The organism is Microcoleus sp. Pol12A5 (assembly GCF_036701435.1).
Lineage (GTDB): Bacteria > Cyanobacteriota > Cyanobacteriia > Cyanobacteriales > Microcoleaceae > Microcoleus.
In genome coordinates this window covers 1-57671 of the sequence record NZ_JAUBQU010000018.1, presented here as the reverse complement: position 1 = coordinate 57671, position 57671 = coordinate 1, and the positions used below count along the sequence as shown (strand labels likewise).

At 45.1% G+C, this 57671-nt stretch carries 51 protein-coding genes, 1 tRNA gene and 2 pseudogenes (1 of these 54 running past the window's edge); 26 read left to right on the top strand and 28 right to left on the bottom strand.

Annotation, left to right across the window (positions count from 1 at the left end; genetic code table 11):
• Positions 1-883: the 5' portion of an SLBB domain-containing protein gene (locus QUA45_RS07510; protein WP_333098939.1), read on the bottom strand. Its footprint begins 716 nt before the window's first position; only the first 883 of its 1599 coding nucleotides appear in the window; the start codon lies at positions 881-883; its stop codon lies off the left edge, out of view.
• A gap of 37 nt (positions 884-920) precedes the next feature.
• Positions 921-1451, bottom strand: a complete 531-nt coding sequence (gene cysC, locus QUA45_RS07505; RefSeq protein WP_333220132.1) for an adenylyl-sulfate kinase — start codon at positions 1449-1451, stop codon at positions 921-923.
• A gap of 300 nt (positions 1452-1751) precedes the next feature.
• Between cysC and QUA45_RS07500 the strand changes: the two genes are divergently transcribed.
• The 3 genes from QUA45_RS07500 (at position 1752) to hetR (ending at position 5635) form a co-directional block, all read left to right on the top strand.
• On the top strand, positions 1752-3554 hold the full coding sequence (locus tag QUA45_RS07500; RefSeq protein ID WP_333220122.1) for an FAD-dependent oxidoreductase: 1803 nt from the start codon (positions 1752-1754) through the stop codon (positions 3552-3554).
• Positions 3555-3650: 96 nt separating this feature from the next.
• Positions 3651-3878 carry a heterocyst-inhibiting protein PatX gene (gene patX / locus QUA45_RS07495; protein WP_333098936.1) on the top strand — a complete coding sequence of 76 codons (228 nt, stop codon included), beginning with the start codon at positions 3651-3653 and terminating at the stop codon, positions 3876-3878.
• An 851-nt stretch (positions 3879-4729) separates the two neighbouring features.
• Positions 4730-5635 (top strand): heterocyst differentiation master regulator HetR, encoded by a 906-nt coding sequence (gene hetR, locus QUA45_RS07490; RefSeq protein WP_333077431.1) that lies wholly within the window; start codon positions 4730-4732, stop codon positions 5633-5635.
• Positions 5636-5810: 175 nt separating this feature from the next.
• Here hetR and QUA45_RS07485 read toward each other — a convergent pair whose 3' ends face one another.
• Positions 5811-6623 carry a TIGR00297 family protein gene (locus QUA45_RS07485; RefSeq protein ID WP_333098934.1) on the bottom strand — a complete coding sequence of 271 codons (813 nt, stop codon included), beginning with the start codon at positions 6621-6623 and terminating at the stop codon, positions 5811-5813.
• An 11-nt stretch (positions 6624-6634) separates the two neighbouring features.
• Here QUA45_RS07485 and QUA45_RS07480 point away from each other — a divergent pair, with 11 nt between their 5' ends.
• Complete coding sequence (locus QUA45_RS07480; RefSeq protein WP_333098932.1) at positions 6635-7066, top strand: VOC family protein; 432 nt, start codon at positions 6635-6637, stop codon at positions 7064-7066.
• Positions 7067-7190: 124 nt separating this feature from the next.
• Here QUA45_RS07480 and QUA45_RS07475 read toward each other — a convergent pair whose 3' ends face one another.
• Together QUA45_RS07475 and QUA45_RS07470 are read right to left on the bottom strand one after the other, a co-directional pair.
• Positions 7191-7802 carry an alpha/beta fold hydrolase gene (locus tag QUA45_RS07475; protein WP_333098930.1) on the bottom strand — a complete coding sequence of 204 codons (612 nt, stop codon included), beginning with the start codon at positions 7800-7802 and terminating at the stop codon, positions 7191-7193.
• 2 nt (positions 7803-7804) lie between these two features.
• Positions 7805-8422, bottom strand: a complete 618-nt coding sequence (locus QUA45_RS07470; protein WP_333098928.1) for a triacylglycerol lipase — start codon at positions 8420-8422, stop codon at positions 7805-7807.
• Between the two features lie 317 nt (positions 8423-8739).
• On the opposite strand from QUA45_RS07470, the gene QUA45_RS07465 reads away from it, so the two are divergent.
• Positions 8740-9192 carry a hypothetical protein gene (locus QUA45_RS07465; protein WP_333098926.1) on the top strand — a complete coding sequence of 151 codons (453 nt, stop codon included), beginning with the start codon at positions 8740-8742 and terminating at the stop codon, positions 9190-9192.
• Between the two features lie 105 nt (positions 9193-9297).
• Here QUA45_RS07465 and QUA45_RS07460 read toward each other — a convergent pair whose 3' ends face one another.
• The 5 genes from QUA45_RS07460 to sir all read right to left on the bottom strand — a co-directional run bounded on the left by QUA45_RS07460 (position 9298) and on the right by sir (position 14958).
• Complete coding sequence (locus QUA45_RS07460; protein ID WP_333098923.1) at positions 9298-10455, bottom strand: tetratricopeptide repeat protein; 1158 nt, start codon at positions 10453-10455, stop codon at positions 9298-9300.
• 211 nt (positions 10456-10666) lie between these two features.
• Positions 10667-11413: a PPC domain-containing protein gene (locus QUA45_RS07455; protein ID WP_333098921.1), complete on the bottom strand. Its 747-nt coding sequence runs from the start codon at positions 11411-11413 to the stop codon at positions 10667-10669.
• A 53-nt stretch (positions 11414-11466) separates the two neighbouring features.
• Positions 11467-11883 (bottom strand): lysozyme inhibitor LprI family protein, encoded by a 417-nt coding sequence (locus QUA45_RS07450; RefSeq protein ID WP_333098919.1) that lies wholly within the window; start codon positions 11881-11883, stop codon positions 11467-11469.
• 47 nt (positions 11884-11930) lie between these two features.
• The gene (locus QUA45_RS07445) at positions 11931-12719 is read right to left on the bottom strand and encodes a 16S rRNA (uracil(1498)-N(3))-methyltransferase (protein ID WP_333098917.1); all 789 of its coding nucleotides are present in this window, start codon (positions 12717-12719) and stop codon (positions 11931-11933) included.
• A gap of 250 nt (positions 12720-12969) precedes the next feature.
• Positions 12970-14958: a sulfite reductase, ferredoxin dependent gene (gene sir / locus QUA45_RS07440; RefSeq protein WP_333220120.1), complete on the bottom strand. Its 1989-nt coding sequence runs from the start codon at positions 14956-14958 to the stop codon at positions 12970-12972.
• Positions 14959-15244: 286 nt separating this feature from the next.
• Here sir and QUA45_RS07435 point away from each other — a divergent pair, with 286 nt between their 5' ends.
• Positions 15245-15493, top strand: a complete 249-nt coding sequence (locus tag QUA45_RS07435; RefSeq protein WP_333220119.1) for a chlororespiratory reduction protein 7 — start codon at positions 15245-15247, stop codon at positions 15491-15493.
• Between the two features lie 162 nt (positions 15494-15655).
• Here QUA45_RS07435 and QUA45_RS07430 read toward each other — a convergent pair whose 3' ends face one another.
• Together QUA45_RS07430 and QUA45_RS07425 are read right to left on the bottom strand one after the other, a co-directional pair.
• Positions 15656-16036 (bottom strand): hypothetical protein, encoded by a 381-nt coding sequence (locus QUA45_RS07430; protein WP_006632268.1) that lies wholly within the window; start codon positions 16034-16036, stop codon positions 15656-15658.
• A 106-nt stretch (positions 16037-16142) separates the two neighbouring features.
• A complete protein-coding gene (locus QUA45_RS07425) occupies positions 16143-17309 on the bottom strand; it encodes a glycosyltransferase family 4 protein (protein ID WP_333220117.1) in 1167 nt (388 codons plus the stop codon).
• Between the two features lie 760 nt (positions 17310-18069).
• On the opposite strand from QUA45_RS07425, the gene QUA45_RS07420 reads away from it, so the two are divergent.
• The 5 genes from QUA45_RS07420 to serS all read left to right on the top strand — a co-directional run bounded on the left by QUA45_RS07420 (position 18070) and on the right by serS (position 25171).
• Complete coding sequence (locus QUA45_RS07420; RefSeq protein ID WP_333098906.1) at positions 18070-19116, top strand: ABC transporter substrate-binding protein; 1047 nt, start codon at positions 18070-18072, stop codon at positions 19114-19116.
• 181 nt (positions 19117-19297) lie between these two features.
• Positions 19298-20842 carry a sugar ABC transporter ATP-binding protein gene (locus QUA45_RS07415; protein WP_333098904.1) on the top strand — a complete coding sequence of 515 codons (1545 nt, stop codon included), beginning with the start codon at positions 19298-19300 and terminating at the stop codon, positions 20840-20842.
• Positions 20839-21843 (top strand): ABC transporter permease subunit, encoded by a 1005-nt coding sequence (locus tag QUA45_RS07410; protein ID WP_333098903.1) that lies wholly within the window; start codon positions 20839-20841, stop codon positions 21841-21843. Before QUA45_RS07415 ends, QUA45_RS07410 begins: the two co-directional genes overlap by 4 nt.
• A 48-nt stretch (positions 21844-21891) precedes the next feature.
• Positions 21892-23523: an iron uptake porin gene (locus QUA45_RS07405; protein WP_333220115.1), complete on the top strand. Its 1632-nt coding sequence runs from the start codon at positions 21892-21894 to the stop codon at positions 23521-23523.
• Positions 23524-23890: 367 nt separating this feature from the next.
• On the top strand, positions 23891-25171 hold the full coding sequence (gene serS, locus QUA45_RS07400) for a serine--tRNA ligase (RefSeq protein WP_333220113.1): 1281 nt from the start codon (positions 23891-23893) through the stop codon (positions 25169-25171).
• 42 nt (positions 25172-25213) lie between these two features.
• Here serS and QUA45_RS07395 read toward each other — a convergent pair whose 3' ends face one another.
• Entirely contained in the window at positions 25214-26230 is a 1017-nt protein-coding gene (locus tag QUA45_RS07395; protein WP_333220111.1) for a hypothetical protein, read from the bottom strand.
• Between the two features lie 237 nt (positions 26231-26467).
• Here QUA45_RS07395 and QUA45_RS07390 point away from each other — a divergent pair, with 237 nt between their 5' ends.
• The 3 genes from QUA45_RS07390 to QUA45_RS07380 all read left to right on the top strand — a co-directional run bounded on the left by QUA45_RS07390 (position 26468) and on the right by QUA45_RS07380 (position 27379).
• The gene (locus tag QUA45_RS07390; RefSeq protein WP_333098897.1) at positions 26468-26668 is read left to right on the top strand and encodes a hypothetical protein; all 201 of its coding nucleotides are present in this window, start codon (positions 26468-26470) and stop codon (positions 26666-26668) included.
• A 73-nt stretch (positions 26669-26741) separates the two neighbouring features.
• Positions 26742-27077, top strand: coding sequence for a hypothetical protein (locus QUA45_RS07385; RefSeq protein WP_333220109.1), 336 nt, complete (start codon positions 26742-26744; stop codon positions 27075-27077).
• A gap of 113 nt (positions 27078-27190) precedes the next feature.
• Positions 27191-27379 carry a DUF6999 family protein gene (locus tag QUA45_RS07380; RefSeq protein WP_333098894.1) on the top strand — a complete coding sequence of 63 codons (189 nt, stop codon included), beginning with the start codon at positions 27191-27193 and terminating at the stop codon, positions 27377-27379.
• 123 nt (positions 27380-27502) lie between these two features.
• On the opposite strand, the gene QUA45_RS07375 is transcribed toward QUA45_RS07380, so the two are convergent.
• On the bottom strand, positions 27503-27640 hold the full coding sequence (locus tag QUA45_RS07375; RefSeq protein WP_265236679.1) for a hypothetical protein: 138 nt from the start codon (positions 27638-27640) through the stop codon (positions 27503-27505).
• A 317-nt stretch (positions 27641-27957) separates the two neighbouring features.
• Here QUA45_RS07375 and msrA point away from each other — a divergent pair, with 317 nt between their 5' ends.
• The 4 genes from msrA (at position 27958) to QUA45_RS07355 (ending at position 30175) form a co-directional block, all read left to right on the top strand.
• Positions 27958-28611 (top strand): peptide-methionine (S)-S-oxide reductase MsrA, encoded by a 654-nt coding sequence (msrA, locus tag QUA45_RS07370; protein ID WP_333098891.1) that lies wholly within the window; start codon positions 27958-27960, stop codon positions 28609-28611.
• Positions 28612-28826: 215 nt separating this feature from the next.
• Positions 28827-29093, top strand: a complete 267-nt coding sequence (locus tag QUA45_RS07365) for a hypothetical protein (RefSeq protein ID WP_333098889.1) — start codon at positions 28827-28829, stop codon at positions 29091-29093.
• Between the two features lie 121 nt (positions 29094-29214).
• The gene (locus tag QUA45_RS07360; RefSeq protein ID WP_006632275.1) at positions 29215-29556 is read left to right on the top strand and encodes a YtxH domain-containing protein; all 342 of its coding nucleotides are present in this window, start codon (positions 29215-29217) and stop codon (positions 29554-29556) included.
• A gap of 37 nt (positions 29557-29593) precedes the next feature.
• Positions 29594-30175 carry a DUF948 domain-containing protein gene (locus QUA45_RS07355; RefSeq protein WP_333098887.1) on the top strand — a complete coding sequence of 194 codons (582 nt, stop codon included), beginning with the start codon at positions 29594-29596 and terminating at the stop codon, positions 30173-30175.
• A 17-nt stretch (positions 30176-30192) separates the two neighbouring features.
• Here the strand turns inward: QUA45_RS07355 and QUA45_RS07350 are convergent, their stop codons facing one another.
• From QUA45_RS07350 to murA, 7 genes and pseudogenes are all read right to left on the bottom strand, one after another.
• Positions 30193-31980: a cellulose-binding protein gene (locus QUA45_RS07350; RefSeq protein WP_333220107.1), complete on the bottom strand. Its 1788-nt coding sequence runs from the start codon at positions 31978-31980 to the stop codon at positions 30193-30195.
• A gap of 403 nt (positions 31981-32383) precedes the next feature.
• Positions 32384-33497: pseudogene (locus QUA45_RS29135) on the bottom strand (ISAs1 family transposase); the annotation flags it as partial.
• A 388-nt stretch (positions 33498-33885) separates the two neighbouring features.
• Positions 33886-34761: a DMT family transporter gene (locus QUA45_RS07335; RefSeq protein WP_333098877.1), complete on the bottom strand. Its 876-nt coding sequence runs from the start codon at positions 34759-34761 to the stop codon at positions 33886-33888.
• A gap of 416 nt (positions 34762-35177) precedes the next feature.
• Positions 35178-35396 (bottom strand): hypothetical protein, encoded by a 219-nt coding sequence (locus QUA45_RS07330; RefSeq protein ID WP_333098876.1) that lies wholly within the window; start codon positions 35394-35396, stop codon positions 35178-35180.
• 205 nt (positions 35397-35601) lie between these two features.
• Positions 35602-35683: transfer RNA gene (locus QUA45_RS07325), tRNA-Leu, on the bottom strand.
• Positions 35662-36531 carry a M48 family metallopeptidase gene (locus QUA45_RS07320; protein WP_333220130.1) on the bottom strand — a complete coding sequence of 290 codons (870 nt, stop codon included), beginning with the start codon at positions 36529-36531 and terminating at the stop codon, positions 35662-35664. Before QUA45_RS07320 ends, QUA45_RS07325 begins: the two co-directional genes overlap by 22 nt.
• A 129-nt stretch (positions 36532-36660) precedes the next feature.
• Positions 36661-38076, bottom strand: coding sequence for a UDP-N-acetylglucosamine 1-carboxyvinyltransferase (gene murA / locus QUA45_RS07315; RefSeq protein WP_333098875.1), 1416 nt, complete (start codon positions 38074-38076; stop codon positions 36661-36663).
• A 365-nt stretch (positions 38077-38441) separates the two neighbouring features.
• On the opposite strand from murA, the gene smc reads away from it, so the two are divergent.
• The 5 genes from smc (at position 38442) to QUA45_RS07290 (ending at position 48847) form a co-directional block, all read left to right on the top strand.
• The gene (gene smc / locus QUA45_RS07310; protein WP_333220101.1) at positions 38442-42332 is read left to right on the top strand and encodes a chromosome segregation protein SMC; all 3891 of its coding nucleotides are present in this window, start codon (positions 38442-38444) and stop codon (positions 42330-42332) included.
• Between the two features lie 68 nt (positions 42333-42400).
• Entirely contained in the window at positions 42401-43426 is a 1026-nt protein-coding gene (locus QUA45_RS07305) for a PRC-barrel domain-containing protein (RefSeq protein ID WP_333098868.1), read from the top strand.
• A 384-nt stretch (positions 43427-43810) separates the two neighbouring features.
• A complete protein-coding gene (locus tag QUA45_RS07300) occupies positions 43811-44740 on the top strand; it encodes an SGNH/GDSL hydrolase family protein (RefSeq protein ID WP_333220100.1) in 930 nt (309 codons plus the stop codon).
• Positions 44741-44821: 81 nt separating this feature from the next.
• On the top strand, positions 44822-47002 hold the full coding sequence (locus QUA45_RS07295; RefSeq protein ID WP_333220098.1) for a hypothetical protein: 2181 nt from the start codon (positions 44822-44824) through the stop codon (positions 47000-47002).
• A gap of 12 nt (positions 47003-47014) precedes the next feature.
• Positions 47015-48847 (top strand): DUF6798 domain-containing protein, encoded by a 1833-nt coding sequence (locus QUA45_RS07290; RefSeq protein WP_333098862.1) that lies wholly within the window; start codon positions 47015-47017, stop codon positions 48845-48847.
• A gap of 135 nt (positions 48848-48982) precedes the next feature.
• On the opposite strand, the gene QUA45_RS07285 is transcribed toward QUA45_RS07290, so the two are convergent.
• The 4 genes from QUA45_RS07285 to rfbC form a co-directional block, all read right to left on the bottom strand.
• The gene (locus tag QUA45_RS07285; protein WP_333098861.1) at positions 48983-49957 is read right to left on the bottom strand and encodes a glycosyltransferase family 2 protein; all 975 of its coding nucleotides are present in this window, start codon (positions 49955-49957) and stop codon (positions 48983-48985) included.
• A gap of 92 nt (positions 49958-50049) precedes the next feature.
• Positions 50050-51840, bottom strand: coding sequence for a hypothetical protein (locus tag QUA45_RS07280; protein ID WP_333220096.1), 1791 nt, complete (start codon positions 51838-51840; stop codon positions 50050-50052).
• 106 nt (positions 51841-51946) lie between these two features.
• On the bottom strand, positions 51947-52819 hold the full coding sequence (gene rfbD / locus QUA45_RS07275) for a dTDP-4-dehydrorhamnose reductase (RefSeq protein WP_333220094.1): 873 nt from the start codon (positions 52817-52819) through the stop codon (positions 51947-51949).
• Positions 52820-52821: 2 nt separating this feature from the next.
• A complete protein-coding gene (gene rfbC, locus QUA45_RS07270; RefSeq protein WP_333220093.1) occupies positions 52822-53367 on the bottom strand; it encodes a dTDP-4-dehydrorhamnose 3,5-epimerase in 546 nt (181 codons plus the stop codon).
• 50 nt (positions 53368-53417) lie between these two features.
• Here rfbC and QUA45_RS07265 point away from each other — a divergent pair, with 50 nt between their 5' ends.
• Positions 53418-54092: a methyltransferase domain-containing protein gene (locus QUA45_RS07265; protein WP_333098855.1), complete on the top strand. Its 675-nt coding sequence runs from the start codon at positions 53418-53420 to the stop codon at positions 54090-54092.
• Positions 54093-54154: 62 nt separating this feature from the next.
• Here QUA45_RS07265 and QUA45_RS07260 read toward each other — a convergent pair.
• Positions 54155-54487, bottom strand: a pseudogene (locus QUA45_RS07260) (Uma2 family endonuclease); the annotation flags it as partial.
• 21 nt (positions 54488-54508) lie between these two features.
• Complete coding sequence (locus tag QUA45_RS07255; protein ID WP_333098853.1) at positions 54509-54700, bottom strand: hypothetical protein; 192 nt, start codon at positions 54698-54700, stop codon at positions 54509-54511.
• Between the two features lie 190 nt (positions 54701-54890).
• On the opposite strand from QUA45_RS07255, the gene QUA45_RS07250 reads away from it, so the two are divergent.
• The gene (locus tag QUA45_RS07250; RefSeq protein WP_333220091.1) at positions 54891-55496 is read left to right on the top strand and encodes a Uma2 family endonuclease; all 606 of its coding nucleotides are present in this window, start codon (positions 54891-54893) and stop codon (positions 55494-55496) included.
• Positions 55497-55764: 268 nt separating this feature from the next.
• Here QUA45_RS07250 and QUA45_RS07245 read toward each other — a convergent pair whose 3' ends face one another.
• Positions 55765-56328: a hypothetical protein gene (locus QUA45_RS07245; RefSeq protein ID WP_333220089.1), complete on the bottom strand. Its 564-nt coding sequence runs from the start codon at positions 56326-56328 to the stop codon at positions 55765-55767.
• 915 nt (positions 56329-57243) lie between these two features.
• Here QUA45_RS07245 and QUA45_RS07240 point away from each other — a divergent pair.
• The gene (locus QUA45_RS07240; protein WP_333220087.1) at positions 57244-57531 is read left to right on the top strand and encodes a hypothetical protein; all 288 of its coding nucleotides are present in this window, start codon (positions 57244-57246) and stop codon (positions 57529-57531) included.
• The last annotated feature ends 140 nt before the right edge of the window (positions 57532-57671 follow it).

Sequence of the window (57671 nt, the reverse complement as noted above, 5' to 3'; positions counted from 1 at the left end):
AAGTACCGGGGCGAGTTACTTCGCCCACCACAGCAATATTAATTGGTTGAGTGCTTTGTCCGGTAATGTTAGCTACTGCTAAAGTCGGTGCTTCTTGGCGGTTGAGGCTAGTTACAGTGGGAATGAATATAGTATCGCCGTCGCGCAAAGTCATATCTGCTCGCAAATCGCCGTTTTGCAATAATTCCCACAAATCCACACTAATAATTTGTTCAGGTGCGTTGCGCTGGGGGCGGCGGATTTTGATTTGCCGCACGTCTGCTGACTGCGTAATTCCGCCGGCCATTCGCAGAGCCCGCGATATCGTTGGCATTTGAGTTCCCATTTGCTCTGCTGTGCCTCCGGGGCCTGCTGCTGAGGATATTGTATAGGCTCCGGGGCGGTTAATTTCGCCCGCGATCGCAATTTGCAAAGGACGCGCTGCCAGCAGTTTGAGGGTAATCCAAGGACGTTTGAGGTATTTGCCGTATTTGTCTTTAACAGCATTAGAAGCTTGTTCTAGGGTCATCCCGTACACCGAAACGCTGCCAATTAACGGCAAACTCAGGGAACCGTCGGCCTGTACTTGGTGTTGACCGTTGGGCCCGCTGTATTCTGGGACGTTGAAGATGTCCATTTGGATACGATCGCCCGCGCCTAAAGTGTAAACTTCCGATCGTACACTTGAAGGTTCACTTGCCGGAATCGCCGGAAATCCCTGAACAGGAGGCATGGGTACGGGAACAGCAGAACCAGGAGGAGGAGGAGGAGGAGAGAAAGCAGGAGGAGGAGGCAAAAACTGAGCCATCCCCGGAGATGAACCTGCAGCCAGCGCTGACACTGTTAAAAATTTGACCGTGAAACCTTTGACAGTATTGAATTTTGAATAGTTTTTGCTCACCATCGCCTTTTGCCCCTATCCGCTTCCTACCCCGCCACCATCAAATGTAACCCAACTCTTCTAACTTGCTTAGAACTTTTTTAACACTCTCTTCCACAGTTTCTCGCTCTGTGTAACAAATAATCTCAGGATTGAGCGGTTCTTCATAAGGATCGTCAATTCCCGTAAAACCCTTAATTTCTCCTGCTCTGGCCTTAGCGTATAGTCCCTTGACATCGCGACCTTCGCACACTTCTAACGGCGCGGTGATATATACTTCAACAAAATTGGGCTCCATTGCTCTAATTTCGTCGCGAATTGCTCTGTAGGGGCTAATAGCTGCAGTCATTACGGCTACTCCATTGCGGCTCAGCAGGTGAGCTACAAATCCAATCCGCCGAATATTAGTATCTCGGTCTTCTTGGCTAAATCCCAAACCTTTTGACAAGTTGGTGCGAACGACATCTCCATCCAATATTTCAACTTTGCAACCTCTTGCCTTCAATTCGGGTTCCAGAGCTTTGGTGATAGTTGTCTTGCCGGAACCGCTCAGCCCGGTGAACCACAAAATAAAACCTTTTTCCATTTTCAGCCGTTTATTAGTAACTCGGAAACTTTTAAGACGTAAAACTTTATAGATGCTGTTCCCTTTTTTCTATTATCGTTATTCGCGCTGTCAAATTGCAAATATTTGCGCGCACACAATGACAAATCAAAAGTTGCGATCGCTCATGCAGTCATTTAGTAATAAAAGTGTGCGCTCGTTGTATAATTCCCCATTTATTATTTGTCAAGTCTTTACAAAGTAAAATTCACTTCGCGATCGCCAACGCCGAATATCTATCCGTAGCGCCCCGATTGCCTTAATCTAAAATCTAAAATGGTATTGCCCATGTCTTCGGTCTTAAAAGCAGATGTTTTGGTAGTCGGTGGCGGCACCGGCGGCACCGCTGCAGCCGTGCAAGCCGCCCGCCGAGGTGCCAAAACTATTTTAGTAAGCGAATTCCCCTGGCTGGGAGGAATGCTGACTGCAGCAGGCGTTTCTGCCCCCGATGGCAATGAATTAGCAGCTTTTCAAACCGGTTTGTGGGGCGCATTTTTGCGGGAACTCCAGCAGCGACAGCCGGGAGGTTTGGATTGGGGCTGGGTAAGTTTTTTTACTTACGATCCCCGCATCGGTGCTGAAATTTTCGCTGATTGGGTTAAATGTTTGCCGAACTTACACTGGATTTCGGAACAAAAAGCTCACGATGTGCTGTATGAAGGAGATCGCATTTATGGCGTTCAATTTGCAGATTTTACGGTTTCGGCCAAAATCACTTTGGATGCAACGGAATTGGGAGATTTGCTGGCTTTAGCGGAGGTTGGACACCGCTGGGGTTGGGAATTCCAAGCCGAGTGGGGAGAACCCAGCGCGCCGGCTGCGTCTAATACTCTCACAGAGAGCTATTCGGTGCAAGCTCCGACTTGGGTGGCCATCATGCAGGATTTTGGTAAAGGTGGGGCCGGCCCAGAAATTCCCGCGCCGCCTGTTGAAAATCCCGATCAATTTATCGGTGCTTGGGACAGTTACACTCCCGAACAATTTCTCAATTACGGCAGGCTTCCGGGCGGATTGTTGATGATTAATTGGCCGATTCGAGGTAATGATTATGGTGAAGGGGTCGATCGACTCATTAAATCTGAAGCATCTCGACAAGAATTCCTGCAAGAAAGTGTGTGGCACACTCAAAGTTTTGCCCGCTTCATTCAAACGGAACTCGGCCCCCGCTACGGCTTAGCACAGAACATTTTCCCGATGTCCACGATCGACAATCAACAAAATTCTTCCCTTCTTTCTTCCTTTGCCTTACATCCTTATTACCGAGAAAGTCGGCGCTTGCGAGGGATAAGTACAGTCAGAGAACAAGATATTTTGCCTATTGCCGGTGGAAGAGTCGCGAAGTTGCCGATAAATTATCAGGGCATTTGTGAAACAATTGCGATCGGGAATTATGCCAACGACCACCACTACCCCAGTGGCGACATTCCCTTGCAGCCAAAATCCATCCGCTGGGGGGGCCGCTGGACGGGAACTCCGTTTACCATTCCTTACAGCGCCCTAATTCCTGCGAGTACAGACGGTTTGCTAGTCTGCGAAAAAAATATTTCCGTCTCTCACATCGCCAACGGTGCAACTCGCTTGCAACCGACGGTAATGAATATTGGACAGGCGGCGGGGATGGCGGCGGCTTTGTGCGCGGAATCTGGATGTCAGCCGCGAGAGTTGCCGGTGAGAGTTTTGCAGGAAGCTTTGCTGCAAGATTCCGAGGCGAGTGCGGCAGTTATTCCTTTATTTAATTTGACACGGGGGCGATCGGACTGGCTCGATTGCCAGCGCTATTATCTCGATCGGCCTGAAGCATATCCCGCCAGCGGCGAATGTGAGGAGTCAGTAGAGAAACCAAGCAGTCAAACAGCAAATACCCACAGCCAATTTTCTGGCATTTTCCGCCGCCTCGGCGAACAAGACTGGACACTAACGCTGACAAGCCCTGCATCCTTAGCCGGTCAAACTTGGCAACTCGTGACTTTGGACTCGGAAACCGACAGATTTTTACACAATTGCGAAACCGAAAAGCCTCTGACAGTATGGGGCAGGCTGAATTCGGCAGGCGCTTGGCTGCTGGCGGGAGCAGTAGAATTGAAGACGTAAGGTTTTTTGCACAGATCCGAAAATTGCACAGATATCTATCCTGATCGATCGGGGCAAGTCCGTATCACGTAATAGACACTGACACGGATACTACCCATGCAAACCTACACTGCAATTGCTTTACTGAGCCTGTTGGGCATTACCTTGAGTGCCAGCGCCGCTCAAGCTTTTGAATCTTCGCTCCCCATTGTCGCAACTGCCACCGCCCAATATATGTTGTCAGCCCAAACTCAACAAAAGGGTGAGCGCGGTCCTGAGAGGGGCAGCGGACGCAGAAATTTTACTGAGCCTAATGTTTACACTCATCCGCTACAAGATTTCTAATCGCACTGGACGCAAGTGATTACCACAACTGAGTTGCTTCGGGCCGTTCATTTGAGCACTCGATCGGATTTTCTGGGATTCTAGTTTTTCAGGTTAAGCGACAACTGCACTTTTTGTGGACAGTTCTGAGGAGATTCTTTTTTGTGTGATAAATGTTAGCATATAAACGGGGAACCGCCATCTGCCTAGAGATAGATTCTAGTATGTGGCGGTTTTGTATTGAAAACGCTTCAATTAAACAGTAACTAACCACAGGCCTCCGATCGTCTGGGTTTTTGAACCGATATCCCTCGCGATCTAAGCCTTATTTTGGCATTGCACAATTTGAGGACGATTCTTGTGGGGTATCCCGCCTGCTGTGAAAATACAGCAGACGGCCTACGAGATCCCATCCCACAAAACCATCAAAATTTTCCCCCAATTATGCAACAGCCTTATTTTAGTCGATCGAACTTGGTTTCGGCATCCATGACTATTCAAGAATTAGGAGCTCGGAGTCGCCTCAAATTCCTGGGAGCGCAACAGTTATTTACCTTCTCCCCCCCACAGGTAGGGTTTAATTTTCAACGGCTGCACTATAATAAACGTGCGATAACTAACTTATATAGGTAAACTGTCAGCGCAGAGGGTGCAGCAATCTACTTAAATTGGCCACCAATAAGAACCACTTATGCGGTGTGGATAGCCTTTAAGCCCATGCCCCTGTTACCTCAGGGAAATTAACTAACCTGAATATTAGGGTAGCTGGCAAGCTTTCCGGCGACAGTCGGCTATGCTTGATTCGGCGCTCTCGCAATAATTTAATGGAGGATAACAAAATGCCTCCTAATTTGGCTATTTCGGGGATAGTGATGAAAAATGACTCTTTGGATCTGGTCAAAAGCCTCAGCCCTAGTGCAATGGATCAGATCATGCTATATCTGGCGTTTAGCGCCATGAGAACCAGTGGGCACAGGCACGGGGCGTTTCTAGACGCGGCCGCAACGGCGGCTAAGTGTGCCATTTATATGACTTATATGGAGCAGGACAACAACCTGCGGATGACCGGACACTTGCATCACATTGAGCCTAAACGAGTGAAGGTGATTGTTGAAGAAGTCCGGGAAGCTCTGACTCAGGGAAAACTTCTGAAAATGTTGGGTTCGCAAGAACCTAGGTATTTGATTCAGTTTCCTTATGTCTGGTTAGAACAGTATGGTTGGATGCCGGGACGCCCTCGCATTCCGGGAAACAATTTGACTGTAGATGAAAAAAAATATCTCGAAGGCAAGATTCCTCCGAATCCGCCAGACGCTCAACTGATCAATTCTTTTCAGTTTATGGAATTGATAGAGTTTCTGCACAGGCGATCGCAAGAAGATATGTCTCCAGAAAGGCGAATGCCTTTGAGCGAAGCTCTAGCAGAACACATTAAGCGGCGCTTGATCTATTCTGGGACAGTTACTCGTATTGATTCTCCTTGGGGAATGCCGTTTTATGCCCTCACTCGCGCTACTTACTCTCCCGCAGAGCAGGAAGAGCGAACATTTACTATGGTGGAGGATACGGCTAGATATTTCCGGCTGATGAAGGATTGGGCGGAAAAACAACCGAATGTGATGCGAATTATGGAGACTTTGGATATTCCGCCGGAACGCCTCGACCAAGCCCTTGAGGAATTAGATGAAATTATTCGCAATTGGGCTGATCGCTATCACAAGCGGGGCGAACCGACGATGATTTTACAAATGGTTTTTGGACCGCAAGACGACGCTTAGTTTGATTAACTATTAATCATTAGTCATGAGTTGATTGCGGGAGACTAATGACTAATGATTAATAGCTGATAGCTCGCGAGGCAGACACCGGGTTTCTGTGGAAAAATACTGCGTTAATGCCTTGAATTATCGTAATAAACCCGGTTTCTTAGGTCGCAAATGCGTCCAGCATTAATTAAGCTAAAAAAGCTCTCCAGGTGGCCGCTAAAACGATCGCTGCGATCGCTCCTATGAGTGTATTAAAAAAATTTACCACCTCGTTTGTCAGCCACTCGAACTTTGATTGCACCGTCGCCCCAATCACGCTCTCGATGTTCGTGGCAATAAAAGCTGAAATAACACAAAAAACAATTCCTGTCAAGTCTATTAAACCAACGGTCCAACTCAAAAGTGCGATCAGAATTGAGCCGACAATACCTGCGATCGTTCCTTCCAAACTTACGGCCCCTTCCGTACCCCTAGGTACAGGCTGCAAGCTGGTAATCAAAAAAGTCCGTTTGCCGTAAGCTTTGCCGATTTCGCTAGCGCAGGTATCGGAAAGTTTAGTGCAAAAACTCGCCGCGTAACCCAGCAATAACAGGGAAATAGCATCTTGTGGCACAGACATCTTGCCTGTCTCTCCTAAAATAGATAATGCCAAAACTCCCAAAGCGCAAAGAGTAGCGGTTAAAGCCGAACCCCAGACATTTTCCGGGCCTCGAGCGCCTGAACGCTTTTCCGCTATGCCTTCTGCTTCTTTTTGGGCTTTGCCGATGCGGGTAACTCCCGATCCGACAAGAAAGTAAAACATCACCACAGCATAGCCTTGCCATCCCAAACACCCCCAAATGAGCACGCCCAATACCCAGCCGTGAAATTGGCCAGCGGGAGTGAGCAATTTTTTAGGAGCAATGGTGGCGATCGCGAGTAAAACTGTATTTAGGGCGATCGCCACCAACCAAGGATTAGACCAAGATAAATAATTAAAGAACAATTCTGAATTCTGCATTTAGTACCTCCATGAACCAAGTCTTATTTCATCTTGCCTTCCCCGTGACCGATATTGCCCAAACAAAAGCGTTCTACGTAGACGGGCTCGGCTGCGAACTAGGTCGCGAATCGCCTAATTCTGCGATTATGGGTTTGTGCGGCCATCAAATTGTCGCCCACGTCAGCCGCGAACCTTTGACGCCTCAGCGAGGCATCTATCCCCGGCATTTTGGGTTAATTTTTACTTCCGAAGCTGACTGGGAAGCGTTGCTAGAAAAAGCCCAGCAAAACAACTTAAATTTCTATCAAGAACCGAGACGGCGATTTGTCGGTTTGCCTACAGAACACCGTACTTTTTTCTTAGAAGACCCTTTCCACAATATACTTGAGTTCAAGTATTATTGTGAAGCTGAAGCAATTTTTGGTCGCAGCGAATACGCTGAAGTTGGGGATGCTGTTTGATATTTAGTCCGGTAGCGATTTGCATCCTGTGGGGGCGGGTTTAGGAAATTGTTGGTTTTAGGCAATTACTGTAGGTCAAACCTGCCCTACAAAAGTTGACATTATACAAGAATGAATCAAACGGTCAATCATGAACTTTCAAGGGTTCTGAAAGTGCTTCAGCGACAGCTTTTAAACTGCTGGAACTTCTCGCCATCATGGCATGGGCGAAAACAGACAATTTTACTTCTTTGGCAGCAGCTATTTGGGAACTAGAAGCAGGTACAATGATGAAATCCCAATCTGTCCAAATCGAAGTAAAATTGAGCTTTTGCAACAAGGCAGCATCTCGATTTAAATCTTCTAAAAAAGCACTGCCAGGACGCATTTGAACGCAGCCTTTTCCCCAGAGAGTATAAGCCATCCAAGTACCGCTGTGAGGAGAAGATATGGCAATAAAGCGCTGGACTCGGTTAATCCCGCCTAACCTTTGCAGGTAGTAGCGAGTTACTAAACCGCCCATGCTCAATCCTACTATATCTAAATGTTGTTCTGGTGCAAATTTTTTGTCTATATAATCTGCTAGTTGTTGGGCTAATTCGTCTATGCTGGCATTGCCCCAATGAGGCGAGAGATTGAGGGTGTAAACTGACCATCCCAGTTGAGTTAGGTAGGCAGACATTTTGTAAAAAATTCCCGATTTGCGGAAGATTCCGTGAATTAGCAAGACGGGGTTGCGACTGAAATTGCTATTCATTTTTAAGTGGAAATTTTATTTTCAATAGGTGCTTTTAGTTCTTCAATTAATGCGTTAATACTTTGGGGTTCTGTTACCATTTGGCGGTGCAGCAAAACGTTGACTTTAACTTCTTTACCTACTGGCATTTGGGAGCTGTTCGCCGGTACAATCATTATGTCAAATGGGGTCCACATTGATGTAAAGTTTATGCGTTTGAGCATTGTCACATCTTGATTTAAATCGCGCAGCAAGCCACTATCGGGGCGCATATCCAGGTATCCTGGTAGGCGTAGGGAATAAGCGGTGAGGGTGCCGTGGTGGGGGGAAGATAGGGTGATGAAACGCTGTACGCGGTTGATTCCTCCGAGTCGCTGGACGTAGTAGCGACTGACGATGCCACCCATGCTGTAGCCTACTATGTCTAAAGGCTGTTGTGGATCGAAGGTTTCAGAGATGTAGTCTGCGAGTTGCTTGGCCAGTAAGTCGAGCCCGAGGCTGCCGTCGTTGGGGGTTAGGTTGAGGCTGTAGACTGACCATCCGAGTTCGGTGAGGCGGGCGGACATTGTGTTGAAAATAATCTTTGTGTCCCAGATGCCGTGTAGGAGGATGACCGGATTGCGATCGAGCGAACTGTTCATTTTGCTGGAAAATTGCTTGGTGATTACAGCATAAATCACTCCCCTAGGGAGTTTTACCACTACTAGGACAGCTAGTGAATCGGATCGAGGTACGATCGACAATTAGTGGGAATCGCTAACAAATTCTGAGATACTTGTAAATAAGTGCAAAGCAAGGCTAGTATTTATACTTAAAATTTGCTTTGATGAGGTAGCTTAAATACAGCCAAATGTAAATTTTGATTAAGAAATGTAGACAAAGGTTGCTCTAGCTCGTAATCTAACTTTGTTGACAAGCTTGTACAAATTTCTCTAAAAGAACAAAAGGAGTAAGTCTAATGTTTGGTTTTATCAAAAATTTCTTCGGGGGTATTTTCGGATTTTTCGCCAGACTTTTGGGCTTGAAAAAGTCAGAATATTTCCTAGATTTGGGCGAATCTGGAGCTAAGGAACCAGCAAAAGTTGCGCCTGCGAAGGCTGAGCCTGTTGCGATCGCACCGGCAAAAGTTGAGTCTGAGAAGTCTGAGAAGTCTGAACCTGCTAAAAAGGCTAAGGTAGAGAAAAAGTCTAAGAAAGAAAAGGAACCAGTCGCTAGCGTTCCTGCTAATACTCCGGAACCCGTGAAGGTACCTGCAGTGGCAGCAACTAACGGAAAAGTGCCGAGTCAAGCTGAACCGAATCGGACTTTTGCTCCTAATAATTTAATGCCGACACCAAATGGAAGTCGTCGAACCCCTGGCCCCAGCATGAACAATTTCCGGGAAATGGCTCGTCAGGTGAAAACGAAATAGGAAGTTGGGAATTGATAATAGGGAATTGGGCATTGGATAACTCCAAATGCTGGGGTTAAAAATAAAAAAAATGGCATTCCTCATTTTTAATTTTAACTCTTTATTCTATTCCCTATTTTTTTCATTTCTGAGGAAGGCTAATCCGCTATATAGCTGAAAAGCTGAGTCCCAAGGAGTTTCGGATTTGCGCTCGACTTCTATATGAGATTCGATCTTGCTCAACATATTAGTGTAATCGAGCACTGTCTCGGCAAAGGGCGTAAATTCTGACCAAACTGTAACGTCAAGCTGGCGATCGAATATTTCCAGTAAGTGATTCCAGTTAATTCGGGTGGTACTTTGAGGAATTTGTTGAGAGTTTTTGACTCTGGATGTTTTGTTTTTGGGGTTCGGTGAAGTGGGGATCTCAGCCGAAGCTTTGGTGAAATCAACTCCTTGTTGAAATTCGTAACTTTGGTCGCAAATTCGCAGAATGCAGTTTCTGCTGGGAATGTGTAAGTCACAGATTTGAGCGTAATCTTGCCTGATTTCTCGGTGGCGAAATTGCTCCTTTCTTCGGTTGGGGGAGTAGTCCATGACTTCGATGAACATCGGCAACAAGCCTTCTACTCTTTGGGTAACTTCTGACCAGTTAAATTCGATCGCACCGAGTCGATCGAGTTGATCTTTGCAAACAACGGCTGGGGAAGAGAGAGACTGGAAGTGCTGCACTCGGAAGATTTGGATTTTTTGAATATCGCTTAGGGTTGCCCAAAATACGGGAATGGCGGCTTTGAGGAGTTCTTGACCGTAAATTCGGAGTTCGGCGATGGGGCCAGTTTTGTAGAGTCTCCAGCCGCGGCTTTGGATTTGCATCCGGGTTGTGTAGGCGTCGATTTTAAAGATTCTGCTGATATTTTGAATGGCGGCGGGTTTGTTTTCGGGACTCACGGGTTCGAGGATGAGGAGTCCGGGCTCGAGGTTGCTGGGGTCGTTTTTGGCGGTTTCTATGGCTTGTTGGCGGAGGTTTTGTTGTGCGGTTTCAATCCGTTGAATAGCTTGGCGGGTCTGGGAGACGATTTTGGGGTTGGTGATGTCGCGGAGTATTTGTTTATAGGTTGTTTGCGCTTTTTCGAGGTTGTTGGTGAGTTCGTAGTAGCGGGCGATATAGTATTGTACCCACGGATTTTCGGGGGATTCTTTTTGTAGTTGTTTGATGAGTTGGGCAGCTTGTTTGTAGTTTTTACCCTCTAGGGCGGCGGCTATTTGGTTGATGTCTGTCATGGCGGTTGTGGCAATGGCGTTATTTCTATCTTGGCTGATGTTTGGTTGGTTTAGCTAGTGGTTAATAACTTTGGCTTTTTTTTGTTTGGGATTTTGGGCTGTTGGGAAAAGTTAAGATTTGGATTTTTTAACCGCAGATGTATGCGGATGAACGCGGATGAACGCGGATGTGTAGAGAGGGATGTTGAGTGGATGTGAAAATAAATATAAGTCAAAGTTGATTGGAATTAATGCTTAAGCTGTAGGAACCTTTGCTTGTACGATCGCCTCCTTTAACAACTATTTTATAAGTGCCGTTACTAGGCAATTTTACGGCGATTTGAGACTCTCGGCGATTCTGGGAGTTACCTGCAGTTTGGGCAATATTTTTGCCGCTGGTGTCGAACAGTGTTATGTTGTGGTCGAATCCTCTGCTTTTGAGGTCGATCGTAATAGATTGACCTGCCCGTCCTTGAAAGTTGTGTTGGCGTGATTCGCCGTCTGTGAGGGTTCCCCGCTGCTGTAGGATGGAAAGGGAGGTGAGTTTTGGGCGATCGACATTGCTCAATTCTAAGCCGTAATTTGTCACTGGTGCTTCGGGGCCGTTTCCTTCTCTGACTGCGATGATAAAGGCTGTTTTGTTGTTGGGGTCTCGGACTATTTTGTCAATAAAATTGGCTTGTATTTTTTGTTCATTTATAGGTTTTGGTTGATTAAAATTTGGCTTAGATATACAGAGAAGTACGCCTCCATCTTGATAGCGGGCGGCGTATAACCAGTAGTTTTGACCGTTAGTTGTAAATTCGTTTCTGCTAAAGATAGTGAATCTTTCAAGTTGCGGTAGTTGCTGGTTACGGTTACAATTTTTATCGATGTATATTTCGTTGACTGATGGCGGTCGCTGGGCGAAGACTGCTGGGACGAGGGTGGTTGCAATTGCTGAGATGATGCTGAGGGTGAAGGGCGAGCGGCTTTTCATAAATACTTTTTTCTCTTTATTCTTGTCAGGTGTTGTACGGTATACTTCCTATTTTATCTTTGTTTTAAATAGTTTTCTAATGCCGCAGTGCGCTGTTTAGTCATGCGATCCAAACATTCACTCAGGAAACCTCCATAACCCGTACCGCCACGATTTTTATAAACTTCAAATTCACAGGTTTTATCTCTTAACTTAATCCACCCTAATTGGGCTTCTGAAAGTAGCGCCCGCTCTTCGCCACTCAATTGAGAAATCAGTTGTTTGTAAACCTCGTTTAGCCGTTTATCCGAGGCTTCGTAATTCAACCGAATACAAGTTCTGACTTGTGCATCTCCTTGCGGGCGATCGCAATTAATCTGTTGAGCAATGGGAAAAATCGGAGATTGTGCAGAAACTGATTGTGTACCGAAAATTGCCAAAAGCGCGCTCGACCAAAAGAGCGATCGATTTTTCCTCAACTCTATTTTCATTCCCCGTCAACCCACCTATCCTATCAATTCTTTATTATTTGTTGATATTAGCACTTCTCAAATGCCGCGCCAACTAAAGATAAAGCCACAATCGGAGCTGTCACCGCTCTTAAAATTCTACTACCCAAAGAAACAGCTTCAAAACCAAATTCTATCGCCTTTTTCACCTCCCGCTCCGTCCATCCACCCTCCGGGCCAATAGCTATGACAATCGATAATTCTCCGCCATCTTGCTCCCCCCTTTGTACGGGCAGTCCCCCCGTGTCCGTCCTAAACTGGGGCGGACCCAAACCGACTAAACAATCCCACAAATGCGGATTTTCCCCGCGAGCAACACAGATAAATCGATTTTTTTGACCGCAATCTTTCACAGCAAAATCAAACGAAATAGGCTCTAAAATCATCGGCAAAATTTGACGTTCCGACTGTTCCGCCGCCTCCGCAGCAATTCTCCTCCACCGCTCAACTTTTTGATCGCTTGGTTTGAGCAAAGTTCGATCGCTCGTTACCGGCACAATACTTGCTACACCCAACTCCGTCGCCTGTCTCACAACCTCGTCAAAGCCGTTTCCCTTGGGCAAAGCCGCCATCAAAGTTACTTCCACTGGTAGCTCCCTGTTCACAGAAATCTCCTCTGCTATTGAGGCAAATAACCCGGTTTCCTGGGCTTCTAGGACTGCTAACCACCAATGCCCTCGGCCGTCCATCGCAATAAATCGATCGCCCCCTTGCAAACGTAGCACTCGATTTAAATAATGCTGCTGTTCTCTAGTTAAGTCGATTTTGCGATCGCAAATTTGAGTGTCAGTAACTGCTAATCTTTGTAATTGAGCCATTGGATTTTAAATTGCTCTTTCCCTAATATGTTTTTTTATTTAACCGCAGAGAACGCAGAGAACGCAGAGGAAGAGAAAAAGAGAAGAGATGGACAGGCGGAGTTTCAACCGCTAAAAAACAATAAAGGCAGAGCATCTACAACCGGAATTATCTTACAAATTCAAGTTTTTTCTGCAAATGCTCTGCCTTTATATTATTTTTGCGTGAGTTTTATTTGATGCGAGCAAAAATCGACAATTGAAAATCGGCTTATGCTTCCTCCTTAATCTTTTTTAAATAAGTAGAAATCGCTTCTGTAGCTAGCTGTGTAATGGGCTTGCCCTGACGGGCTGCTTCTTCCTTGAGCTCGTTGTAGATTTCATCGCGGACGCTAATTCGACGGCGGACTTTGCCACCGCCAGCAGTGGCAGTCTCGTTCCCGTCATCGTTACTAGACGTAACTTCTAATTCATTTATCTCAGTTGTCATCGAGTCAGCAGATTGGTAGTTGGTTACAAATTGACGGATAGATTCTAACCCGACGCGATCGCAAAAATTGCCAAAACTCTCGCTCAGTTGCCGTTTTTGCTTGAAATAAACAAAAATCGGCTCCAGAAAAGCTTCAAAATCCTTGACGTGCAGCTTTTCCTCAATTGGTTTTGCCAGCCGCGTTTGGTCGGGAGAACCGCCCAGCCAAATCTGGTAGGATTCCGGCGAACTCCCGACAAACCCCAATTCTGCCATATAAGGGCGGGCGCATCCATTTGGGCAACCAGTCATCCGCACCACTAAATGCTCGTCTTGCAAGCCAACTTTGGTCAAAAGTGCCCGAATCCGCTCTAAAATGCTCGGCATCACGCGCTCCGATTCGGTAATCGCTAACCCGCAAGTCGGCATTGCTGGACACGCCATCCCATAACGCACCAATGGGTCTATTGCAGTTTCCCGCTGAATGCCACATCGATCGAGTATTCCCTGAATTTCCTGTTTGATATCCGGCGAAATATCGTAAATCAGCACGTTTTGGTGTGGCGTCGCCAGTACCGGCAAGTTGTACTTCTGCACAATTTCCCGCAAAGCAGTTTTTAGCTGAAATGAACCTTCATCCTTGATCCGGCCATTATCCACAGAAATGCCGACAAACAGCTTGCCGTCTCCTTGGTCATTCCAGCCCAAGAAATCAAAATACTTCCACTCAGGCAGCGGTTTAAATGCTTCTAGCGGCTTGCCAAAATATTCTGCTACTTTTTCGCGGAACCACTGTACGCCTTTGTCGTTAATCAGGTACTTCAGCCGCGCGTGCCGTCTGTCTGTGCGATCGCCGTAATCTCTTTGGGTTGCTACAATTGCCTTAACCAAATGGTAAACATCATCCTTGGCAACATAGCAAATCTCATCCGCAACCCGTGCAAAAGTCTCTTCTTTGTTGTGAGTGCGGCCCAAACCGCCGCCAGCAAACACGTCAAAACCTTGCAACTCGCCAGCTTCATTGGTAATTACCACCAAGCTCAAATCCTGAGAGTACAAGTCAATTGAATTGTCTCCCGGCACGGTAACGGAACACTTGAACTTGCGCGGCATATAATGCTGCCCGTAAATCGGTTCTTCTTTGTCGTCAAATGTTGTGCCGTTGCGGTTGGACTGTCTGGCAGCTTTCACTGCGGGGTCTTCTTCCGCCGAAACAGCCTTTTCCCCATCCAGCCAAATTTCGTAATAAGCACCGGTTTGCGGTGTCAGCAAATCCGCTACATTATTGGCGTATTGGAGCGCATACTTGTATTCTGGGCGATTTTTGTACGGTGCTGGCGGTGCCATGACGTTGCGGTTCAAGTCGCCGCAAGCTCCCAAGGTTGACCCCATATTTTTAATAATTGAGGAAAACACTGCTTTAAGATTTTTCTTCAACACGCCGTGCAGTTGGAAACCTTGGCGCGTTGTAACTCGGATCGTGTGGTTGCCGTATTCTTCAGATAGCTTGTCTAAGGCTAAGTATAATTGCGGCGGAGTGAACCCGCCGGGATTGCGGGTGCGGAGCATGAACTGATAATCTTTTTCTTGTCCTTTAACTCGATTGTCGCGGTTGTCTTGCTGGTACGATCCGTGAAATTTGAGAATCTGAATCCCGTCTTCGGTGAAGTGGGTAGTTTCTTGTAACAGTTCAGTCGCAACGGGTTCTCGTAAATAGTTGCTGCGTTCTTTGAGACCTTCTGCTTTAGAGGGCTTGCGCGCAACAGGGGTTGAAGGGGAAGATGTGATCATGGGAATGTATAGTGCCAGTTATAATTAGATACAGCCGATCGAATATTTCTTGACAATTTGACACTTGACAAATTTGCACTTGACAAATCTCCTCAGAAATGCTGTGTCGGATCTGTTGACAACTCGGTTAACAACTAAGTTAATAACGGTAATCCGCTAGGAATTCTGATGGTGCTTAATTGTAACACGATCGAACCCGGCCTGAAAAATTGTAATTAAGAGTTTATACTTTGGTTCGCTTAAGTGTACGAAACTTTAGAAATAATTAACCTCAACCTTTGAAACTATGTCACTGTATGACGAAGACACCTTTGTGGTCTTAGAAACAAACCAGTCAGAGCAGTTTTTGACGGCAGCGGAACTGTTAGAAAAGCTGAAAGCCGTATTAACCGAGGAACACGAAGATTTGCCGCAGGACGTGCAAAAAATATCTGGGGTGGAAGATCAAGCTAAGTATTTGATTGGTACTTATTGTGAATTAGATGTCGGGGCTGGAAAATTTTTGCAGTGGTATGCAGTGCGCTTGGAAAAGTAATTTTGGGAATGCGGAACTGCGAATTGGGCACTTATACTGAGCGTAGTCGAAGTATCGGGCATCGGAAATTCGGAATTGGTAACAGTTAGCAGTTAACAGTCAAAAGTCAACAATTCTTCAATTCTTCAATTCTTCAATCCAAAATCTAAAATCCAAAATCGGTTAATCTTCCAACTGTTGAACCGATGATACTTCAACTGCGGTAACATCGATCGTACCGGGCGGTGTCAAGCGACTAAAATGACCTTCCTCTATTTTCAGAGGTTCGCCACAGTTCGCACACTGAAACTGAGTTTGATTTAAAGCTGTAAATTCGTATTGACAAACTGGACAATTGTCCTCAATTAAATTGCGTTTCAGCCACCACTGAAGCGCGAAAAATGCGACCACAGGCGTCAGCAACAAAAAAGCTACTAAAATCAACACTGATTTAACTATCCAACCCAAACCAATTGACACCAACAAACAGGCGATGCCCAGCAGTATCAACCAATTACTAATACGGGGTAGCTGGAAAGAGATTTTGGGGGTGCCTTGGTTCACGGTGGTCTCCTTGGGTGTCTTTGCAGGTAGGCATAACTCTATCCTACTCAGAAATTCAGGCGGTCGATCGAGTTAATTTTCCCATTGTACACGGAGAAACCGCTCTCTACGGCAAAAGTTTATCTGAGTGAGAGGGTTGAAAAATTCCTTGTAAGGATTGACAAAGGGATTCAAAACTAAATCTTGCCAGGGTTTGTTCCCTCAACCAGTGGCGATCGCACTTTTTATCCTCTCCTCGCAGCATTTCCACACAAGCAACCGCTACTGCTGCTGAATCTCGGTGGGCAACTCGCCATCCCAGTTTACCATCTTGCAGCGGATCTGCCGACCCGTCCGCGTCTCCCGCGAGTACGGGTACTCCGCAAGCCAGCGCTTCCAAATAAACTATACCGAAGCCTTCCTGGGATGGCATTACATAAGCATCGGCTAACAGGTAATGTGGTGCTAAATTTTCTGTCGGTACAAAACCCGCAAATATTACTCTTTCAGTAACTCCCAAATCATCAGCGAGTGTGGCTAATCTGGATCCATCGTCTCCTCTGCCAATAACTAAGTATTTCACATTCGGAAAAGTTTCGGCTATTTGCGGCAAAGCTTGAATTGTGACATCGACCCCTTTGTAAATATCCGTCGATCGCAATCTGGCTACAGTCATCAATATTTTAGCACCAACCAAAGTGTACTGCTCTAATAAATCCTGTGGCTTCGGTCCAGTGGTAAATATATTTTCATCTACAGTACAAGGCACTATGTGGAATTTTTCGGGATTTAATTGGTTAATTTCGCAAGTGCGATCGCGCGTGTATCTGCTAATAGTCCAAATACTCTCAGCTTGTCTCATTGCTGTTTGATATTTGGGAGCAAGCGGTTCCCACACTTCCTTGCCGTAAGTTAAAATTGTGTAGGGAATTCCCAAGGGTTGGCACAAAATTTGAATTAGCGGTGCGAGTTTGATGTGACCGCAAAAAACCCGCTGCGGTCGTTTGTGCAGCAAGCGATTTAGTAATACTGTAGCAAACTTAAGACGGCCCAGGCCGGTATTCTCGGTTTTGAGGTAATAAAATTTCAGATTTTTTGACTCGTAACGATTGTTGCAGTCTGGGGAATCTCGCAATAGCAAAACTTCTGCTTGCGACGGCGAGTTTGTCCCTGCGGTTATGGACAGGTAAGCTTTAAGAATGTCTTTAACGTAGGATTGAATGCCGCCTTCGCTGGCAAATATTTCTAGGAAACAGAATAAGTGATTTGCCGATCGCATCTCAGATTTACCCATTGACAGCGCAGACAATTATTGCATTATAGTGATTTTGTCAAAAAGGGCGATCGCCATTATCCAGAGCTTTTAAACCATGTCAAAATGACTGTAGTTGCAGGTTTTACAGGCAAATATTTGACTCGCTTAATCTCACCGTTGGTTTTGAGCGACTATCTGCTTTTTTACTAGGGCTTTTTAAGTAGCTGCATGAGTAAGTGCGAGGCTTTGCTTGAACCTTACTATAATCTACCGTAATTTACTGTAAACTTAATGATTTTTTACAAAATTATGCACCAAACAAAAATTAAGATTTATTAAGTTGGTGCGGCGCGTCCGAGCAGACTGAGGATTAGCAGATGGTGTCGATCGAGGATATCGCATTTTTAGTCTTTGGTAAAAGTATTGTCTATCCAAAGATAGATATAGAGCCAGTCTTTAATTGTTATCATCAGCAAGATAGAGAGTTAAATTTAATATGACTGTGCCAGGTTTTAAAAGCAATTTCTGAAAGATTTTGTCGAAAATATTCTCCTAAAAATTTGTCACGCATTGCCAAAAGTTAATGCTCATAAAGCATTAAATAAGTATTAATATCGTTGATTGTTTTGGCATCGAGGAGATAGTTTGAATCTTCATCTTTTCGGTTAACAAAAGTAGTCTGGCGAGATGAGTGAAAATTTTTACGAGCAGAAAATAAACACGATCTCGTACAATCATGTACAAAGAAAAGCCGCTCACCTAAAACATTAGGTATTCGAGCTTAAACCTAACAAAGCTAATGTTAGGTTGGCAAGGTCATATTTACGAGCGACTCTCTCCAAATGAGCCTTCATTGGAGTTTGAGGTGAAACGAGTAACGATCGCACTCAGTCTTTTTAGTCTACTCAGCAGCACTCTGGCAAGTTGCACCGCCGCTTCCCAGAACGCTCAAAACAGCACGCAAACAAGCAACTCCGAACTTTCATCAGTTGCTGTAGCAGTCCGCGACCTCGGCAATCCATTCTTCGTACAAGTCGGCAAGGGCGCTGAGGCCGCAGCCAAGAAAATCGGCGGTGCAAACGTGAAGACAACTCTCGTTTCCAGCGGCGACGATTTAAATCAGCAATTCAATCAAATCGAAAACTTTATTGCCTCTAATGTCAGCATGATTGTACTCAATGCTGCTGACACCAAAGGCATTGCCCCGGTTGTCGAAAAAGCCAAGCAAGCCGGAATTCCGATAATTGCAGTTGATACCGCCGCCGAGGGAGGCGTTGATGCCACAGTTACTTCAAATAACGTGCAAGCTGGCGAAGTAAGCTGTCAATATATAGCCGATCGCTTGAAAGGAAAAGGCAGCGTTGTGATTATCAACGGGCCTCCCGTCGCTTCAGTGGTCGAGCGAGTTCAGGGTTGCCAGAGTGTTCTCTCCAAATATCCCGATCTCAAAGTTCTTTCCAAAGATCAGAACGCAGAAGGCAGTCGCGATGGCGGGTTAAGAGTGATGAGCGATTTGCTTACTTCCTTCCCAAAAATTGATGCTGTTTTTGCAATTAATGACCCCTGTGCCATTGGTGCAGAATTAGCAGCCAAGCAAGCACAAAGGAGCGAGTTCTTCATTGTGGGAGTTGATGGTGCACCTGAAGCTTTAGATGCACTCAAGCAGAACAACAGTTTATTTGTGGCTACAGCAGCTCAAGATCCATTTCGCATGGCAGCCAAGGCAGTTGAAGTCGGCAACGACATTCTCAAAGGAAACAAGCCAGCCAATCCAAACATTCTGATTCCAGTCGCGCTGATTACTCGCGAAAACGTCAATCAACATAAAGGCTGGACAAGCGAGTGACCTTCTTCGTGTCAAGTTAAGACTAAAACCCTTGAGGAATCCCGTTTTTGCCCGAGTCTAGATCCCCCTAAATCCCCCTTAAGAAGGGGGACTTTGAGAAGAATCTTCTCCCCCCATTCTTAAGGGGGGCTAGGGGGGATCTAAGTTTAATAGTCAAGCAGATTTCCTTACGGTATTTACAATGGTAAATAGCACTCAAGATTCAATTAAAACTAAGCCCGTACTAGAAATGCAAGGTATTACAAAAACCTTTCACGGTTTTACAGCCTTGCACGATGTAAATATCACCGTTTACCCAGGCGAAGTCCACGCCCTCATGGGGGAAAACGGTGCGGGCAAAAGCACGCTGATGAAAATTCTGGCGGGAGCCTACATAGCTGATGCAGGCGAAATCAGAATTGACGGTCAAGCTGTTAAGATGACAGACCCCGGTCAAGCCAGAAATTTAGGGATAGCGATTATTTATCAAGAACTCAATCTCGCCCCCAATCTGACAGTTGCTGAAAACATTTTTATGGGCAGCGAGCTGAAGAAAGGAGGTACATTTCTAGACCAAGATGAAATGCGGCGTAGGGCTGCTGAGGTATTAACAAACCTCGATGCAAGTTTTGATGCTGGCGACCTGGTTTCCACACTTTCAATTGCAGAACAGCAGCAAGTGGAAATAGCTAGGGCGCTAAAAGATAAAAGCCGAATTTTAGTGATGGACGAGCCGACGGCCGCGCTTTCCGACCGCGAAACAGATAAGCTTTTTGAAGTGGTTCGCCGCTTGCGGAATGAGGGGATTGCTATTATTTATATCAGCCACCGGATGGAAGAAATTTATGCCCTTGCCGATCGCGTGAGCGTGATCCGAGATGGTGGATATATTGGCTCTCTGGAAAAGCACGAAATTTCTGCCAATCGCCTGGTGGAAATGATGGTGGGTCGTTCTTTACAGGATTTGTACGAAAACAAGCATCAAATAACACCGGGTGCTGTTGTTCTTGAGGTAACAAATTTAAGCGACGGCCGCAAAGTAAAGCCGGCCACTTTTCAACTTCATGCGGGCGAAATTCTGGGTTTAGCTGGTTTAGTTGGCGCCGGCAGAACAGAACTTGCCCGCCTGATTTTTGGTGCAGATCGAAAGACAAGCGGTGAAATCAAACTCGAAAATCGTCCTCTGAATGTCTCGACACCCAATGAAGCAATGGCCGCCGGAATTGCTTACGTACCAGAAGATCGCAAGGCTCTCGGACTATTTTTGGAGGCAACTTCGGGTGAAAATATCACCATGAATGTCCTCGATCGAGAAGCAAAAGCTGGCATTATTAACTCAAATTTTCTGTTGAAAATTGTCAATGATGCTATTAATAATTTGCAGATTCGCCTTGCAAGTCCGAGCATCAGGGCAATGGATCTTTCTGGGGGAAATCAGCAGAAGTTGCTGCTAGCGCGTTGGTTGGCTATCAACCCAAAGGTGCTTTTGCTAGATGAACCGACGCGGGGTGTGGACATTGGCGCCAAAAGCGAAATTTATCGAATTATTAGCGACTTGGCAGCCAAGGGTGTAGGTATTTTAATGATTTCCAGCGAGTTGCCGGAAATTGTGGGAATGAGCGATCGCGTCTTAGTGATGCGAGCAGGAAGCCTCGTCGGTGAAGTAGGCGGAGCGACTGGGGAAGCAATTACGCAAGAGAACATTATGGCTTATGCCACCGGGGCAACAGAGGTAAAAAAATCATGAGTCAAACAGAAGTAAAAAGCACCAGAAATCAATCAAGGGATCGCCAAAAAGCCAGTAAAGCTCAAGCTTGGAAAAATTTCATCCAAGTGGCCGGCATCCTGCCGATTTTGATTGGCATCTGTATCATTTTTTCGCTGGTAACGCCCAACTTTCTTTCAGTAGGAAATTTGATCAATGTCATCCGGCAAGCATCGATCAATATTGTCCTAGCTACCGGCATGACTTTTGTGATTTTGACGGGGGGAATTGACCTTTCTGTTGGGTCAATTTTGGGCGTGACGGCAGTTGTCGGGGTGCTGGTTTCCTTAGTTCCAGGTCTCGGTTGGTTTGCCGTACCGGCTGCATTAATAGCCGGAGTATTTTTAGGATTACTTAACGGCTCGCTAATTGCCTATTTAGGTTTGCCTCCGTTCATCGTAACCCTGGGTTCTTACACAGCTTTGCGGGGAGTTGCTTATTTAGTAGCTAACGGCACTACAGTTATCAATAGAAATTTGAATTTCGCTTGGGTAGGTAACAGCTATGTTGGCCCTATTCCCTGGTTGGTTATTATCGCTTTTCTCGCAGTTTTAGCGAGTTGGTTTGTCTTGCGGCGGACTGTTCTAGGGAGGCATATTTATGCTGTGGGAGGTAACATTCGGGCAGCACGATTGACAGGTATTAAGGTGAGTCGGGTGCTGTTGTTTGTCTATGGCGTGAGTGGGTTGCTTTCTGGTTTAGGTGGAATTATGAGCGCGTCGCGCCTCTACAGTGCTACGGGAATGTTGGGGCAAGGCTACGAATTAGACGCGATCGCTGCTGTAATTTTGGGAGGAACGAGTTTCACAGGTGGAATTGGCACTATTTGGGGTACTTTGCTGGGGGCTTTAATTATTGCCCTGCTCAACAATGGACTAACTCTCATGAATGTGTCTTTCTTCTGGCAGTTAGTTGTCAAAGGTCTGGTGATAATTATCGCAGTAACAATTGACAAAGTTCGCACCGGCTCAAGCGCAGCGTAAAGGTATTGCTAATTCGGTGTATCGGTTCCTTATTCGGAGCTTTTTTCTATGCACATCCCTCCTTTTTATCACCTGATTACTGCTTTTATCCTGGGATTACCTGCTGTATTTCTACTAACATTATTCCCCAGTTTTGCTGCACCAATTGATAGATTAGTTGCTCCTGAACCGTTAAATCCCTTGGCAGAAGACCCCTTCGCGCAGGTGAATTCTGTCTCTCAACTCTCGGATGTAAAACCGACTGACTGGGCGTTTCAGGCGCTGCAATCTTTAGTAGAACGCTACGGCTGCATTGTCGGTTATCCCGACGGAACTTACAGAGGAAACCGGGCGCTGACGCGGTACGAATTTGCAGCAGGATTGAATAGCTGTCTCGATCAAGTTAGCGAACTAATTGCCGCAGGAACAACCAACCAGATTACTGCGGAAGATTTAGCGATAGTCCAAAAGCTGCAAGGAGAATTTGCAACTGAATTATCGGTGTTGCGGGGTCGAGTCGATGCCCTAGATGCACGCACAGCAGAACTAGAAGCGAATCAGTTCTCTACTACGACGAAGCTGAATGCGGAAATTATCGTGGTGGTAACAGATACCTCCGGCAACAGTGTTGGGGATTCGCGCGATCGCACCAACACTATTCTTGCCAACCGGGGGCGATTAAATTTTGAAACCAGTTTCACCGGTCGCGATATGCTGAGAACCCGTTTGGAATTCGGCAACTTGGGCAGGCTTGCCGACGAGACGGGTACAAATATGACGGCCTTGAACTTTGATGGCAATGTCGATAACACAATCACCGTCCCTCACGTATTGTATGTGACCCCGCTGACCTCTAATCTCTCGCTGACCGTGGGCCCGACAGGTGTTGGGTATTCAGATATTACCGATTTGCTGACTCCTCCAACGATCGCCAGCGATAGTGAGGGAATTCCCTCGAAGTTCGGACAATACAGTCCCCTCTACCGCCGGGGAGGTGGCGGTGCTGCTGTCAACTGGACGATGGCCAAAAACATCACCCTGACAGTAGGCTATCTAGCAGGCAATCCCAATCTCTCGCAGCAAAGTAACGGTTTATTCAACGGTTCCTACAACGCTCTGGTTCAGCTTGCCTACCGGGGCGATCGCGGAGCCATTGGCGTAGCCTATTCTCGTACCTTTGCACCAAGCGGTAAAGCCGACCTCACAGGCGGTACGGGCAGTTTTCTGGCTGCGCGACCGTTTGGGGACAATATTGCTACATCCACCGATTCTGTAGCCGTACAAGGATTCTACCGCCTTGCTCCCCGCTTGCAAGTTCACGGTTGGGGCGTTTATACTCGCGCCAATGCAGAAAATTCCGGTGTTAGCAGCGTTTCTGATGGTAGAGGTGGCGTGGTTTTGCTAAATGTTGACGGAGACGATCGCGCTGATATTGTGTATGCAGCGATCGGGATCAGTTTCCCAGATGTGGGAGGTGAAGGCAACCTACCGGGGATTTTAGTGGGTTTGCCAGGTCGCGTGACGAGCAGTAATGTGCGCCGCGAGCGAGATACTTCCTATCACATTGAAGCTTTCTATCGCTTTCAGGTCAACGACAACATTTCCATCACCCCTGGTGTTTGGGCCGTTGTTAATCCTGAGAATGACAGCCGCAACGACACTCAATGGGTTTGGTTGCTCCGCACTGGCTTTAACTTTTAACCGGAAAGATATTTTACTAACCTAGTCTGGGATGCAAAAACCCAGTTTCTTGACGTAATTGCCTCATCTGAGACGATAATCGCGAGAAACCGGGTTTTTTAGACTGATAGTGCGTCCAGGACTTCAATTTCATCCTACACAACAAAAAACCCCTACCATCGCTGGCTGGGGTAGAAAATTATCAGGGTGCATCTACTAATATTTGCAAGTATAGCAGACATTTGTGGGGTGTCACCCTTCAGGGGTAATACCCGCCGAAATTCTGAGTCAGAATAACTTATAAATTAATATGTAAATGATTAAGAAAGCTTTTATATCATCTCGTTTTGTCCCAGCCGATCTAAAATCTAAGATTTAGAATAAATCTGTGCTAGACCTCAAATTAATCCGAGAAAACCCGCAAGCCGTGCAAGAAAGCCTCAACCTGCGCGGAGGTAACTATGAAATCGAGCCGATTTTGCAATTAGACAAACAGCAGCGGGAGTTGGAAGGGAAGCGATCGCAACTGCAAGCCCGCAGCAACGAAATTGCCAAACTCATCGGTCAAAAAAGAAAATCGGGTTTACCCCTGGAATCTCCCGAAGTTCAGGAACTGCAAGCAGAAGGCAACGCAGTCGGCACCGAGTCGAACCAACTGCAAGCACAGGAAAAAGACCTAAAAGCTCAAATAGAAGCTTTATTGCTACCTCTGCCAAACTTACCGAGTCCGTCAACGCCGATCGGCAAAAATGAAGAGGAAAACGTCGAAATCCGGCGCTGTGGAGACGAATACATACCCCAAAACCCCGGTATTTTACCGCACTGGGAAATCGGCGAAAAATTAGGAATTATCAACTTTGAACGGGCAGTAAAAATCGCTCAGCCCCGCTTTGTGAGCTTAATGGGAGCCGGGGCAGCCCTGGAAAGAGCGATTATTCAATTTATGCTCGACCGCCACACAAAAGCCGGTTATGTAGAAGTAATTCCCCCATTTTTAGTTAATACTGAATCCCTCACCGCTACGGGTCAATTACCCAAATTTGCTGAAGAAAGTTTCAAGTGCGACCAAGATGATTTGTGGTTAATTCCTACTTCCGAAGTTCCGGTGGTCAATTTGTACAGAGGTGAAATTTTGACAGCAGAACAGTTGCCAATTTATCACTGTTCTTATACTCCTTGTTTTCGGCGCGAAGCTGGCAGTTATGGGAAAGATACGAGGGGATTAATTCGATTGCACCAATTTAATAAAGTTGAATTGATAAAACTCGTGCATCCGAGTACCTCCGAGGCAGAGCACGAAAAGTTAGTGCAGGATGCTGAGGGAGTTTTGCAGGCGCTGAAATTGCCTTATCGGGCGATCGCACTGTGTACGGGCGATTTAGGTTTCGCGGCAGCCAAAACCTACGATTTAGAGGTGTGGCTGCCCTCTGCAGGCAAATACCGCGAGATTTCCAGTTGTTCCAACGTCGCAGATTTTCAGGCGCGGCGGGCAAATATTCGCTTTAAAGAAGCTGGGAAAAAAGGCACTCAATTCGTTCACGCCCTTAACGGTTCCGGTTTAGCTGTGGGCCGCACAATGGCGGCTATTTTGGAGAATTACCAGCAGCCAGACGGAACTGTAAAAGTGCCGGAAGTGCTGCAACAATACTTGGCGAGGGAAGTTTTGTAATAGTTTTGAGTTAAAATTGGGGTAAGGTGCGCACTGCGCACCCTACAGTTTGAGCAAGGCTTCTTTGATATTTAATGCTAAAAATCTATCCAAGGCCAGATACATCCAGTAAACAGATAACTGACTATCACTGCTAGTCTTATGAAATCCCAAAGCCAGAGCCTGTTTTTCGTACATGGGGTGAATCATGAGCGTGTACAAGTCGCAAATATTGGGAAAATCTGTTTGCATTTCGCTTAAAACTTTTTGTGTGTCTTCCAGAAAAGTAATGCGGTATTCTGACAAATACTGCGGATCGATCATCCAACTGCGGATAAATACTGACTGGCTATTTTGATCTCCTGGTAGCGCCATATTGAAAGGATCCATATCGGAAATAGAACTTAAATGAAGGCTTTTGCTAGGAGCGTTAAAAAAATTGACTTCTGATTCGCTAGCTGTTGGATAAAGTAAGTAAAACCCGACTGGATTGAGGTTATCTGAGCGCCGCAAAACTCGCATTCCCTTTGAGTATTGACGGGCCAAAAACCGGAGTATTTTAGCGATTTTTTGGGGTACGGCGTTTGTGTTGCGGTTCATCCAGTTGTAATTGGTGGCTAATAAATTGGCAACGGGAATCGCGTCGCACCTGGGGTTGAAATCATCTAATTGAAGTTGTACAGGCTTTTGAGGTTCGGAAATATTTAAAATTTCTGGAACGGGTTGAATTTCTATTTCCGTAGTGTTACCGTCAAAGTGTTTTTTAATTAACCCCAGGGCTGCTAATTTATCTAACATCATTCCGGCAGCGCGATCGCTTCCGCGATCGGAATCGGAGTAAAATAGTTCGGCGGCTTCCCGGTGAGTGCACAGCACTTCTGTTGAGGGCAATTCCAGTTTCGTCAGCGGTGGTTTGAGACGGGGCTGGCTTTCCTGAAGTTGTTTCACCGACAAGTAAACCCAAAGCCTTACAAAGCATTCAGCCCTAGTGCGAGTTACGCCTACTCGTTTCATCAACAGCGAGACAGCCGTGCGTCGTTGAGATTGAGAATACCAAGCATCTAGTTCTTCAATATCCATTTCAGTCACCAAGCAGTGAAGGAACTCTAGTTACATATTGGCTCAATTACAATAAACTTCACCCCGCTTCAGGTTACTTGTTGCTGCTGTTGCTCAACTTGCCTGATTTCCGGCGACTCTAGAAGATAGCTGGTTCTTCCTTGCAAGGTCACTACTTCACAAAGCACAATCAATTTTAGATATTTTCTGGCTGGATTTAACAAACCAACGAACCCGAGTAAATTAGCAACTTTAGAGGTGTACGCCATTTACAGTGCTTATATTAATCGGATGGGAAAATTTTTGCTGGGAGAACCGATTAATAATGATGAGATGGAAGAGTATCTTGGCAAAAAAATTTCCTCGCGCCCTTCGAGAGTCAGGCAGCGAATTCTCAACAGCAATGGCATTCAACAGCGCTACTACGCGATCGACAAACAGCAGCACACTATATTCTAACCGTCAAATGGCAGGTTTGGCTGTCCGCGACGTGATTTTTTAGTCAAAGTTGGAACCGGGGGCGATCGACTTATTGGCCTGCGCTACCACTTTACCAGACTTATTAGTACCGGGATTTGCCAGCACAGTACACGGGGAACTTTCCGAATTATCTCCCCTAGAAATAGTCTCAACTCAAGGAGTTTGCTGTACCGGAGTTAGTGCTTTAAATTACGCCGCATCTCAAATCGAACTCGGCAAAAAACAAACAGCAATTGCCGTCGCTTCCGAATTGCCTTCGCACCTGTTCAAAAACACCAAATTGGAAGCAAAAACTTCAGTACAAGCGGGAACATCCCTGCCTTTCGATACAGAATTTTGTTACCCCGCCAGATACATGAGGTTAATTGCTGTGGAAAATATCAATTAACCTATGATTTCTCAAATTTCTCACTTTTATGAGGTTCCCGAAGCTTCGCCTCTCGAAAGCATTAAACCGCAACACCCTAAGTCTCCGCAAGCTTATTTGTTGCTGGAGTTAGTATGGGTTTGGCTTACCTCAGCGAGATTACTGGCAATTGCGACAGAAATCATGTAATTGTCAACCGCCATCCGCTAGCACCCAATAGTTCGTTTAATGCGGCACGCGACTTGTTTTTGCACGGGATAATTGCGAAATATCTCTATCGCTATTTGGAACTGCAAAAAGAAATGATAAATCTTTCCAAGTAAGGTGCTTAGGTAGATGCAACGTAAGCACCTTACGAATATAAGTAGCGCGTCCAATAACTTTTTGCGTAAGTCCTGCCGTTTGAAAGAATGGTTAATTTTTAGGTCAAAAATTAATATCAGAACTCAAGCTGCTGCTAGCTGTGCTTGTTCTGCTGCTTTGGGCAAAGTCTGATTTACCACAATCCACTTGCCTGTAATTGGGTCGCGGTAAGTAATAAAAGGATTAGATTTTAAAGGTTGACTGCAAGGTTTAGCGCCCATTTCTACACACTCCCAATAAATGGTATTGAATAACTACTACAACACCATACTTTTAATAATCGGATGTTTCGCCTAAAATCCGCGTGATTTTTACCTCAACAAAAGGTGATATTTTAGGTATGTTTTGGTGACAGAGAACACTGCATAAGGTGATTTAAAACTGCGTTGGCAGTGAGCAGTATCACCAAAAACCTTCCGTAAAAAAAATCTGCCTTCTGGTTTTTACCTTCTACCTTTAAGAGGGCCGCTATTTTCAGTATACATCTGATATTATTAAGTAAGGTAAAGACGTTTATCAGAGATCCCCTCACAAACTTATGGTGCTATTTGGATTTGGCAAAAAGTCGAGCCTGCCCTCTCCCCAAGAGGCATTACCGGGACGGGCAGAGTCGATGTCGGTACCGGCAACTCACTTTGTTAACGGCAATCCGCTCAAACCTCCCTTTCCAAACGGCATGGAGACTGCCTTGTTTGGTCTGGGCTGTTTTTGGGGAGCAGAACGCAAATTTTGGCAGCAAAATGGAGTTTTTTCGACTGCTGTTGGCTACGCGGCCGGGATTACTCCGAATCCTACTTACAACGAAGTTTGCAGCGGGATGACGGGACATAATGAAGTAGTTATGGTTGTGTTCGATCCCAAAGTAATTAGTTACGAAACGCTGCTCAAAGTTTTTTGGGAAAGTCACAATCCTACTCAAGGAATGCGTCAGGGCAATGATTCTGGTACTCAGTACCGATCGGGAATTTACACGTATTCAGCCAGCCAAAAGCAGCTAGCTGAAGCTTCGCGCGATGCTTACCAGCAGGCTTTGACGGAGGCCGGTTACGGCAAGATTACGACTGAAATTATTGATGCTCCTGAGTTTTATTACGCAGAAAGCTATCATCAGCAGTATCTTGCTAAAAACCCGAACGGTTATTGCGGTTTGGGCGGTACAAAAGTTTGTTTGCCTGCTATGTCTCAGGCTTAAAACTTGACACAGCTTAGGGATAGGGACACATAGTTCAGGACAAAACATTGTTGTGTCCTTAAAACATATATCAGGACACAACAATTTTGTCTCCCTACAATATATCGGGTAGGCAGTTGCTCCTAGTCCGCAACAAAAAGCGGAATATCTTAGTAGTATTTGAAAATGGGTAATAAATGCTGAGTGCTGTTGTAATTATCAATCTACTAATATCTATGGTCTGTTTTTATATCGCTGCGAAGGTGTGGAAAATTCGGCGGACGATCGCACGTTTGGAAATTCGGATCGCAGCAATCGAACGCTGTAGCAGCAATGTCCTCAGTATGTCGCCGGATTTCCTTGGTAAAAGGCAGCAAGGTACCCGCCAACTGCGACTACGTTATCAACAACTGGAATTGCAACTGCAACAGGTTCAGCAACTTTTGGGATTGCTGGGTTTGGGACGGATGCTTTGGTCCAGGCGCGATCGACGTTTGAGGTAAGCTATCCTAAAATTGCCGCCCGTGCTGACTCAGTAGGATTTTCAACAATATTTCTACCTTTGTAAAGGGCTGCGATCGGGCAAACGTGCCTAAAATTGGTGTATGGAGAGAAGTTATACAAATGTCAACTAAACGTTCAGGATTATTTATTGGCGGTTTGCTTGTGGGTTCTGCGATCGGCGCCGTGACTGGCTTGCTGATAGCACCGCGACCGGGCAAGGAGACGCGGCAGATATTGAAAAAATCGGCCGATGCTTTGCCGGAGTTGGCGGAAGATTTATCGACTAGCGTGCAGTTGCAGGCCGATCGGCTTTCTGAAACTGCCATCCGAAATTGGGACGAAACTTTGATTAGACTCAAAGAGGCGATCGCGGCAGGTTTGGAAGCGACTCAACGGGAACGCCAAACCCTGTCGGAAGCTGAAGCTGAAGTGAGTCCCCCGTCGCGCCCTCCCATCCGCTAAATGGCATGAAATTCTCAACCCCCAATCCCAGATTCCAGTGAGCGATCCCATATTTTGGCTAGGACTTTCGATTTTGCTAGTGGCAGTTAGCCTGACTGCTGTTTTAGTGACTTTAATACCTGCGGTGCAAGCGCTGGCACGGGCGGCCCGCAGCGTGGAAAAGCTCGCTGACACGCTTTCTCGCGAATTTCCGCCCACTTTGGAGGCGATTCGGTTGACGGGGCTGGAAATTAGCGAGTTGACGGATGATGTCAGCGAGGGAGTACAAAGTGCGGGGGAGGTTGTCAAACAGGTCGATCGAAGTATTGGTAGCGCCAAAAAGCAGGCGCAAAACGTGCAGGTAACGACTCGCAGCGTGGTGACTGGGATTAAGGCTGCGTGGAAAACTTTAACTCGGAAGCCGGCGATTTCTGGGACAAATCGCAGGTCAACAGAGAGATTGTCGCCGAGTCAAAGAAGTGCGCTTTCGCTAAGGGATTCGGGTTTGGAGGATAGGTATTCTGGGGTTTACGGTGCGGGTGCGAGTAATGGGGAATCGCCCCGGTTGAGGAGTAGCGAGGGTTCGGGTTTGCCGGGGGATGCTGAAGAGTTTGAGGAAGTGCGATCGAACGATCCTTGATTGCACCCAATTCCTCATCATCCCTCCAGAGCACAGCCATCCCACCAGCAAGGATTCTTCTCAATAAAATCCATCAAAGCATCATACTTAGGCGAACCCTTTTGTTCCACATACTCCAAAGCCCCCCAACTTCCCCACTTACTAAATGAACTCACATCCACAAAGTGCATAAAAAGACTGCCTCCAGCTTGTTTCCAACTATTCAGTAATTGGGTGTACATATCATACATTTCTGGACGCCTATTTAATTCCATAAAAAATTTGGTCAGTTTTTCGTTATCCTGAACTCCTTCAATACCTACAATATGTTGACCCCCCTCGTAAACAAATAACTTAAGACCTTTTTTTTGAGCCACATCTAAGAAATACTTAAAGTCATTATCCACATCAGACAAACTATCTTTGAACCCCGGCAGTAACCCGCCATCTTTTAATTGCTTAAAAGCTTTGCCAAACCCGCCATCGGCGTCATTCAACCAAGATTGTACTTTGCTGACACTTTCTTTCCCGCCCAAGTTTCCACTAAAATATCCCCCTATTGCATAGGCATCTATGCCGTGTTGATAACAAGGTTTATTGCCCTCAGCTACCCAATAGGGACAATCTAAAGCATAATTTCCTAACTCTCTCCAAGCTCTTTGAGTTCCCAACACGCAAACAACTCGATTCTTTTGCTCCCCAAAGACGCTTTTCCAGATATCGCACATTTGAGCACTACGCATTCCATGCCATTGCATAAAAGCATCGCCTTTATCTCCCCACCTCGCTTTACCTTGTTTCAAAGCATAATTCGATTGTGGAAATGACCAATTCCAAACCTCATTAGAATACTCTACATTAACTTTCAGCTTCGGATCTAAACTATCTTTGACCATTTTAGCAAAGTTAGTCATGTATTCATCCGTAGCCTGATGCGGCATATTAAACCAGGGATCTGCTTGGACTTTGTTAGCTAACTTCACCATAACTTCTATGGGAACATTTCCTCTGTAAGCATAGGATATACTCTCAGGTTTAGGTCGGTTAGACCAGTCTTTTTGTTCCGAACCATTTGTCCCCATCCAGTCCATAAAACGCAATACTCTAAACTTTTTAATCTTGTCTATAAACAACGGATTAAATATTTCACCCCTTTGATAAAGCTGTTCATCTTGAGAGTGAACAACTTTAATATTGCGGATATAGTTCCCTGTTTTCTTTGGATCGGTAGCAGTAATTATAATCATTATGCCTCCGCCTTGTGTGGCATCGACATTAATGATATCCCTCCCAGGTTTCGACGCAGCCTCATCTTTTTTGGCATCCAAGCTATATTCGATCGCACCTTCACCCTCATAGGTAACAATATATTGCCCTGAAGGATAGCGATTGGGGATTTCCCTAAGTAATAGGGTACTTACCCTAGTATATTTAGGAGCATCTTCGGGGGATGGAAGAGACTTTACCCACCCATTTGCATCAAGATTTAAAAGATTATACTCCTCTGTATCCCATTCACCTTTACAGTTTGGTTGTCCGCTGACGCATTGAGTTATCCATCTTCTAGAAGATTTGAAAGCATCTAAAAATGGTAATTGTGTGGAGTAGTCAGCAATGCCATTAAGCCCAACTCCTAAAGAAGAGCGAGAATTTGATGTATTTTGTACATCTGCACGCACAGCTACTTTGCTATCTACTTGCCGTGCTGCTGTGGGAGCAATATTAGTTGTTAAAGCCCAACATCCGGGAATAAAAATTACAAAAATTAATAAACCCAGCACAAAGCCCAGAGCTTTTTTGTTCGAGCTGATACTTAATGGAAACATAAATTTGACTAAAATTGGATTGTTTTAGGTAAAATCGAAGTGGGTGAGGCAGTTTTAATTTTTATATGTTATCAAAAAGCTCCTTCTCAAACTATCAGCTATAAAATTATTAACATTTATCAACATTGTTTCTATCTCAGTGGAGGCGCGATCGCCCTTTCTGTCCCCAAGTGCGATCGCCAATCTAATCCTCTTTATCCAAATCTTCTTTTTTCGGAGTTTTTGAAGTTGAGGGGAATTCTAGTCGAATGTTAATATCAATTGATACTGTACCAGGGTAAGAGCATCTCAATTAGGTTTGACATAAGGAATCAGAGTCATCTAATGTAGAGTCTATGAAAAAATATCTGAGAACTTAAATCATATAATCGTTGTTTATAGATGTCCGTTTAATTTTTTGTCAGAGACTACATTTATAAGCCTGTTCGCGATTGAGAGCGTTGAGTCCAATACGTTGTAGAATAGTAAAATTGCGCTGACTGTGGAAAGAGCGAATCCGGCAAGCATCTTCAGCAAAAATACCATCGAGAGTCCAATGGGCTTCGTTTTCAATCCCTCAATTTTTACGGATAGCTTGACCAATAAGTTGAAGATTACTATCTAAAGAAGTTAAATAAAACTGAACTTCACGAGTAGTTTTGTTCCAAACATGACGTACACGGACAAACATTACCAGGCTTTGCAATCCCGCCTATATTTTAGGTTAATAAAGTTGAGAAATAGCACTAACGGGTACAGTCCAAACTTCCCGAATTTCCCTCGCTGATGTCCTGTTGCAATACGTTTGACATAGCTAACATCAACTAAGTGAAAATTCTGCCCTTGCGCCGTTTAAAACCATTGCTGAACTTGATTATATAAAGTTTGGTGATTGGCTTTAAGTGCTAGGACATAATCACCTTTATCCTGGATAATCTTATTGGTAATCTCTGTTTGTGTTCCCATAGTATCAATGGTGATAATCAAGTCTGTGATATTCAGCAATTCTAATAATGCGGGAATGGCTGTAATCTCATTAGATTTATTTTCTACTTTCATCTGTGCTAATACCAGACGTTGCGTACTCGGCTAGGCACTAATTAGATGAAGGGCTGCAAAGACTTGATTTCGGTCGTATGAACCCCTAATTGTCTTGCCATCTCTAGGTATAATCTCTCCTGCCATATTCGTGACCAAGGTTTCTAGCCAATTGAGAAAACACTGATTTAAGGCTTCTGAATCTATGCACTCAAATACCGATGAAACGTATCATCTGAAGAAATACCGTTTGGTAATGCCAAAAAATATTTTAACCAGGTTTGTTTATTAATTCCGTAGTTCTCGATGTCTTCCCATCCCGCTCCGCCAATTATGGCTAATCTTGAAATTACTAAAAGGTCGGTGAGTTGATGTTTCTTCTTTCGCTCTACTCTGGGGTCTTTTAGTCCTCCTAATTGCTTAACTAAACTATTTTGAATAACTCCAATTTCTAGCACAGCTTTGGGATTTTTCACAGGATCTGAACTTTTTTTTGGCATTAACAGATTTAATTTTAAAGCCTTGAGACACAATGATGTTTCTTAGAGATTGTGTTTTTAGATAGGTTTCTCTCCTTCACCATGCTCGGTTCTTGTATGTCAAGTACAATTCCTACCAAATTTTATGAGCTTACCCTAGCCACGTAAAGTGCGATCGCTTATTCAGCAAGCCCTACTTAGTATGCTAATTTTTATCAAAAGATGCCCCAAATTCTTGCGGGGCAAGATTTTTTAGCAATATTTAACTTAAATTCATGCGTTTTTTCAGTTAGTTAAGACGTAGTTTAGTTTGTGGCTACTTAAACTAATATTTAATCACACTAAGTACGCAAGAACCTATTTTTTGATTGTTTATGGACACGCAACACTTCTGTTGTGTAAAATATTATCACTTCAAACCCAATAATAAGGCGATTCCACCGATCGCAGCAACTACCCCCAAAACAGCCCGAATGCTCACTTTTTCGCCCGCCAACACCGCTAAAGGCAGTATAAAGAGGGGACTGGTAGAACTGAGTGTTTGAGCGATTGCTGCGGGTGCATATTTCAGGGAAGTCTGTTGTAGGAAAATTCCGAGATAGGTTCCTAAAAAAGCTGCTATAATTATTGCACCTAATAGTTTTGGCGCTTTTAATTGTTTGAAACTATCAAGGTTTTTTGGGTTCAAAAAGCATAGCATGACTGCCATACCGCCGCTCAAACGCAAGGCCGCCGTCCACAGGGGATCGATATCTATTTGAGTGAAGGCGGCGCGGGATAAAATTGCTCCAGCGGCGTGGGTTGTTTGTCCTAATAAACTAATACCTAATCCCTGCCAAAGATTTTTTGATGATAAGGTTGTTTCGGCTGTTCGTTCTGCAATTACCCACGCTACGCCGCAGATTGTTAAAAGAAGGCCTGTACAAGCAATGGCCGATAACTGTTCTTGCAAAAATATTAAGCCCAATAAAGCTGTTAAAGGGGGAGATAGGCTTTCTAAAAGCAGCGTTCGCCTCGCGCCTAAATATTTTAAGACGATAAAGAAAGCGGTGTCTCCGATGCCAATTCCTAGGCCGCCGCTGATGAGCAGCATTGCTAAAATATTAGGGTTGATTGCGGGTAAGGGTTTACCTAAAATTAGTATAGTGGCAAGGAGCATGAAAAGGGCGATCGCACCTTTGAGCAAGTTTAGCACCACTGCGGGGATTTGCTGTCCCACTCGCTGCCAGATGGTGGAAGATAGAGCCCAGACAAATGCAGCGCCTAAAGCGGCGATTTCACCCATAAAATTTGTTGACTGTTGACTGTTGACTGTTGACTGTTGTTACCAATTCCCCATGCCCAATTCCCAATTCCCCATGCCCGATTCCCCATGCCATATAAATTAGGGTTCCAGGTAGGCTACCGGGAACCCTAGATTTATTAAGCTTTTTTAGCAATGGGCGGTGAAGATAAATCAATACCATCATGTCCGAATAGAGGAAGGAAGCAATTCGGTTGCAGTTTGGGATTTCTTCCTTCCTTTCTTCGGACACCCAAGATATATTTCTACCGTACCCGCTCAATAATCCGGGGTAAATCGCTCAACGATGCACCTCAAATGACGCAAAATCGTTCGTGAGTGGGTAGTCCGCCCCGAATTATTGAGCCGATACATCTTTCTCATCTTTCAGTGGTGCGAAATCAGCAGCAACGAGCATTTTATCGAACTCGTACTCGCTCCATGCCATAGAGTTGTGAATCAACAAAGGCAATATCATACACTTCTGTAATGATCTTACCGATGAATGTTGCTTTACCTGTGGCTAAATCAAGAGTATACAGTTTACTTAACTGATTCCAGACACAATCTTGGATATAAACTGTGCCTGGAACGATGGCTAAATCCAAAGAAGGTATATTGCTTGCCTCATTACTCATCTCTTTCTGTTTTTATTACATAAAAAAGCAGATGAAAGTAATAGTGCGGTTGCTCATGAGTTATTTCAACTGAAGTTCGGAAAATACTCAGCTAGCAACCAAAGCCACCAGCAAGGGCGATATCAAGTGATGATATCTGCACTTGGAGCTACTGGGCTACTTTACACACAGTTCTTTATTAAGGCATCACTAGCTTTTTTAGCAGTGGGCGGGGAGAGAATCGAACTCTCATACCTTTCGGTGTCAGATTTTGAGTCTGATGCGTCTACCAATTTCGCCACCCGCCCTTTTGGGTTTCACCATCATAACACACCGATCGATTTCTTGCAAGCAAAGATTCATAATCTTTTGAACTTGCCCAGCGATCGATCTCTCTGGCGCGCAATACTGGTACAGGATGGGACAACTGAGCCGTTTGAGCTTGTTTGAGCATTTCTCCCAGTTGAGTGGTGCTGAGGTCGTCGTAGGCCCGCGCCTGGGCCAAAAACGCATCGACATTCAGTTTCGGAGCTAAAGTCGGCGAACCTCCGGCCAGTTTCATCAACAGCGATGCTACCACTTTTGGGTCTTGGGTGGCGAGCAAGGCGGCGCGATCGCACGTAAATTCCGCACACCGCAACCATTCCAACATTTGCGCCTGCAAACCCTGCGCGAGTATGGCTCCCACAGGCGAAATTTGGCCGGCGGCCAACACAATTAAATTAGCCAGAGTCAAGTAAACTCCGTGCTCGCACTTCAAATGCCCCAACTCGTGAGCAATTACTGCCTTAACCTCCTCGTCCGTGAGCAAATCAATCAGAGAAGTGTGCATCACCACAAAAGGCTGTTTTCCCCGCATCGCAAAGGTGTAAGCATTCGGCATAGGATGCTGGCGGACATAAAGCTGCGGCACCTCCAAATCCAGAGTTTTGCAGGCATCCACTAGCAATTGATGCAGGTGGGGCAATTGATTTTCGCCGACTTGGACGCTGGAAGCCAGATTTTCCAGCATGAAAAACTGTTCGCCCAGTTGTCCGAGCAACTGCCGCACCATCAAATCCAGGCCGGGCAGTTGTTTGAGCGTGTTGGTGGCTTCCAAGTCTAGCGGGTGGCGAAACTGGTCTGCTTTCAAACCGATGAGCGGTATGTTCGACATTTTAGTCAGTTGGGAATGGGGAATTGGGAATAGGGAATTGGGAATGGGGCATGGGGAATTGGGCATGGGGAATTCTTTTGCTTCTTCCTTTTTTCCTCTTCCTTCTTCCTTCTTCCTTCTTCCTTCTGACTACTTTAAACCCGATCGCACGGGATTGACAGGAGCCTCAGCAGTCGCCGGGTCTGTACCCTCTTTGACCCGTCGCAACTTAGCTCCCAATTTTTGCAGCTTCACCTCTAACTGCTCGTAGCCGCGGTCTAAGTGCTGCAAGCTACTGATGGTGGTGACACCATCGGCTGCAAGTCCCGCTAACACTAACGCCGCCGAAGCCCGCAAATCTGTTGCCACTACCGGCGCACCCGACAGCCGCGACACTCCGCGCACAATCGCTACATTGCCTTTAAGGCGAATGTCGGCGCCCATGCGGTTGAGTTCTGCTACGTGGCGCAAGCGATTCTCAAACACAGTTTCTTTGATCAAGCTGTCGCCTTCGCTCAGCGTCAGCAAAGCCATAAACTGAGCTTGCATATCTGTGGGGAAACCGGGATAAGGCAGAGTTTCAATGTCTGTGGCCGAGTGAGTTTGGCCGGGAACTATCCGCAAAATGTCGGGGGATTCTGCAATAATTTTCGCGCCAATTGTCTGCAATTTGGCAATGACTGCGGTCAGGTGGTCGGGAATGACCGGCGACAAACTGATTTCCGAGTGAGTGATGGCTCCTGCTACTAAAAATGTTCCGGCTTCAATGCGATCGGGAATAATTGAATAGTCTACCGCGTGCAGCTTGGGAACTCCCGAAATGACGATCGTATTCGTGCCGGCGCCTTGAATTTTTGCTCCCATGGCGCGGCAGAAATTCGCCAAATCTGCGACTTCCGGCTCTTGAGCCGCATTTTCAATTATGGTTTCTCCTTCCGCGAGAGTCGCCGCCATCATCAAAGTTTCAGTTGCGCCGACGCTGGGGTAGTCCAAATAAATTTTGGCTCCTTTCAGGCGGCGGTTCGGCCCTTTGACGTAAGCGTGAACGGTGCCGTGGTCGATGTGAACTTCGGCACCGAGGGCTTGCAGACCGCGAACGTGGAGTTCAACGGGTCGGGCCCCGATGGCACACCCACCGGGTAAGGGCACTTTGGCAAATCCCAAACGCGCTAGCAGTGGGCCGATGATGAAGAAGCTCGCCCGCAGTTGGCTGACTAATTCGTAGGGGGCTTGAGCGTCTATGAGGTTGCTGGCGTTGATGTCTAAAACGTCTTCGTGCTGCTGTAATTTGACTCCTACAGCCGAGAGAATTTGCCCCATGCGGGCGACATCGACTAGACCGGGAACGTTGCGGAGACGGCAATCCTCTGGGCAGAGCAAGGCTCCTGCCATGACGACTAAGGCCGAGTTTTTGGCGCCGCTGATTTTAACGTGTCCTTTAAGGGGCTGGCGACCCCAAATTTGCAATACTTGTTGGTCGCTTTCAGGTGAAGCTGGCAGGTTAGAGGAGTTTTGAGCTGGTGTAATGGGTTTGCCCTCCATAATGGGTTTCGTTACTTTATACATTATTAATTTTGGTTCGATTTTACCGGAAACTTTTTATATGTCTAGGGGTAACATGAGGAAATCTGGGAATTATCTTTGCTGACATTCAATCTGGACAAGGCTTTCAGGTTTTAGCGCACAAATAATGTTGATCTAGTCTCATGAAGTTATCTGTATCAAAATTTACGTTCATTTGTAGCGATCGCTAAAATCACAGATGTTGTACCTTTGTCAACGAACTTTTTAAGTAAAAGCTGACTCTGTTGTTGACAAAGGTGTAAGATATCGGTTCGATCGACAATGCCAGAAAGTTTACACATTGTCGATCGCCCCATTGCCTGTGCTACCCTGTGACAACAACCTAGAGCCAAAGCTACTCCTAGCATATGGTTCACATTAAACGGATCGAACTGACTAACTTTAAATCTTTTGGCGGCACGACGGCCATTCCCGTGCTGCCCGGTTTTACTGTGGTTTCCGGGCCCAACGGTTCTGGGAAGTCCAACATCCTCGACGCTTTGCTGTTTTGTCTCGGACTTTCGAGTTCTAAGGGAATGCGGGCTGAACGTTTGCCGGATTTGGTGAACAGCGCCCAAAACAAACGCGGTACGATCGAAGCTAGCGTGACAGCGACTTTTGCGCTGGAAGATGTGGGAGAGGAATGGTTCGCCCAGGATGAAGATGAGGATGAAAATGCAGCAGATGAGTTATCTGTTGAAGCAGAGGAAGTCGAAGCGATAGAAACTGCCGAAACTCAAGACAACAACGGACAATCATCTTCTGTCAATCAAGAATCGCCTCTATCTGTTGAAGAAGCCGAAGGGATAGAAACTGCCGCAACTCAAGACAACAACGGCCACTCATCTGCTGTCAATCGAAAATCCAAAATCCAAAATCCAAAATCGGATGAGTTATCTGTTGAAGACGTAGAAGAGATTGAAATCGCAGCAACTCAAGACAACAACGGACAACTACTCGCTAGTAATAAAAAATCCAAAATCGAAAATCCAAAATCGGATGAGTGGAGTGTGACGCGGAAACTTCGGGTAACTCGCCAAGGTACTTACACTTCAACTTATTACATTAACGGGCAACCTTGCACGCTGACTCAACTTCACGAACAACTCAACCGCTTGCGAATTTATCCCGAAGGCTATAACGTCGTGCTCCAAGGAGACGTTACCAGCATTATTTCGATGAATTCTAAGGAACGCAGAGAAATCATTGACGAATTAGCTGGGGTGGCTCAGTTCGATCGCAAAATCTCTTTAGCTAGGCAGAAGTTGGATGAAGTTAAGGAGGTGGAAGAACGCAGCCGGATTGTGGAAAAAGAACTGATTTCTCAGCGGGACAGACTTGCTTCCGATCGCACAAAAGCGGAAAAATATCAAAAGCTGCGGGCGGAATTTCAAGAAAAGTCGCAGTGGGAAATTGTGCTGAAATTCCGGCAATTGCAGCAGCAAGAATGGAAGCTGCGAGAACAAATCGAAACGGGCGAGCGCACTTCTGCATCTCTCACTGAACAACTGCAAACAATTAACACTCAAATTCAAGAAGCAACCGCCGAACTTGACGCGCTGAATGCCCGCGTTAAAGCTTTGGGAGAGTCAGAATTGTTGGCTTTGCAAGCGACGATTGCGACTCAGGAAGCGGAACGGCGGCAACTGCAAAACCGCAAACAGGATTTGGAAAAAACTGCTGGGCAAATGGCGGCTAACATAGCACAAACCGAGGAAGAAGTTCGCCAATTCCGGCAAAGTTTGGAGCAAATAGAGATTGAAATATCTTATGTTAAGTCTCAAATAGGAAGTTTGCAGGAACAGCGGGACGCAGCCCAGCAAAGTTTAGATGAAAATCGGGAAATTGCAAATGCGATCGCCTCCACGGCAGAAGCTTGGGTACAGCAGCAAACGGAACTGCACCGCCAAATCGAAACAATTCAACAAACTTTGGAACCGCAGCGTACAGAACAAGCTACCATTGGCGAAAGAGCCGATCGCCTGCAAAGTCAAATTCAAGAACAAAACCAATCGCTGCAAGTATTGGAACAGGAAATTGCAGCGAAAAAAGAGCAGCAATCTCGCCTGGTGGAAACCAAAGGCGTGGCATCTTTGCAAGTAGAATCGCTGAATCAAATTTTAGTCGAAGCCGAACAAGAATTGCAACTGCAACAGGAAACTCAAACTCGTTTGTTGGAAGAACAGCGGGAAAGACAGCGCAAATTAGACAAACTAGAAGTGCAGTTTCAAGCACTGCAAGAAGCGACGGGAACGTTTACGGCAAAAATTGTCGCGCAAAGCGGAATTGGCGGAGTTTGCGGCTTGGTGGCGCAACTGGGCAGGGTAGAACCGCGCTATCAGTTGGCGCTGGAAATAGCGGCGGGCGGGCGCATGGGAAATATGGTGGTGGAAGATGACAGCGTGGCTGCTGCTGCGATCGAATTGTTGAAACAAAAACGGGCGGGAAGGATGACGTTTTTGCCTTTGAATAAGATTAGAGGCGGCAGGTATTCGGTGAATGAAAATTTGCGGCGCGCGGCTGGGTTTGTGGATGCGGCTGTTAATTTGATTGATTGCGATTCGCGGTATCAGGAAATTTTTGCTTACGTTTTTGGCAGTACGGTTGTGTTTAGCAACCTCAGCGACGCCCGTCGCTATTTGGGACAGTACCGGATTGTCACTTTGGACGGGGAAATTTTGGAAACTAGCGGGGCGATGACTGGGGGAAGTTCTACTAACAGATCAACCTTGCATTTTGGCACGGTTGAGGCTAGTGAGGCTGCTAGTGAAGCGCGGACGATCGCATCTCTGCAAGAAAGGTTGGAGGAAATTGAGCGGATTTTGGAACGGTGCAAAATTGCGATCGATCGCGCTTCTGTTGCAGTTAAAACTCGCAGCCAAGAATTGATGGAAGCAAAACAAAATTTGCGCGAACATCAGTTGCGCTTGGAACAGTTGGATTCGGAAATTAAGAATTTGCAAGCGCAACAGGAACAAGTGCGATCGCAAATTGCGAAAAACACACAGGAATTAACTAATTCGCGATCGAGATTGCAGTTGGTGGAACGAGAATTGCCCGCACAGGAAACTCAATTGCAGCAGTACCGGCAAACTTTGGCGCAGTTGGAAGAGTCGAACAGTCACAGCGAATGGCAGCAAATGCAATCGAGTTTGCGCGCTCTGGAAGCGCAACTGCAAGAGCGAGAATTGGCTCTGAGAAACGTCCAGCAACGCCTTGTAGACTTGGAAAATCAATTCGGGCGTTTGGAAGACAAAATTAAGGAAGGCAGCGAGAAATTGCAGGAATGGCAAGTGCAGCAAAATGCGGGGGCGGATGCACTCGATCGCATTGTTTCCCAGCAGTTAGAACTCGATGGACAAATTGCCGCAGCTAAGGCGGCTTTGGGGGAAATTGAGGAAAAATTGGGCGTGCAGAAGGGAGAGCGCGATCGGGCGGAATCTCAATTGCGAGAACAGCATTTAGCCAAACAACAGTTACAATGGCAGTTGCAAAAACTCCACGAAACCCAGCAAGAACGACGGGAACAATTAGCCGCAGTCCGCACTCTATTGGAAGCGCAGCGGGCGGAAATGCCCGACCCCGTGCCGTCGATTCCTGAAAATGTCGAGAAAGCCAATTTGACGGAATTGCAGCAAGAAGTAAAGGCGATCGCCAAACGCATTCAAGCTTTAGAACCTGTCAATATGCTAGCCTTGGAAGAGTACAACCGCACTCAAGAGCGCCTTCAAGAATTGAGTCAAAAATTGACGACATTGGAAGGAGAACGCACTGAACTGCTGTTGAGAATCGAAAACTTTACCACACTCAGGCGGCGCGCTTTTAAAGAAGCTTTCGACGCGGTTAACGAGAACTTTCAGACTATCTTTGCGGAACTTTCCGAAGGCGATGGCTATCTCCAGCTAGATGACCAGGAAGACCCCTTCAGCAGCGGCTTGAATTTGGTGGCTCACCCGAAGGGCAAACCCGTACAGCGGCTGGCTTCCATGTCTGGAGGCGAAAAGTCGCTGACGGCGCTGAGTTTTATTTTTGCGCTGCAACGCTACCGCCCGTCTACGTTTTACGCTTTTGATGAAGTGGATATGTTTCTCGATGGGGCAAATGTGGAGCGATTAGCTAGAATGATAAAACGACAGTCTGAACAAGCCCAGTTTATTGTTGTGAGTTTGCGGCGACCTATGATTCAATCGGCTGAGCGTACAATTGGCGTTACTCAAGCACGGGGAGCTTATACTCAAGTCATAGGACTGAAGTTGTAGTCCCGGAGTTTATGTTAACGCTCGTGTTGAGTGATATATGTACTTAATAAATCAGGATTAAAGTTAGAATGACATCCGAACAAATCTGCCAACGCTCCGATATTCTAGGCACTCAAGTCATCACCCGCGACAGAGGTAAACGCTTGGGGGTGGTCAGTCAATTGTGGGTGGACATTGACCGGCGGGAAGTTGTGGCGATCGGTCTGCGTGATAATATATTTGCGGTCGCTGGAATGCCGAAGTTTATGTTCCTCAGCAATGTCAGCGAAATCGGCGACGTGCTGTTGGTGGAAGATGAGAGCGCGATCGAAGATGATGTTGATGTTGAAGTCTACAGCATTTTGATTAACAGCGAAGTTATTACCGAAACCGGCGAACTTTTAGGTAGGGTGCGGGGCTTTAGGTTCGACCCCGAAGACGGTAAGTTAGTTTCTATAATTATCGCTTCCTTGGGAATCCCCCAAATCCCCGACCAAGTTCTCAGCACTTACGAGTTGGGCATTGAAGAAATTGTCAGCAGCGGCCCGAATCGCTTGATTGTGTTTGAAGGTTCCGAGGAAAGGCTCAGACAGCTTAGTGTGGGTTTGCTCGAGCGCGTCGGTTTGGGTCAAGCACCTTGGGAACGAGAAGAAGACGAGGCAGGTTATTATCCGAAACCCGTGGCTACGGGAAATCAATTGGGCCCGGGCGTGCGGATACCTGCACCGGAAATGCGGAGCCGCGTAGCTGCGCCTGCGGTGGAGGAAGTTCCTTGGGATGAGGATTTAGAGTGGAATCGGCCTGCGGTTCGCCAGCCGCCGATGCGCGCGGTGCAGGCACAGCAGCCGCCAATCGAGGATTACGAGGATTACGAAGAGGATAATTGGGGCGGCGAGGAGGACGATTACGAAGAGGAGGAGTACGAGGAGAAACCCCAATACACTCGCGCTGAGATTTCTCGCCCGAAGCAGCCAGTGGTGGAGTACGAGTACGAGGATGATGTGGAGGCTGATGCTTGGGCTGACGATGAGGCACCGAAGCCTTACCAGGCTCCTCGGGTGAATATCCCTGAGAAAACTAAGACTCCTGAGTATGAGGAGGAGCCTGGTTATTAGAAATTAATCCCTCGGTTGGACGGGTTTACGAGATTGTTTGTTTTAGAAATAGATAGTTGTGAAATCCGCCCCTACAATGGCCTGTAGGGGCGGGTTTCACCAACCATATCGGCGTAAAACCAACAATATAATAAACTCGCCCCCGCCCAACCAATAATCGGAATCTACATTTTTTTTGGACTATCTCGAACATCAGGTTAATCTAGATTATCGGCTGTGTGGGGGGCGGGTTTATCTAAATTGTTGGTGAACCTCAAATATTGTTTGTAAAAGCCGCCCCTACGCTAAATTATGAAAAAAACTTTTATTAAAACCTTTATTTTCAGATTAATAACATATCTAATTTTTCCAATTTTTTTATCTACCACCACGGCTGAAATTGTCTTGCGAGTTGCGGGATACAAACCCTGGCAAATAGAAAATGTTGATGTTGCGGTCGAACCAAAAGGTAACTTTTTTACCAAAGACTCGGAACTCGGCTACAAGCATTTGCCTGGTAAATTCAAGGTGACACTTAACGGTAATTACTCATTTAATGCCACTCATCTCAATAATAGTTTAAGAATAACTCATCCCCTCAATACTTACAATTTATCGTCCACAAAGCCAGAAATTTGGATATTTGGCTGTTCTTTTACCTACGGTTGGTCATTGAATGATAGTGAAACTTATGCTTGGTTGCTGCAAGAAAAATTACCCAAGTATGAAATAGTAAATTTTGGCGTTAACGGGTATGGCACGCTGCACTCGTTGATTCAATTCAAAGAAGCACTCAAACAAGGAAATAAACCAAAAATGGCGGTGATTGCTTATGCGGGATTTCACGACCGCCGCAATACTTTGTTAAGGGCGAGAAGAAAGCAAATGGCTGCTTGGAATAAACTGGGTATTTTATTCCAGCCCGATGCTAGGCTGAATGGAGAAAATAATTTTACCTACAAAATGGCAAAACTTGAATATCACGAGTTCCCGCTGATGCGGGTTTCTGCATTAAGCCATTTTTTGGAGGTTAATTACAATCAATTTGAAGAGGGATTGTACAAAAGTCACGAGGTTTCTAAGGCAATTATTGAAGAGTTTAACCGTGTGGCTGAGGCTAATGGTGTTAAGTTAGTTGTGGCGGGAATTAATACAGGTTCTGCTAAGATGTTGGAGGAGTTAAGTCAGCAGGGAATTGCTACGGCGGATATTTCTGTTGATTTGAAAATACCTGCCAATAATAATTTACCTCATGACCTTCATCCAAGTGCGATCGCCAATCGGCAATATGCAGAAAAGTTGGAAGGCTTTTTGCAACGTACTGTTTTAAAGTAAGTTAACGAACCGCGAAGGCGCAAAGGGCGCGAAGGAAGAGATAAAGAGGAAGTTTAGAAGTTATTTAGGGTTGCTAGACTGATGGGATTATTTGATTTTGTTTCTTTTAAATTGCCTCGAAAATTTCTAATTGATGGGTTTTTCCTGTTTTTACTTGTTCTCCTCACAGTTGCAGTAACATCAATCTATGTATCCAGCGAACATACTTTTTATTGGTGGGATTACGCGGGATACAATACCGCTACAGTCAACACGGCAAATTTATTTCGAGAGTCGCCAGATAAAGCATGGCGCGGAGTTATAGAATCGCTATCTAAGGAAAAAAACCTGTTAATCTCTCTGCCGTTAGTGCCGTTTATTCTATTATTTGGCGAGTCTCGACTAAGTTACATTCTCAGCGTATCCCTGATTTATGTGCTGCCGTTTCGCCTGTTGCTGGGGGCAATTTCTGCAAAGCTAATTCCAGTTTATTCCCGCCGGGTCTTTTGGTCAACGGTGCTGCTGAGTTTATTAATTCCGATGAGTTGGATACCGACTCTGCGGGGATATCTGGATACTGGCGGCTGTGTGTTTGTAGCCTTGGCAATTTGGGTTTATTTGCAGGATGTTAAGCTGAAATCTTGGTGGAAAATCCCGTTAATTGGGTTTTTGCTGGCGGCGGCGATTCTGTTGCGGCGTCATTTTGCTTATAGTGCGATCGCATTTTTGGGTGCAGCGACTTTACAGGTTCTCATCGAGTTTATTGTACTAATATACTGTAAAAAAACGTCGTTGTCGTCTCCAAAAGACAAGGACGCCCCAGTGCCGTTTTCCTACAGAAGCTTGTTTGAATCCGCTGTTAAATTGGTATTGATAGCTGCAACTAGCTTTACTATTTTAATGTTGGTAGCGGGAGATTTTACTCGCAGTGCTCTGACGGTTGACTACCGCAATTTGTATGTCGCTTGGAGTTTGCCTGTAAATGATATTTTAACTCGTTATGCAGATTTTTACGGTTTGGGCACTTGGCTGCTGGTACTGATTGGTTTTTCTGCGGGAATTCTCACTCGAAAGCTGGTTCCGGCGGCGGCTATTTTTGTTTCGTTGTTTGGGGTTTTGTCGGTGGTTGAATGGCTGTTAGTTTTGCGTTACGGCTACTTGCACTATACAATTCATATTACACCGATCGCACTTTTAGGACTATCCACATTTTTCTGGACAGCTTGGCTGACACTCAAGGGAAAATTCCGGTATTTTATGCTGGGCGCGGCGGGTTTGTACCTGCTTGTAAATGCTGCAGTCGGGTTAATTCCTCTGAAAATTGATTTGCCAAGACTGTTTGTGGGTAATTTTCCGCCGTTAGTGCGATCGGATTACGACGAAGTTATAAAATTAGTAGAATTTCTGCGAAAATTAGCACCAAATGAAGAACCGATTTATATTGCCGGTGCTTCTAACAGTTTTAATGCTAACATACTCCGACAAGCCAACCGCAAATTAAACCCGCCGGAGGGCTGGTGGAAATTAAATACCATCGGGAGGCCGCAAATTGACTCGCGCGATACTTACCCGCTACCGGAGTTGTTGCAGTCACAATATGCGGTGGTTGCTACACCCTTTCAGCAGGTGTTACCGAGTGACGAACAAGTTTTGCGATCGCACGAACAAGATGTTGTTAAAGTTGTGTACGATGCCTTTACTCAAAACTGGGAAATTGCCCGCGATTTCCAATTGCTACCGGAACAGTTTAAGCTAGAAAACGGCGTGACTGTCAGCGTTTACCGGAGGGTGCGGCCGACTGATACAGCAACGGCAGTTAGGGCTCTGGAGGCGATGCAGCGCCAAATAGTCGATCGACCGGGCACGCAGTTAGATTGGATTAGTTTGCATCAATCAATCTACACAAGTGCCAATTATTCAGTCAGTCAAGAATCGGATAACCTATATAATATTGTAACTCATCCAATTAAAAACAGCAAGAAACTCGATACATCTTTCCTCTATTTAGGTTCCATCTCCGACAAAGCGAAAGTTACAGGCAAACTCAATTTACTTAACAAGCAATGTCCGGGAGTTGTCCTGCGCTTGACTTTGTGGGACAAGCAAGGTAAATTAGTAGACTCAGCAGAGATGGCTTATAGTCAAAAAAGTGCGATCGGCTTAAATCTATTAGTTGAGGGCAAAAATCCCATTTATCTGCTGCTTGAGGTATTGAGTAGCAGCAAACAGGATTTAACAAACCAATGCCGACTGGAGATTAACAATTTGGCTGTCAGTAGGTAAGTGGAACCGTCAATGCAAAAACACCAAAAATCTCACTGGTATTTTAATCTATCTCTCTATACTTTTGTCATCATCGGTTCCCTGATGGCCACTGGCTATATTTTCCCAATTGGAGGCAATTTCCCCGAAGTGCCACCCATTAAATTTATGTTAAATCCTGAACTCTACAAAAATGACTATTACGTTCAGGAAATGGTTAAATTCAATCCGAGATACTACTATTATTATATCATCTATTTGCTCGCAAACTTAGGAACCAGCATTCCCCTAGCGCACTTTATTTATCAATTCCTAGCCTTCGGTTCATTTATCCTAGCTTGCTACGCAATTATCAATATTTATACTAATTCAAAACTACCTGCTGCAGCGATGGCTTTTTTATGTATAGCCGCTTCATTTACAGATGTTGGTAACACGCTGATATTTTCCAATAAATCAGTACCCAGTACCTTCGCTATGGCCTTCGCAATCTGGGGCATTTACTTTAGTTTGCGCCAAAAATGGCTGACCGGATATTTATTTTTTGGACTGGCTTGTCTGCTGCAATTTTTAGTTGGTTTGTTGCCGGGATTGATGATGATTCCCGTTTTAGTTATTGAATCTGTAAAACAGCGGAAGTTCAAAACATTGATTTTAGCGATCGCACTTTTAGCAGCAATGGCAAGTATCGTTTACGTACCGATGTTATTAACAGGTACTACCAGCACTCACACTATCGACAACGCCGAGTTTGTCTACATTCACGCAACAGTCCGCAACCCCCACCACATCCTCCCGTCTAATTGGGATGTGGGGAATTGGTTCAACTTTATATGTTTCATAATGGGTGGCTTGCTTTGCATCAAAAACTCCTATTTATTGCCCAAAGAAGACAAGATTAATTTTTATGTAATTGTTGGTACATCGATTTTTGCACTGTTTCTGAATTACGTATTTGTAGAAGTTTACCCGCTGGCTTTTATCGCCAAACTACAGTTAGCTAGAACCGTACCTTTTGCTCAAATAATTATATTTATTGCTGTAGCTTTGATGGTCGAGCGACTTTACAGAGAAAAACAAATAGCTGTTAGCTTGTTGCTGTTAGCTGTACTAACGTTGCCTTTTAGGGGCATCATTTTCTTAGCATTATCAGTTTGGCAAACAAAAAATTACGTATTGCCCAAACGATATAATATATTGTTGTGGATTTTAGCAGCAGGAACGGTAATTTTCAGCTTGATATATCCGGTGACTGATTCATGGGAAATAGTTGGCGATCGCATAATTAGCATCCCCGTCCTTTTCTCAATCCTCGCTTTCCCATTCATTTTAGAAAAAACATCCCTAGCTACATCGATCAAACAGGCTATAACTCACACATTAGCCTTAATAACTACCGCCACCTTAGTTTTTGGAGTAGCAGGAATTCTGCCCAAACCTATATTAAATGTATTTCAAACAAGAGTTAATATCAATGCCTTTCCCAGAGACGACTTAAGCAAATTAGCTGTCCGATTTTCGCAAAGTAGCAGCCGCGATTCACTCGTATTAATTCCACCTTCAGTTACCAGCTTTCAGTTTTTCTCCGAAAGAGCGATTGTCGTCAACTTCAAAAACTTTCCCTTTACCGAAAAAGGCATCAAAGAATGGCAAAGTCGCATGGAAACCGTTTTAGGAGTGCCATTAAACCCGCAAATGATCTGGGGAGGAAATGACTTTTTCATCCGCCGCAGCAGTTCAGATTTAGTCAAAGTAGCCAAAAATTATCATGCCGATTATATCCTGACTCGTACTGACTGGCATCCAAATATTCCAGGGGAAATCGCAGACAAACAAGGCAAATGGATACTGTATAAAATTAGGTAAGAGGTAATTGGTAAAACTTGTTAAATCCCAATTATAATTTTATCTGAGTCAGCATAGACAGAGTTTGCTTGTCTGTAAGCAATTCCATCGCCGATTTATCTGCGTTAATCAGCGTTAATCAGCTTTAATCTGCGGTTAAATATCAAAACCAGAATCATCAATAATTTCGCTAATTTGCTTATCCACATAATCAGCATCCACATTCCGCGCCATCAACTCAGCTAAAATCCCCAAAGAAATCAACTGCACCGACAGAATTGTACACAAAATCCCAAAAAATAACAAAGGTCGATTCCCGATCGGCCCAAAATTCATCCCCGCCAAATTCAGAAACCAAATAACTATCAAATAACTCAGCGAAACAGTTCCAACCAAGCCAAAACATAATCCCAAACCTCCAAACAAATGACCCGGTTTGTGTAAATACTGCGTCGTGGCTAACACTGTCAACAAATCAATAAATCCCCGCGCATAGCGTTCCCAGCCGTAATTAGATTTTCCGTGCTTTCGCGGATGATGTTCTACAACTACTTCCCCAATTTTAAACCCTAAATTGTTTGCTAAAGCTGGAATGTAGCGGTGCAATTCCCCGTACAATTTAATCGACTGCAAAACTTCCCTACGGTAAGCTTTAAAACCGCAATTCATATCGTGCATTTGCACCCCAGTCAGCAAACACGCAACAGCATTAAACAGCTTGGAAGGTAAAGTTTTAGAAAGCGGGTCGTTCCGCTGTTTTCGCCAACCGGAAACTAAATCAAATCCCGATTCTAAATGATGTAAAAATTTGGGAATTTCAGCGGGGTCATCCTGAAGGTCAGCATCGAGAGTAAAGATAATTATCCCTGCTGCATTGCGAAATCCTGCTGAAAGTGCGGCGGATTTGCCAAAGTTGCGGCGCAGTTTAATCGCTTTAATGATTTTGGGATGTTGGCTGGCTAAATCAGTGATTTCTTGCCACGAATAATCGCGGCTACCGTCATCTATGAAAATCACTTCGTAACTGTCAATTTCTGTTTGAAACATGACAAGTTGGATTTTTTCAAACAGCAATTTGAGGGTAGCTTCTTCGTTGTGAACTGGGATTACGAAGCTGAGATGTTTTGGCATAGGGCTATTCTATTTCATTTGTGTTGTCAATGAGATTTTTTTATTAACCGCAGAGGGCGCAGAGGGCACAGAGGAGGAGAAAGAGAGGTTTTTTAGTTTTTATTGATAACTTGGGAGTTTCGCAATGCTACCCAACCTTTGCGGTTTTTAAAGGAAGCATAGGCTGTCAATAATTTATCTGTTGGTGATGTTTGAATGTATCCTCTCCAAGCGGCGAATTCGTAGGAAGGGCCAAACAAGTTAACTAAATCTGGGCGCGGAAATCCTGACATGGCGAAACCTCGAACGACATTTTCTTGGTTGAGAATGGCAATACATTTTACATTGTTTTCGGGGTCTCCTACCCAGCCAATTACTCTCGCTGCTGTTGGTGCAAGTGCGGTGGCTGTATCAAAAAATCCGGGTACTCCGTCTTTGGGCGCTGACAGTAAATTTGGGTCGATTTTTGTGTCTAATGCTGCACAGAAATTGTGTTTTTTGATGTCTCGGTTAAATGGCACTAAGTTGTTAATTTTTAAGGCGTCAATTAATCCGATAAAAGCGGCGGGTTTGTTGCCTACGCGGTCTTTAATTAGCGTTACGTCGGTGATTCCTAATTGCAGTGATAATGCTACTAACGGTTGATAGGTGGCTCTGCGGGCGATCGCCATTGCAGTTTCGCCTCCCACCCCGTACATTAAAATAATCGCGACTGTCGCGACTGCAAACAGCGGTGTCAGCCAACGCCCTTGAATTCTTGGTTTTGGCTGCAACTCGCGCACCCACAATACTGTCAGCACAATTGTGCTCATCCAAAACAAAGCTGGGAGTGTCGCGTAGCGGGAAGCGGTGGCCTGTTCGACGCCAAATCCCGATCGGCTAACCGCTGCCATTAACGCCGTTTGCAGCGTGTAAAGTTGGATTGATAGCCAAGGCAGCCAATCTGGGCGATCGACCTTTTTTACCAATAGCCAATAACCGACAAAACCAGTTGCTGCCATCAAACCAATTATACCAATAATTGAAGCAAAAATAATATTTTCGCTAAAAATTCCGCCGAGATAAATGGGAATATACTCGAGAGTTTTGAGCGGGTTGATTTTAGTTAAAGAAGGGTGATGAGATGGAGTTTTATAAGTTAAAAAATAAATGCCAATCACTGCAATCGAAGCAATGAAATACAAACAAGTTATTCGCCGAGGAAACCGCAGCACAACAGCAGCAGCACACAATATCGGCCACAAAGCTAAAGGAGTGCTGTAACTAATACAGGCTAAAACGCCAAAAACAATGCTGCCAATTACCCACTTATTTTGTTTCCATTCTACATTACCAGGCTCTGCCTGGTAATGTAGATCCAGAGGCGGAGCCTCCTTCTTCCTTGACAAAAGCGTCGCATAGGATTGCAAACAAAATATCGAACAAATCACAAATAAATTAGCAATTATCCAGTGAACTCCGCTGAATCCCCGCATCCAATTGTGAGCCGCAGCAGGAGTAAAGTTAAAAATAGAAATACAAAGAACTAGCGAGATAAATAGCAGCGGAAAAACCCTCATTTTTAACGGCAGCAGAGCAATTAATACGTGGCACTGAATCCAAGCTAAGAACCAGGCAACTAAACATAAACCAATATTTGAACCTTGGGTGACAACTATATTCAAGCCATAAATAATTGCCGGAATCAAGACAAAATGCTCGTTGGCCCGAAATATCCAATCAAAAGGATTTGTAGAGAAACCGTCTACTGAATAAAAATTCCATGTCATCCACCAATAATCAAAATTAGACAAGTCTCCCGCTTGGGATATCAAGTACAAAATATATGACGCTGGTATTAGGATTCCGAGAACTGATGCGGCAATTAAAATATATTGTTGCTTGACTTTCATAGATTCAGACATGGGGAGATTTTTAATTTGTAGGGACGAGTTGAGGTGAGAAACTTTGGATATAACAGGTAACTCATTAACAAAACTCGCCCTCGCGATTTGAGTTTTCCTCGATTTTTTATTTCACTTCTCTGGCCAGCATTTTTCTGAGTCCTTGCCGCCAGTGGGGAGGATACGTGCCTAGAAGTGCTGATATTTTTACCGTAGAGAGGACAGAAAAAGCCGGACGTTTTGCGGGTGTCGGATATTCGGCGGTGGTGATGGGAATTACGCGCTGAACTTTTAGGGGAAGGCCGAGTTGTGCTGCTTCCTCAAAAATGGCGATCGCAAAATCGTACCAACTACAAACACCGCTGTTAGTGTACTGGTAAGTCCCAAAACTTTCTGACCCAAGCAGAGGAATAATTTGCGAAATTGCCTCCGCTAAATCCCCCGTCCAAGTAGGACTTCCGATCTGATCTGTTACTACTCGAATTTCTTCTCTTTCCTTTCCCAACCTCAGCATAGTTTTGACAAAGTTGCCTTTGCCTCCGTTGCCGTAAACCCACGCGGTTCTAATAATAATATTTCGGTTTCCCGCTTTCCGAATTGCTTCCTCGCCTGCTAATTTAGATTGACCGTAAGTTCCCAGTGGGTTCGTAGAATCTGTTTCCAGATAAGCAGAACCGTGGCTGCCGTCAAATACATAATCAGTAGAAAAGTGAATTAAACTTGCTCCCAGTTTTTCGCATTCTTCTGCGAGAATTCCCGGCGCAATGCCGTTGACTGCATTTGCTAATTCCGGTTCGCTTTCTGCTTTGTCTACCGCAGTGTAAGCACCCGCATTGACGACTAAATCCGGTTGAATTTCAGCCATTGCTTGACAGATGCTTTCGGGTTGGGATAAGTCCAGGCGAGTGCGATCGACCGCAATTACCTCTCCCGAAGATAATAAAATCGGCTGCAATTCTTGAGCTAGCTGTCCGCTGCCACCTGCGAGTAAAATTTTCATGATCAAAACACTTGAGCTCTTTTCAACGTTTGTCCAGCTTGGTCTTTAGCTGATAAGATTGGTTGGTCACCATCTAGCGGCCAGTCGATCGCCAAATCGGGGTCATTCCACAGGATACACCGCTCGTGTGCTGGTGCGTAATAATCTGTCGTTTTGTACAAAACTTCAGCCGTCTCCGAAACCACTAAAAAACCATGAGCAAATCCCGCTGGAACCCAAAATTGCCGTTTATTTTCTGCACTCACCACACAGCCAACCCACTGCCCAAAAGTCGGCGAACTTTTTCTAATATCCACCGCTACATCAAAGATTTCGCCAGCAACTACCCGCAGCAATTTGCCTTGAGGATGCTGCATTTGGTAGTGCAAACCGCGCAACACATTTTTAGAGGATTTGGAATGATTGTCTTGAACAAATTCTGCCGTCACACCTGTTTTTTCGACAAAAACTTTGTGATTGAAACTCTCAAAAAAGAAACCGCGATCGTCTCCGAAAATTTTCGGCTCAACGATCAGAACTTCCGGTATTTCAGTAGATATAACATTCATAGTTGGCTGTATCGCGTGATAAACTCATACTCAGTCTACGCTATTTTACTATGAAAACTGACACATATCTCAAAAAGTTGTATGCCAACCGCTTTGATTCGCGACAAATGCAAGCGAAGGTGGCACTCTGGAAAGTTTTAATTGACGAATTCTTACAAGATTATGTGCCTCCCGAATCAGCTATCTTAGATATTGGCGGCGGTTACTGCGAGTTTATCAATCAAATTAGGGCTGAAAAAAAATGTTTGATTGACCTCAATCCCGATTCAAAGTTATTTGCAAATCCTGATGTGAAGGTGCTGAACATTGATGTTTTAAATTTGGAGTCTAATAAATTTTTTACCGAACAGTTCGATCGTATTTTTATCTCAAATTTTTTTGAACACCTCCGAAACAAAGAGGAACTTGTAGAAATTATCTCGTTTTGCTTTGATGCCCTCAAGCCGAGCGGTTCTTTATTGGTAATTCAGCCTAATTTTAAATACTCCTACAAGGAATATTACGATTTTATCGACCATCAATTACCGATAACGCATTTATCGCTGCAAGAGCTTTTACAAACTGTCGGGTTTGAAATTGACCTGATTATACCGAGATTTTTACCGTTTTCGACGAAAGGCAGACCGGCTTCGCCCTTGCTGTTAAAAGTTTACTTAAAATTGCCTTTTTTGTGGGGAGCTTTGGGAGGGCAAATGTTTGTTAAAGCCTCGAAACACAAGAATTGAGTATCTTTCTCAAGATCGACACTTCCCGTCAGAGGTGGAAAATGAGAATCTAGGGAAATCGCTCATTTTAATAATTCCTCGACTGGAATGCTAAAACCTGGTAAAACAATTTGCGCGCTAATAACTTCCCCAGCAATAAAGATGCTTATGGTTTGTTTTGTTACTACAATAATCCATTGGTTTTCAGGATATACCAGCCAAACTTCCTCACTTCCCGATTCTAAATATTCTGTAGCTTTAGCAATTAGATCTTCCGCCCGATCAGTTGGCAAAACAATTTCAGCACCGAAAGGAAAACTTTGTGGCAGCACTTTGAGATTGCCAAATTGTGCGACAAATTCCGGGGGAAGGTAAGCAACAGCAGGATAGCGTCCCTGCTGGTTGGTGCGGCAAGGAACATCAGTATAAACCTCCCCTTATTGTCCGCTAGAGTCTTTGTAAGTTCTCCAATAAAAGTAAAGATTTCCTTGCACATTGCTATGCTTGAGAGTCATGCCATTTTTTTCCAATAATTCACCATCAACCCACTCTTGCATATCCGGTGGACTTTCCATCCATGCTTCTAGAGAGTAGATTTTCGATTGGGCAATAACTGTAGAAGTTATCATGTTTTTGCGTCTGCGCGGGGAACTTTTTTTCTATGATACCAGATGCGATCGAGCTTTGGTTGACAAAAGCGCGATCGCACTTTGTAGATGGCACTTTTCAGTGTTATCATAAAAGTTACAAAGTATCCAGCATTTCTGGCTTTGTCCAATTAGGATGAAGCTGCCATAAAGCATCACTTTGAGGACAAACATGATGACACAAACTCAATCATCCGCCGCCTTTGCACTCAATATTCCACTAACACTAACACTCACCGTTACCCGCGAACAGTTCGTTGAATTGGCCATCGCCAACCGAGAATTACAATTAGAAAGAACAGCAACAGGGGAATTAATCGTGAATCCACCAACCGGAGGCGAAACAGGATACAAAAATCTCGACATAGAAGGACAACTTTGGTTGTGGAACCGTCAAACTAAACTAGGTAAAGCGTTTAACTCTTCTACTGGTTTTCACTTACCCAATGGAGCAGATCGCTCTCCCGATGCAGCTTGGGTGCGTCAAGAAAGGTGGGATGCACTCACCCCAAAACAAAAAGAAAGCTTTATTCCCTTGTGTCCTGATTTTGTGGTAGAACTTTGTTCTAAAACTGACAGCATGGAACCGCTGCGAGCCAAGATGAAAGAGTATATGAACAATGGCGCTCGTTTGGGGTGGTTGATAGATAGAAAAAACAGAAAAGTAGAAATTTACAGGCAAAATCAAGATGTAGAAGTGCTGGAAAATCCTGTTACTTTGTCCGGTGAAGATGTGTTGCCGGGGTTTGTCTTGGATTTGACAGAAGTTTGGGGATAAGCGATAGAGGGTAGGCACGGGCCACTACCCTACAAATCTGTATAAATGATTTAGATTTGCTATAATTATTGACAAATAAACACATTGCAATTTCAAACAGTATGATCGAGAAAAAAATCTTACAGGAAGGTTAAGAATATACATTTCGTTCATACTTTGAGTTGCCTTACGAAACGGATCAAATTTTAGCAGAATTTAATTACTCGCCCATCAAAACTGAGCTGTCTTTGCCGCATACCTCTAGAGAACCTGATTGACTGACAAAAGTTTAATTAGCCCAAACTACAGTGGTAGCTTGAAACTCAATTCGGTAAGTTCTTTGCTGATGTTGTAAACGAGAAGCCTTGACTGGTTCGGGGTCAATATTAGTAGAAAAAGAGATAACAGAAATTAAATTCCAGCCCTTGTTCAGAGCTTGTTTGACCCAACTCCAGCCAATTTTCAAGTAGCTAGCACCCCGATACCAATGTGGATCTACACAGCGACGCTGACCTAAAATGACAACTTCAACACCTTGAGCAGTCAAGAAGAAAGTAGTCATCGCTAACACCAAGCACAGTCGAGAAATAGCTGGAGCCCAACGGAGTTTAGAGTCTTCGAGATTGAATCCAGAGGATTTATCATCCAGAAAATTTTCCTCAATGGTAAAGCGGAAGCCATATTCCCGAAAAGTTTGGAGATTAGTAGGTTCGGTACTAATAATGTACCAGTGTTCGCCATTCGTAGATTCCCACGCAATTGCTAGATGGACATCTGTGAGCGAGTTACATTTGTGAATTTGAACGTTGTGGATCAGTTTTGCCTCGCCGATGGCTACCGGAAATTGACTCACTCGCTGCCACCCCTGCCGTGGATGACGCAGCCAAAAATTCCCTTTAATCCGGATTCGACAGTGCCAGCCTAATTTTCTGACATAACGGACTAATTCGGCATTGGCAAACCCCCTCTCAGCCAAGAGAATGACTTTGACATCGACTGGTAGGAGCCTTGAGACACGCTTGAGGAGGTCCTGATAAGTATCGATGTTGACACTACTACTTTTGTGTTTGAGTACTCGCGGGCCCACCGGAATCGCTCTGCCCAAATGTACAACACAGATCCGAATGATGCAATATTTATCCCATAACATACTGGTATCAAAACTCAGATAAATTTCTGAGTCTTTCTAGTTGGCAAAGGAGGCCTTCACTACAGGACTATAAAGTTTTGCTGGGTTGATGCGAGGATTATTTACCCATCGAGACAATCTTCGTTGTGTGCTTTGGGCTATTTCTGCTTTGGTGCAAACATGGTCGATCCATTTGGTTAGATTTACCTTGCCTTCTACAATCAAACCAACCATCATCCAACACATCACTCCTAGATGTCTTAAATCTGACCACTGACTGTATTGACCTGCGAATTTCATTAGTTTATGATGAAGATGAGAGCGGCGATCGATCATTTCGATTCATACTGGTTTTTTGGTTAAAAACAGTTTATCCCTCTTTTTCTCTTTAATCCAGTCTGGGTCAGCTTTTACCCCGATCTTGACTGACTTTTGTCAGTCAACCAGGTGCTAGCTACTTGAAAATTGGCTGGAGTTGGGTCAAACAAGCTCTGAACAAGGGCTGGAATTTAATTTCTGTTATCTCTTTTTCTACTAATATTGACCCCGAACCAGTCAAGGCTTCTCGTTTACAACATCAGCAAAGAACTTACCGAATTGAGTTTCAAGCTACCACTGTAGTTTGGGCTAATTAAACTTTTGTCAGTCAATCAGCTCAATGACCCAAGCACATGGCTCATCGCGGATAATGTGATTGAAATTGACGAACATTCACAGTTGGGACAAGTTCGAGTCAGTCAATGGCTTGACTTGCATTTTTATCGTGCCGCTGAACACAGAGTCAATTTAATCCTCGTCCAAAGAATGAAGCCCATGTCAAACGGTCAGCCGTTTCCACCCTTATGGTTGGCTTGGGTGGGAGAACGAACTCTCCCTCTAGAAACAGTCTGGTTTAAGTATTTACGACGCTTTGGAGTGGATCATTGATATAAATTTGTCAAGCAACGACTACACTGGACATTGCCTAACCTAAGAACTCCCGAACAATCCGAGCGTTGGAGTGATTTAATGCCGTTGATGAGTTGGCAACTCTGGCTAGCTAGGGATTCAGTGGTTGAGAATGTATT

Excerpts from the sequence above, each read along its gene's own strand:
- QUA45_RS07500 (WP_333220122.1), top strand. The coding sequence starts at position 1,752 with ATGTCTTCGGTCTTAAAAGCAGATGTTTTGGTAGTCGGTGGCGGCACC.
- patX (WP_333098936.1), top strand. The coding sequence starts at position 3,651 with ATGCAAACCTACACTGCAATTGCTTTACTGAGCCTGTTGGGCATTACC.
- hetR (WP_333077431.1), top strand. The coding sequence starts at position 4,730 with ATGAAAAATGACTCTTTGGATCTGGTCAAAAGCCTCAGCCCTAGTGCA.
- QUA45_RS07485 (WP_333098934.1), bottom strand. The coding sequence starts at position 6,623 with ATGCAGAATTCAGAATTGTTCTTTAATTATTTATCTTGGTCTAATCCT.
- QUA45_RS07480 (WP_333098932.1), top strand. The coding sequence starts at position 6,635 with ATGAACCAAGTCTTATTTCATCTTGCCTTCCCCGTGACCGATATTGCC.
- QUA45_RS07475 (WP_333098930.1), bottom strand. The coding sequence starts at position 7,802 with ATGAATAGCAATTTCAGTCGCAACCCCGTCTTGCTAATTCACGGAATC.
- QUA45_RS07470 (WP_333098928.1), bottom strand. The coding sequence starts at position 8,422 with ATGAACAGTTCGCTCGATCGCAATCCGGTCATCCTCCTACACGGCATC.
- QUA45_RS07465 (WP_333098926.1), top strand. The coding sequence starts at position 8,740 with ATGTTTGGTTTTATCAAAAATTTCTTCGGGGGTATTTTCGGATTTTTC.
- QUA45_RS07460 (WP_333098923.1), bottom strand. The coding sequence starts at position 10,455 with ATGACAGACATCAACCAAATAGCCGCCGCCCTAGAGGGTAAAAACTAC.
- QUA45_RS07455 (WP_333098921.1), bottom strand. The coding sequence starts at position 11,413 with ATGAAAAGCCGCTCGCCCTTCACCCTCAGCATCATCTCAGCAATTGCA.
- QUA45_RS07450 (WP_333098919.1), bottom strand. The coding sequence starts at position 11,883 with ATGAAAATAGAGTTGAGGAAAAATCGATCGCTCTTTTGGTCGAGCGCG.
- QUA45_RS07445 (WP_333098917.1), bottom strand. The coding sequence starts at position 12,719 with ATGGCTCAATTACAAAGATTAGCAGTTACTGACACTCAAATTTGCGAT.
- sir (WP_333220120.1), bottom strand. The coding sequence starts at position 14,958 with ATGATCACATCTTCCCCTTCAACCCCTGTTGCGCGCAAGCCCTCTAAA.
- QUA45_RS07435 (WP_333220119.1), top strand. The coding sequence starts at position 15,245 with ATGTCACTGTATGACGAAGACACCTTTGTGGTCTTAGAAACAAACCAG.
- QUA45_RS07425 (WP_333220117.1), bottom strand. The coding sequence starts at position 17,309 with ATGGGTAAATCTGAGATGCGATCGGCAAATCACTTATTCTGTTTCCTA.
- QUA45_RS07420 (WP_333098906.1), top strand. The coding sequence starts at position 18,070 with ATGTTAGGTTGGCAAGGTCATATTTACGAGCGACTCTCTCCAAATGAG.
- QUA45_RS07415 (WP_333098904.1), top strand. The coding sequence starts at position 19,298 with ATGGTAAATAGCACTCAAGATTCAATTAAAACTAAGCCCGTACTAGAA.
- QUA45_RS07410 (WP_333098903.1), top strand. The coding sequence starts at position 20,839 with ATGAGTCAAACAGAAGTAAAAAGCACCAGAAATCAATCAAGGGATCGC.
- QUA45_RS07405 (WP_333220115.1), top strand. The coding sequence starts at position 21,892 with ATGCACATCCCTCCTTTTTATCACCTGATTACTGCTTTTATCCTGGGA.
- QUA45_RS07395 (WP_333220111.1), bottom strand. The coding sequence starts at position 26,230 with ATGGATATTGAAGAACTAGATGCTTGGTATTCTCAATCTCAACGACGC.
- QUA45_RS07380 (WP_333098894.1), top strand. The coding sequence starts at position 27,191 with ATGGGTTTGGCTTACCTCAGCGAGATTACTGGCAATTGCGACAGAAAT.
- QUA45_RS07375 (WP_265236679.1), bottom strand. The coding sequence starts at position 27,640 with ATGGGCGCTAAACCTTGCAGTCAACCTTTAAAATCTAATCCTTTTATT.
- msrA (WP_333098891.1), top strand. The coding sequence starts at position 27,958 with ATGGTGCTATTTGGATTTGGCAAAAAGTCGAGCCTGCCCTCTCCCCAA.
- QUA45_RS07365 (WP_333098889.1), top strand. The coding sequence starts at position 28,827 with ATGGTCTGTTTTTATATCGCTGCGAAGGTGTGGAAAATTCGGCGGACG.
- QUA45_RS07360 (WP_006632275.1), top strand. The coding sequence starts at position 29,215 with ATGTCAACTAAACGTTCAGGATTATTTATTGGCGGTTTGCTTGTGGGT.
- QUA45_RS07350 (WP_333220107.1), bottom strand. The coding sequence starts at position 31,980 with ATGTTTCCATTAAGTATCAGCTCGAACAAAAAAGCTCTGGGCTTTGTG.
- QUA45_RS07335 (WP_333098877.1), bottom strand. The coding sequence starts at position 34,761 with ATGGGTGAAATCGCCGCTTTAGGCGCTGCATTTGTCTGGGCTCTATCT.
- QUA45_RS07330 (WP_333098876.1), bottom strand. The coding sequence starts at position 35,396 with ATGAGTAATGAGGCAAGCAATATACCTTCTTTGGATTTAGCCATCGTT.
- QUA45_RS07320 (WP_333220130.1), bottom strand. The coding sequence starts at position 36,531 with ATGTCGAACATACCGCTCATCGGTTTGAAAGCAGACCAGTTTCGCCAC.
- murA (WP_333098875.1), bottom strand. The coding sequence starts at position 38,076 with ATGTATAAAGTAACGAAACCCATTATGGAGGGCAAACCCATTACACCA.
- smc (WP_333220101.1), top strand. The coding sequence starts at position 38,442 with ATGGTTCACATTAAACGGATCGAACTGACTAACTTTAAATCTTTTGGC.
- QUA45_RS07305 (WP_333098868.1), top strand. The coding sequence starts at position 42,401 with ATGACATCCGAACAAATCTGCCAACGCTCCGATATTCTAGGCACTCAA.
- QUA45_RS07295 (WP_333220098.1), top strand. The coding sequence starts at position 44,822 with ATGGGATTATTTGATTTTGTTTCTTTTAAATTGCCTCGAAAATTTCTA.
- QUA45_RS07290 (WP_333098862.1), top strand. The coding sequence starts at position 47,015 with ATGCAAAAACACCAAAAATCTCACTGGTATTTTAATCTATCTCTCTAT.
- QUA45_RS07285 (WP_333098861.1), bottom strand. The coding sequence starts at position 49,957 with ATGCCAAAACATCTCAGCTTCGTAATCCCAGTTCACAACGAAGAAGCT.
- QUA45_RS07280 (WP_333220096.1), bottom strand. The coding sequence starts at position 51,840 with ATGTCTGAATCTATGAAAGTCAAGCAACAATATATTTTAATTGCCGCA.
- rfbD (WP_333220094.1), bottom strand. The coding sequence starts at position 52,819 with ATGAAAATTTTACTCGCAGGTGGCAGCGGACAGCTAGCTCAAGAATTG.
- rfbC (WP_333220093.1), bottom strand. The coding sequence starts at position 53,367 with ATGAATGTTATATCTACTGAAATACCGGAAGTTCTGATCGTTGAGCCG.
- QUA45_RS07265 (WP_333098855.1), top strand. The coding sequence starts at position 53,418 with ATGAAAACTGACACATATCTCAAAAAGTTGTATGCCAACCGCTTTGAT.
- QUA45_RS07255 (WP_333098853.1), bottom strand. The coding sequence starts at position 54,700 with ATGATAACTTCTACAGTTATTGCCCAATCGAAAATCTACTCTCTAGAA.
- QUA45_RS07250 (WP_333220091.1), top strand. The coding sequence starts at position 54,891 with ATGATGACACAAACTCAATCATCCGCCGCCTTTGCACTCAATATTCCA.